This window comes from Streptomyces sp. SID5643 (genome assembly GCF_009872555.1).
In the GTDB taxonomy this organism is placed as follows: Bacteria; Actinomycetota; Actinomycetes; order Streptomycetales; family Streptomycetaceae; genus Streptomyces; species Streptomyces iakyrus.
In genome coordinates, this window is the sequence record NZ_WWIC01000361.1 from 1 (window position 1) to 42,052 (window position 42,052).

At 72.7% G+C, this 42,052-nt stretch carries 35 protein-coding genes and 1 pseudogene; 25 read left to right on the forward strand and 11 right to left on the reverse strand.

From position 1 onward, the window contains the following. Positions 1-228 (forward strand): alpha/beta hydrolase (locus tag GTY56_RS38460; RefSeq protein WP_202511316.1); only part of this gene is annotated, 228 nt, incomplete at its 5' end. An 86-nt stretch (positions 229-314) separates the two neighbouring features. Here the strand turns inward: GTY56_RS38460 and GTY56_RS38465 are convergent. The 3 genes from GTY56_RS38465 to GTY56_RS38475 form a co-directional block, all read right to left on the reverse strand. Continuing rightward, on the reverse strand, positions 315-2,507 hold the full coding sequence (locus GTY56_RS38465; RefSeq protein ID WP_161369894.1) for a hypothetical protein: 2,193 nt from the start codon (positions 2,505-2,507) through the stop codon (positions 315-317). After that, positions 2,504-3,187 carry an ABC transporter ATP-binding protein gene (locus tag GTY56_RS38470; protein ID WP_033312204.1) on the reverse strand — a complete coding sequence of 228 codons (684 nt, stop codon included), beginning with the start codon at positions 3,185-3,187 and terminating at the stop codon, positions 2,504-2,506. Before GTY56_RS38470 ends, GTY56_RS38465 begins: the two co-directional genes overlap by 4 nt. An 81-nt stretch (positions 3,188-3,268) precedes the next feature. Then, positions 3,269-3,643 carry a hypothetical protein gene (locus GTY56_RS38475; protein WP_161369895.1) on the reverse strand — a complete coding sequence of 125 codons (375 nt, stop codon included), beginning with the start codon at positions 3,641-3,643 and terminating at the stop codon, positions 3,269-3,271. 211 nt (positions 3,644-3,854) lie between these two features. Here GTY56_RS38475 and GTY56_RS38480 point away from each other — a divergent pair, with 211 nt between their 5' ends. Then, entirely contained in the window at positions 3,855-4,526 is a 672-nt protein-coding gene (locus GTY56_RS38480) for a formylglycine-generating enzyme family protein (RefSeq protein WP_161369920.1), read from the forward strand. A gap of 59 nt (positions 4,527-4,585) precedes the next feature. On the opposite strand, the gene serC is transcribed toward GTY56_RS38480, so the two are convergent. Continuing rightward, the gene (gene serC / locus GTY56_RS38485; protein WP_161369896.1) at positions 4,586-5,704 is read right to left on the reverse strand and encodes a phosphoserine transaminase; all 1,119 of its coding nucleotides are present in this window, start codon (positions 5,702-5,704) and stop codon (positions 4,586-4,588) included. Between the two features lie 72 nt (positions 5,705-5,776). Next, entirely contained in the window at positions 5,777-7,126 is a 1,350-nt protein-coding gene (locus GTY56_RS38490; protein WP_161369897.1) for a glycoside hydrolase family protein, read from the reverse strand. A 205-nt stretch (positions 7,127-7,331) separates the two neighbouring features. Here GTY56_RS38490 and GTY56_RS38495 point away from each other — a divergent pair, with 205 nt between their 5' ends. From GTY56_RS38495 to GTY56_RS38575, 17 genes are all read left to right on the forward strand, one after another. Then, complete coding sequence (locus tag GTY56_RS38495) at positions 7,332-8,345, forward strand: substrate-binding domain-containing protein (RefSeq protein WP_161369898.1); 1,014 nt, start codon at positions 7,332-7,334, stop codon at positions 8,343-8,345. Positions 8,346-8,423: 78 nt separating this feature from the next. Beyond that, positions 8,424-9,767: an ABC transporter substrate-binding protein gene (locus GTY56_RS38500; RefSeq protein ID WP_202511317.1), complete on the forward strand. Its 1,344-nt coding sequence runs from the start codon at positions 8,424-8,426 to the stop codon at positions 9,765-9,767. Positions 9,768-9,862: 95 nt separating this feature from the next. Further along, positions 9,863-10,855: an ABC transporter permease subunit gene (locus GTY56_RS38505; protein ID WP_161369899.1), complete on the forward strand. Its 993-nt coding sequence runs from the start codon at positions 9,863-9,865 to the stop codon at positions 10,853-10,855. Between the two features lie 6 nt (positions 10,856-10,861). Further along, positions 10,862-11,704 carry a carbohydrate ABC transporter permease gene (locus tag GTY56_RS38510; protein WP_062927522.1) on the forward strand — a complete coding sequence of 281 codons (843 nt, stop codon included), beginning with the start codon at positions 10,862-10,864 and terminating at the stop codon, positions 11,702-11,704. A 23-nt stretch (positions 11,705-11,727) separates the two neighbouring features. Beyond that, positions 11,728-14,676: an FAD-binding and (Fe-S)-binding domain-containing protein gene (locus GTY56_RS38515; protein ID WP_161369900.1), complete on the forward strand. Its 2,949-nt coding sequence runs from the start codon at positions 11,728-11,730 to the stop codon at positions 14,674-14,676. A 120-nt stretch (positions 14,677-14,796) separates the two neighbouring features. Then, positions 14,797-15,933 carry a lipid II:glycine glycyltransferase FemX gene (locus tag GTY56_RS38520; RefSeq protein ID WP_161369901.1) on the forward strand — a complete coding sequence of 379 codons (1,137 nt, stop codon included), beginning with the start codon at positions 14,797-14,799 and terminating at the stop codon, positions 15,931-15,933. A 161-nt stretch (positions 15,934-16,094) separates the two neighbouring features. Beyond that, positions 16,095-17,054, forward strand: coding sequence for an EamA family transporter (locus GTY56_RS38525; protein WP_161369902.1), 960 nt, complete (start codon positions 16,095-16,097; stop codon positions 17,052-17,054). Between the two features lie 71 nt (positions 17,055-17,125). Beyond that, positions 17,126-17,728 carry a DinB family protein gene (locus GTY56_RS38530; RefSeq protein WP_161369903.1) on the forward strand — a complete coding sequence of 201 codons (603 nt, stop codon included), beginning with the start codon at positions 17,126-17,128 and terminating at the stop codon, positions 17,726-17,728. 251 nt (positions 17,729-17,979) lie between these two features. Beyond that, the gene (locus GTY56_RS38535) at positions 17,980-18,774 is read left to right on the forward strand and encodes a TIGR03084 family metal-binding protein (protein WP_161369904.1); all 795 of its coding nucleotides are present in this window, start codon (positions 17,980-17,982) and stop codon (positions 18,772-18,774) included. Positions 18,775-18,805: 31 nt separating this feature from the next. Next, a complete protein-coding gene (locus GTY56_RS38540) occupies positions 18,806-20,476 on the forward strand; it encodes an acyclic terpene utilization AtuA family protein (RefSeq protein WP_161369905.1) in 1,671 nt (556 codons plus the stop codon). Then, positions 20,473-22,071 (forward strand): carboxyl transferase domain-containing protein, encoded by a 1,599-nt coding sequence (locus tag GTY56_RS38545; protein ID WP_161369906.1) that lies wholly within the window; start codon positions 20,473-20,475, stop codon positions 22,069-22,071. Before GTY56_RS38540 ends, GTY56_RS38545 begins: the two co-directional genes overlap by 4 nt. Before the next feature lie 10 nt (positions 22,072-22,081). Beyond that, on the forward strand, positions 22,082-23,929 hold the full coding sequence (locus GTY56_RS38550; protein ID WP_161369907.1) for an ATP-binding protein: 1,848 nt from the start codon (positions 22,082-22,084) through the stop codon (positions 23,927-23,929). 83 nt (positions 23,930-24,012) lie between these two features. Further along, entirely contained in the window at positions 24,013-25,134 is a 1,122-nt protein-coding gene (locus GTY56_RS38555; RefSeq protein ID WP_161369908.1) for an acyl-CoA dehydrogenase family protein, read from the forward strand. A gap of 39 nt (positions 25,135-25,173) precedes the next feature. Next, the gene (locus tag GTY56_RS38560; protein WP_161369909.1) at positions 25,174-26,742 is read left to right on the forward strand and encodes a 4-coumarate--CoA ligase family protein; all 1,569 of its coding nucleotides are present in this window, start codon (positions 25,174-25,176) and stop codon (positions 26,740-26,742) included. Next, positions 26,739-27,473, forward strand: a complete 735-nt coding sequence (locus GTY56_RS38565; RefSeq protein WP_161369910.1) for an enoyl-CoA hydratase family protein — start codon at positions 26,739-26,741, stop codon at positions 27,471-27,473. The genes GTY56_RS38560 and GTY56_RS38565 overlap by 4 nt, the downstream gene beginning before the upstream one ends. Further along, positions 27,461-28,072, forward strand: coding sequence for a TetR/AcrR family transcriptional regulator (locus GTY56_RS38570; RefSeq protein WP_033312184.1), 612 nt, complete (start codon positions 27,461-27,463; stop codon positions 28,070-28,072). Before GTY56_RS38565 ends, GTY56_RS38570 begins: the two co-directional genes overlap by 13 nt. Positions 28,073-28,074: 2 nt before the next feature. Next, complete coding sequence (locus GTY56_RS38575; protein ID WP_161369911.1) at positions 28,075-28,632, forward strand: hypothetical protein; 558 nt, start codon at positions 28,075-28,077, stop codon at positions 28,630-28,632. Positions 28,633-28,641: 9 nt separating this feature from the next. Here GTY56_RS38575 and pdxH read toward each other — a convergent pair whose 3' ends face one another. Then, positions 28,642-29,310 carry a pyridoxamine 5'-phosphate oxidase gene (gene pdxH, locus GTY56_RS38580; RefSeq protein ID WP_161369912.1) on the reverse strand — a complete coding sequence of 223 codons (669 nt, stop codon included), beginning with the start codon at positions 29,308-29,310 and terminating at the stop codon, positions 28,642-28,644. A gap of 283 nt (positions 29,311-29,593) precedes the next feature. Between pdxH and GTY56_RS38585 the strand changes: the two genes are divergently transcribed. After that, complete coding sequence (locus GTY56_RS38585) at positions 29,594-30,694, forward strand: citrate synthase 2 (protein WP_033312181.1); 1,101 nt, start codon at positions 29,594-29,596, stop codon at positions 30,692-30,694. 18 nt (positions 30,695-30,712) lie between these two features. Here GTY56_RS38585 and GTY56_RS38590 read toward each other — a convergent pair whose 3' ends face one another. Next, entirely contained in the window at positions 30,713-31,222 is a 510-nt protein-coding gene (locus tag GTY56_RS38590) for an HIT family protein (protein ID WP_161369913.1), read from the reverse strand. Between the two features lie 501 nt (positions 31,223-31,723). On the opposite strand from GTY56_RS38590, the gene GTY56_RS38595 reads away from it, so the two are divergent. Further along, positions 31,724-33,181, forward strand: coding sequence for a PAS domain-containing protein (locus tag GTY56_RS38595; RefSeq protein ID WP_161369914.1), 1,458 nt, complete (start codon positions 31,724-31,726; stop codon positions 33,179-33,181). Positions 33,182-33,202: 21 nt separating this feature from the next. Here the strand turns inward: GTY56_RS38595 and GTY56_RS38600 are convergent, their stop codons facing one another. Continuing rightward, entirely contained in the window at positions 33,203-33,958 is a 756-nt protein-coding gene (locus GTY56_RS38600; RefSeq protein WP_161369915.1) for an SIS domain-containing protein, read from the reverse strand. 270 nt (positions 33,959-34,228) lie between these two features. Between GTY56_RS38600 and GTY56_RS38605 the strand changes: the two genes are divergently transcribed. Together GTY56_RS38605 and GTY56_RS38610 are read left to right on the forward strand one after the other, a co-directional pair. Then, positions 34,229-34,921 carry an iron-dependent transcriptional repressor DtxR gene (locus GTY56_RS38605; RefSeq protein WP_020276329.1) on the forward strand — a complete coding sequence of 231 codons (693 nt, stop codon included), beginning with the start codon at positions 34,229-34,231 and terminating at the stop codon, positions 34,919-34,921. Between the two features lie 626 nt (positions 34,922-35,547). Further along, positions 35,548-36,447 (forward strand): alpha/beta fold hydrolase, encoded by a 900-nt coding sequence (locus GTY56_RS38610; RefSeq protein WP_161369916.1) that lies wholly within the window; start codon positions 35,548-35,550, stop codon positions 36,445-36,447. 202 nt (positions 36,448-36,649) lie between these two features. Here GTY56_RS38610 and GTY56_RS38615 read toward each other — a convergent pair whose 3' ends face one another. From GTY56_RS38615 to GTY56_RS38625, 3 genes are all read right to left on the reverse strand, one after another. Further along, positions 36,650-38,272, reverse strand: a complete 1,623-nt coding sequence (locus GTY56_RS38615) for a transporter (RefSeq protein ID WP_161369917.1) — start codon at positions 38,270-38,272, stop codon at positions 36,650-36,652. Next, positions 38,269-39,060 (reverse strand): ATP-binding cassette domain-containing protein, encoded by a 792-nt coding sequence (locus GTY56_RS38620; protein ID WP_161369918.1) that lies wholly within the window; start codon positions 39,058-39,060, stop codon positions 38,269-38,271. Before GTY56_RS38620 ends, GTY56_RS38615 begins: the two co-directional genes overlap by 4 nt. Before the next feature lie 104 nt (positions 39,061-39,164). Beyond that, on the reverse strand, positions 39,165-39,827 hold the full coding sequence (locus tag GTY56_RS38625) for a bifunctional DNA primase/polymerase (RefSeq protein ID WP_097217294.1): 663 nt from the start codon (positions 39,825-39,827) through the stop codon (positions 39,165-39,167). A gap of 306 nt (positions 39,828-40,133) precedes the next feature. Between GTY56_RS38625 and GTY56_RS38630 the strand changes: the two genes are divergently transcribed. Both GTY56_RS38630 and GTY56_RS38635 read left to right on the forward strand, forming a co-directional pair. Next, complete coding sequence (locus GTY56_RS38630) at positions 40,134-41,519, forward strand: NsdA family TPR-like regulatory protein (RefSeq protein WP_161369919.1); 1,386 nt, start codon at positions 40,134-40,136, stop codon at positions 41,517-41,519. 201 nt (positions 41,520-41,720) lie between these two features. Beyond that, a pseudogene (locus tag GTY56_RS38635) lies at positions 41,721-42,052 on the forward strand (hypothetical protein); the annotation flags it as partial.

Below are 42,052 nucleotides of genomic sequence, written 5' to 3' on the forward strand. Positions count from 1 at the left end.
GGCGGCAACCACGGCATCACGCTGAGCGGCAACGCCTGCCTCGACAAGCACCTCGCCACGTACCTGACCAACGGCAAGGTTCCGCACGGCAGCGGCGTGGCCGATGCCGTCTGCAAGAAGAACCCCGACCCGAAGCCGCAGTCGGCGGCGCAGGCGCCGAGCACGCCGCAGCCCGCCGTCGCGGCGGTGGGTGAGGGCCTGCGGGGGATCCTGGGGTTCAACCGGTGAGTTCTGCCGGCTGAGCATCGACCGATGTGACAGGAGAGGCGCCCGGGGTTTCCCGGGCGCCTCTCGCGCGCGTGGGCCCGGGCCGGTCAGTCGGCGCCCGGTCTCCAGCTCCTGGCCCGGGCGACCACTCCCTGGCCTCCCGCGAGGCCGACGCAGACCGCAAGCAGCGTGCTCCCCGCCACCGTCACCGCGGTGAGCTCCGGAGCCCAGCGCGCCCCGCCCGTGGTGACCATCGGATATCCGAGGACGGCGGACACGACGGCACCGGCGCAACCGGCCACGCCGATCGGCACGGACAGGTACCACAGTGCGGTGGACCGGAACACGCGTGGGTCTCCCGCCAGGACGCCGACGGGAGCGAGCCGGCTGCCGAAGGCCTGGAACTCCGCCAAGGCGCTGAAGGCGGCGGCGAGTGCGGCCATGAGCATGCCCGCCAGGCCGAGCAGAGTCACCCAGTTCGCGATGGTCTCGTCCAGCAGCGCGCCACCCAGCTGCGCGCCCGCGAGGACGTTGACCAGGGGCGCCGTGCCCAGATGGCGGTAGGCCGCTTCCCGGACCGTGCCGGCGGCCGACGCGTCACCCGGGCGGGAGATCACCACGAGTTTGACCTCGGCGATGCCACCGCGTCCACCCGTCGTGGGGATGTCGCCGGTGGCGACGCGCAGGTCCGGCGTCCCGGTCTCCCAGCGGCCCAGCTCGCTCAGCCGCCGGTCACCGTCGCGCAGGACGGTGGACCGGGAGGACGGGCAGGGGAGCTGAACGGCCTTCCAGCTCGCACAGGGACCGGTGAGCACGGCCGGCTCCCGGCGGTCCGGGAGCAGCGCGAACACAGCGCGGCCCTCTCCCAGGTCCGCTTGGAACGCCTTGATGTGCGAGGCCGGCTGGAGACGGCTTCTGACGATCAGGACGCTGTCCCCCAGGGCGTCGAAAGTCTGCCTGGCCTCGGTGGCCGCCACCGTGGTCCGGCTCACCCACAGCTGCACCTGGCTGACCAGCCCCAGGCCCACCACGACGGCGACGACCAGGCGCGCGATGACTCCCGGGTACGCGTGCAGCCAGCGGCCGGCGATGAGCCCACCCGGATACCGCTTCGCGATGGACCGGCCGGCCAGCCGGCGCCCGAGGGCCGTCATCGCCCAGGCGATCAGCGAGGGCAGGGTCGCGAGCGTCAGGACGATGCCGATCGCGTACTGCACGATGCTGACGCGGTAGTCCGGAGCCAGCGGCCCGAGATCGACCGGCATCGCCAGCACGAGGCCGAGCGCGCACAGCACCGCGTAACGCCGCTTCACCCGGCCCTCGGTCAGCGTCCGGGGGGAACGGCCGTCCCCCTTTTTCCGGTGCAGCAGCACCGAGGCAACCAGCACTCCGGCCGCCGCGCCGGCCGCGCCGAGGAGGACGGCCGGCAGCCAGGCGCGAACGGCCGCCGCCGAGAGCGTGTAGCCGGTGAGCGGAACGGCGACATCGGTGTACGCCGCCGCCAGGAGCGGCACCGTCCCGATCAGGGCACCTGCCCCCACCGGCCACAGGGCTTCGCCCGCGCACACCAGGGCCCGGTGCCGCCACGTGCCGCCGAGCGCGTCGAGCAGAGCCGTACGACGGTCGCGTGCGGCGGAACCGGAGCGCAGGGCCACCACGGTCAGGACGGCGGCCGGAAGGCCCAGGAAGCCGAGGACGGCCGCCATGAACGCATCGGCGTCGACCACGCCGATCGAGTCCCCGAACGGTGTGGGATCGGGGTCGCCGAAGCCGGAGATCTCCATCGTCTCGTCCCACTCAGGGGATTTGGCGGCCGTCGGTCCGACGTAGACCAGGCGCTCCGAGGGAGAGGTGAGACCTTCGGCGGAGATCCTCCCGGCGTCCCGTCCGTAACGGTCGGAGATCCCCTCCCGCTGCCCTGCCGCCGCGAGCGCCGGGGAGAGCACGGCCTCCCCCGGCCGCGGCCAGGCGGACAGGCCGGGGGGCGGCGGGGCACCGGGGGTCAGCGGTTCGACGAAGATGACACTGTGCTGAAGGCCGCCGACCGTGTCACCGCTCTCCCGCCAGTGGGCGACAGCACGCTCTCCCGGGAACTTGCCGGTGAACCGGGGTGCTCTCGCCTGGGCGTGGCTCTGCTCCGCGCTGTCCGCCGCCATGGTGATGACGGTCGTGCCGGCGGTGCAGCACAGGAACGCGGTGGCCAGGGCCAGCGCGAGACTACGCAGCCGGTGCCCCGGACCGCCCTTGGAGGCTCGTAGCCCCATGGCCATCAGCTGCCGCGTGAGGCCTCGCCCGTTCATCCGCCCCACGTCGGAGCCCCCATGCTGATCCGCCCGTCCGTGATCCGTGCGACGCGCTCGGCGCCGAGTGCCACGTTCTGGTCGTGCGTGACGAGCAGCAGCCCGCAGCCCCATCGGGAGGGCAGCGAGTAGAGCAGCTGACTGACCCGATCGCGGTTGTCGTCATCGAGCGCGCCGGTGGGTTCGTCGGCCAGGATCAGGGAGGGCCTGTTGACCAGGGCCCGGGCGATCGCCACCCGCTGGCGCTCCCCGCCGGACAGCGATCCCGACGCCACCGAGGTGTCCGGGATGCCGAGGTCGTGGAGGAGTTCTTCGGCGGCGCTCCGGCCGCGGGAGCTTCGCACTCCGCCCAGCATGGCGGCGAGCATGACGTTCTCCAGAGCCGTCAGCTCCGGGAGCAGTTCGCCGAACTGGAAGACCATGCCGATGTGGCGTGACCGGTGGCGTGCTCTGGCGCCGGCCCGCAGGGAGGTGACGTCCGCGCCCGCCACCTCGATGGTCCCGCTGTCCGGGCTGATGAGCCCCAGGACGCACGAGAGCAGCGTGCTCTTCCCGCTGCCGCTGGGTCCGGTCAACGCGACGGACTCGCCCTCCGCGATGGTGAGATCGACGCCGCTGAGCAGCACACGGTCGGCCAGTTCGAGCCGGACGTCACGCAGGTGGAGGACGGGATTGCGCACAGGAGTTCCTTGCGAGGAAGGCAGTGGTCGAACACGAGAACGCGCCCGTCGCCATGACGGCGACGGGCGCACGGAAGTCGCTCAGATCCGGTAGGCCCAGGAACCGCACGCGTCCGGCTTGGCGAACTGCTGCTCACAGACGCGGATCTTGTTGAGGATCGCGCCCTCGCCGGTCCTCACGCAGTTGTCCGGTCCGGCGCCGTTCTTGTCCCAGAGGTGACTCGAATTGTTGTCGTAGACGCGGAAGTACTCGCCTTCGACCGCGTTCGTGTCGGCCTCCATGTCGCAGACGCGCAGGCGGCGGTCACCTTCGAAGCCCTTGGCGTTGTCGTCACCCTGCCAGGCCTCGATGTAGGCGAACGCCGGGCTGCTGCCGACGCTCACGCCGAGGGCGAGAGTCGCGCCGGCCACCGCGAGGGCGAGGCGCCCGGCCCTACTGGTTATTCGAGTCATCATCTGTTCCGTCCCTCCCCCGGAGGATCGATTCCTCCAGGACTTCACCCGTACTGCCCAGGGCCCCCGGCCCGGAGCGAAAGGATCATGACAGGCCGCCCACAGGTTGTCCACTTGATAGGTTCACAACATCCCAGGGCAGCCCGTGACTTGGAGCGGCCGACGGGCACCCGGGGTACCAGGACTCGGCGTTGGGGGCGGTGTGGCGAACGACTTGCGGACGGTCCCGGCGGGCTCTGTCACGCTGTCCGACCGGCGGACCGAGCGCAGCTGGACGGTCGAGGTGGCGTCGTTCCGCATGTCGGCGGTGCCGGTCACCCAGGCCTGGTACGCCGAGGTCACCGGGGAGCGTCCGAGCGCGGCCCGGGGTGAGCTGCTGCCCGTGGAGGGCGTGTCCTGGTGGGACGCGATCCGGTTCTGCAACGCCGCGTCCCGGCGGGAGGGACTGACCCCCGCGTACGAGGTGCGGCCGGGGGACGGGAAGGCCGGCTGGAACACCGCCGCCGACGGCTACCGGCTGCCGACCGAGGCCGAGTGGGAACACGCCTGCCGTGCCGGCGGCACCGGACCCCGCTACGGCCCGCTCGACGAGATCGCCTGGTACCGCGGCAACGCGGACGACCGCATCCACCCCGTGGGCGGCAAGCAGCCCAACGCCTGGGGCCTGTACGACATGCTGGGCAACGCCTGGGACTGGTGCTGGGACCTCTACGACGCCGAGGTCTACGGCACCTACCGGGTGCTGCGCGGCGGCGGCTGGTCCGACGAGCACTGGAGCTGCCGCGCCTCGGTGCGCCGCCGGAGCCACCCGACGTTCCGGATCGACGACGTGGGGTTCCGCGTGGCGCGCTCGACGCCGGCTGCCACGGGCGCGCGGCCGGTCTGAGCACGAGCGAGGGGCGCCCCGCACGAGCAGGGCGCCCCCAGGTCACTCAGGCGAGAAGGTCAGAGCTTCTCGATCACGTAGTCGACGCACTTGGTGAGCGCCTCGATGTCCGCCGGGTCGATCGCCGGGAACATCGCGACACGCAGCTGGTTGCGGCCGAGCTTGCGGTAGGGCTCGGTGTCGACGATGCCGTTGGCGCGCAGGACCTTGGCGACGGCGGCGGCGTCGACCTCGTCCGTGAAGTCGATCGTGCCGATGACCTGCGAGCGCTTGGCCGGGTCGGTGACGAACGGGTTGGCGTACTTGATGTCCTCGGCCCAGCCGTAGAGGGTGCGGGCCGAGGTCGCCGTGCGCCGGACCGACCAGTCCAGACCGCCCTGGCCGTTGATCCACTCCAGCTGCTGGTTCAGCAGGAAGAGGGTGGCCAGCGCCGGGGTGTTGTACGTCTGGTTCTTGCGGGAGTTGTCGATCGCCGTCGGCAGCGAGAAGAACTCCGGGACGTGTCGGCCGGACGCGTGGATCCGCTCGGCGCGCTCGATCGCGGCCGGGGAGAAGACGCCGATCCACAGGCCGCCGTCGGAGGCGAAGGACTTCTGCGGGGCGAAGTAGTAGACGTCCGTCTCGGCGATGTCGACCGGCAGGCCGCCCGCGCCGGAGGTGGCGTCCACCAGGACCAGGGAGCCCTCGTCGGCGCCCGCCACGCGCTTGATCGGCATGGCGACACCGGTCGAGGTCTCGTTGTGGGTGAACGCGTAGACGTCCACGCCCGCTCCGGCGACCGCCTCCGGGTGGGTGCCCGGGTCGGCGGAGATGACGTCCGGCTCGGCCAGCCACGGGGCGAGCTTGGCGGCCTTGGCGAACTTGGAGGAGAACTCGCCGAAGCTGAGGTGCTGCGACTTGTTCTCGATCAGGCCGTGGGTCGCCACGTCCCAGAACGCGGTGGAGCCGCCGTTGCCGAGGATCACCTCGTAGCCGTCGGGGAGCTGGAACAGCTCGCTGATGCCTTCGCGCACCTGGCCGACCAGGTTCTTGACGGGAGCCTGGCGGTGGGAGGTGCCGAGCAGGGACGTGCCGGTGGAGGCCAGGGCGTCCAGCGCCTCCACCCGCACCTTGGAGGGGCCCGCGCCGAATCGACCGTCGGCGGGCTTGATGTCAGCAGGAATCTGGATCTCAGCCACGCAGGGGAGCGTAGCCGTTTCCAGAAACCTGGGCGAAACGTCGTCCGTCGGGTGAGACGGGGTGTGGACAGGTCACTGCTGCGGCGGGCCGGGCCAGACGGCCGAGGCGTCGTCGCGGTGCGGGTCCGGCAGCCGGAGGGGGCGGACGGCGACGGGGCGGGCCACGCCCTCGGTGGTGGCCGTCCAGGGAGCGGGGCGGCCGGAGTAGCACAGGGTCGTGAGGACGAAGACGCCGTCTGCGTAGACCTCGACGTACTCACCGACGGTGAGGATGCGCAGCGAGGCGGCGGGTTCCGGCAGGCGGGTCTCGCCGAGCGGAGTGCCGTCGGGGCCGGTGACCCGGAGGTCCTTGCCGTCGCAGCCGACCGTGAGCGCGGGCCGGTCCGGTCCGCAGGCCTGCGTGCGCAGGGTGATCTCGGTGTGACCGGAGAGGCCGACGTCGCCGACCGCGTGCAGCAGCGCCTCGTGCGTCTCCTCACCGAGCCAGGGGTCCAGGCCCGGCCACCACTCCAGGCGGGGTGCCGAATCCGCCGGCACGGCAAGGGACTTGGGCTGGGCGAGCATGCCGCGGCAGCGCTCTCCGGAGTCGGTGAGGCCGACGCGGCGCGGGGTGGTGTGCAGCACGACGCGGGAGCCGTCGGGGGCGGCGACGACGCGCGGGGCGTACGCGCCCGTCGGGCCGAGCGGACCGCGGCGGGTCCACGGGCCGCGCAGGCGCGGAGCGGTCCACGCCTCGAAGCCCCGGGTGGCGCCGATGGAGCCGAGCAGCAGCCAGCCGCCGTCGTCGAGGCGTTCGAGGACCGGGCACTCGAACTCGTCGACGTCGCCGGGGGAGACCAGCGGCGGCTGGACGGTCCAGTGCTCCAGGTCGTCGGAGGTCGCCCAGGCGACGCACCCGCTGACCTCGACGGGCAGGGAGGCGTCGGCGGCGCAGACCACCATCACCCAGCCGTCGGACTCGTCGTCGCGGACGACGAAGGGGTCGCGCCAGCCCATGCGTTCGCCGGTGCGGTACCAGCGCCCGTCCGCCTCGACGACCGGCCCCGGGCCGTGGCGGCGCCAGCCGGTGCCGTCGGTGCGCTCGGAGCGGGCCAGGCCGATCGACTGCAGGGGCCAGCCGTCCGGGGTGAGTCCGGAGACGGCGGTGTAGAACATCGCCATGCCGGGGCCGTGCGGGAAGGCGTGCATGGTCCACACCGCCTGCTGGTCGAAGCGGCCCGGCAGGCCGTTGCCGAAGGCCGTGCCCTGCGGCTCCCAGTGGACCAGGTCGGCGGAGGTGGCCCTGCCGTACGAGGTCTCCATGCGCAGGTGGTCGAACTCGGCCGTCCACGGGCCCTGGAGGTGCAGCACGGTGTAGGTGCCGTCCGCGTGGCGCAGGAGGTCGAAGTCGTTCACGCAGAGGCCGGGAGGCGCGTATCGCATGGACAGGTCCTGTCTGCCGACAGCGGCACTCAAACGTGTGCGCTGTGATCTTGCTGGGAGAAGTTCCTCTGAGAGTCAGCCGAAGTAAAACTGAACGCAAACGCTTGCGCAACCAGGTGAGCGGGTTTACGGTCTCGTCACTCCCCTCCCGCCGACGTGTTCCGGACCCCGGCCACGCGGCGCGCACCCGATCAAGGAGCGTCCCGTGACGGTCAGCATCACCGATGTCGCCGAGGCCACCGGGGTCTCGGCGTCCACCGTGTCCCGCGCCCTGCGCGGCCGTTCGGGAGTGTCGGAGGGGATGCGGGCCCGGATCGTCGCGGCCGCCGCCGAACTGGGCTACACCGCCTCGCGCTCGGCCTCCAGCCTGGCCAGCGGCCGTACCTACACCATCGGCGTCGTCGTCCCGTACGTCGGCCGCTGGTTCTTCGGTACGGTGCTGGACGCGGCCGAGAAGGTCTTCAGCGCCGCCGGCTACGACGTCCTGCTGTACAACCTCGGCTCACCGGAGGCGCGCAAGCGCTTCTTCACCAAGCTGCCGATCCGCAAGCGGGTCGACGCCGTGCTGTCCCTGCTGATCCCGGACCCGGACGAAGCCGCCGCCCTGTGCTCCCTCGGCGTGCCGCTGGCGACCACGGTCGGCGGCGCCCGGCCCGGTTTCACGGTGGTCGGCATCGACGACCGCGGCGGCGCGGAGAGCGCCGTGCGACACCTGGTGAACCTCGGCCACCGGCGGATCGGCATGATCTCCGGCGCCAGCGAGCCACTGCACTGGACCACGCCCCTCGACCGCCGGCAGGGCTACCTGGACGTGCTCGCCGACGCCGGGATCGAGCCCGACACCGCCCTGGAGGCCGACGGCGGTTACACGGTCGAGGGCGGTGAGCGGGCCATGACCGAGCTGCTGGCGCTGCGCCATCCGCCCACCGCCGTGTTCGCCCAGTCCGACGAGATGGCGATGGGCGCGCTGCGCGCCCTGCGCCGGCACCGGCTGAGGGTTCCCGAGGACGTCTCCGTGGTCGGCTTCGACGATCACGAGCTGTCCGAGGTGGTCGGGCTGACCACCGTGGCCCAGCCGGTCGCGGCCCAGGGCCGGGAGGCGGCCCGGCTGCTGCTGGTGCGCCTGGACGGACGGGACGCCGTATCGCCGCGCCCCGTCGAGATGCCCATCCGCCTCATCCTCCGCGAGACCACCGCGCCGCCGCACACCGGCCGGTAGCGGTACCTCCCCACCCGTTTCTCCCCCCTGCTCCCCAACGCCCGCGCTCCCACCGCACACCCGCTCGGAGGCACCACCATGATCACCGGACACGGAAAACACCGTCGTACGGGCCTGACGGCCCTCGCCCTGCTGCCGCTGGCCGCGCTGGCCGCCTGCGGCGGCGGGGGCGGCGGCAGCGACACCTCCGCCGAGGAGGGCAGCGGCAAGGGCACCATCAGCGTCTGGGCCCACCAGGGCCAGGCGAGCGAGGCGACCGCGCTCCAGAACGCGGTGAAGTCCTTCAACTCCTCGCAGAGCGAGGTCAAGGCCGAGCTGAAGCTCATACCGGAGAAGGACTACACGAAGACCATCACCGCCACGGACGCCTCGGAACTGCCGGACGTGCTGGAGTTCGACGGCCCGACGATGGCGAACTTCGTCTACAACAGCAAGCTCGCCCCGGTCGACGGCCACGTCTCCGCCAAGACCCTCGGCAACGCCACCGACGCGATCAAGGCGCAGGGCGAGATCGGCGGCAAGCACTACGGCCTGGGCATGTTCGACGCCGGGCTCGGCATGTACGCCAACAAGAAGCTGCTGGACGCGGCCGGCGTGAAGTACCCGACGAGCCCGGACGACGCCTGGACCGCCGAGGAGTTCGGAAAGGCCCTCAAGGCACTGAAGGGCAAGGACTCCGACGGCAAGGTCCTCGACATATCGGAGCAGTACGGCCTGGCCTCCGAATGGGGCACGTTCGGCTTCTCCCCGATCGTCTTCTCGGCCGGCGGCGGCCTGCTGAAGGACGGCAAGGCCGAGGGCGCCCTGGACAGCCCGAAGGTCGTCTCCGCGATGAAGACCTTCCAGTCCTGGAAGCCCTACGTCGACCCCAACACCGACGGCAACGCCTTCGCCAAGGGCAAGGTGGCGCTGAGCTGGGTCGGCCACTGGAACTACCCCGCCTACAGCGAGGCCCTCGGTGACGACCTCGCCGTCGTGCCGCTGCCGGACTTCGGCAACGGCCCCAAGGCCGGCCAGGGCTCGTGGGCCTGGGGCATCGGCGCCAAGAGCAAGAACGGCAAGGCCGCGGGCACCTTCCTGGACTACCTGCTGAACGACACCAACGTCGGCGCGATGACGAAGGCCAACGGCGCGGTGCCCGCCACCAAGACCGCCCTGGCCAAGAGCGACCTCTACAAGAAGGGCGGCCCGCTCCAGCTCTTCGCCGACCAACTGGCCAAGCCCTGCGGCGACAGTGACATCAGCGCCTCCTGCGTCGCCGTCACCCGCCCGGTGACCGCCGGATACCCCACCGTCACCGCCAAGTTCAACACGGCCCTGAACTCGATCTACGGCGGTGCCGACCCCCAGGAAGCCCTGAGCAAGGCCGCCCGCGCCATCGACCGGGACTTCACCGACAACGCCGGCTACGAGATCCCGTAACCCGCAGGACGTATCGGCCCGGGCGGGCCGCCGTCGACGTGGTGACACAGCCATGGACCGACCGCGCCCGCCCCGCCGGGAAGAGGACCCCTGTCGTGAAAACCGTGGAACCCGCGCACGCCGCGGCCCGAGGCCGGGCGCAGGCCGTCCCGTCCGCGTCCCCCGCCAAGCCCCCGCGTCCCGCGCGCGGCAACCGTGACCGGCTGCACGGGCTGCTGATGGCCGCCCCGGCCGTCGGCGGGCTGATCGCCTTCGTCGGCATCCCGTTCGGGTACGCCGTGGTGCTCTCCTTCTACAACGTCCGTCTCGGTTCACCGCTGGAGCCCGCCTTCTTCGGTGTGGAGCACTACCGGCGGCTGTTCACCGACCCCGACCTGTCCGGCCCGTTCCTGCGGGCGCTGCTGAACAACCTGACCTTCGCCGTGGTCGTCGTACCGCTCCAGACGGGGCTCGCGCTGGCGCTGGCGATCCTGCTCAACCGCAAGCTGAAGGCCATCGGCGTGTTCCGGTCCTTCTTCTTCATGCCGGTGGTCTTCCCGATGGCACTGGTCGCCGTGATCTGGCGGCTGATCCTCGCTCGCAGCGAGCAGGGCATGCTCAACTCCGCTCTGGACGTGGTCACGTTCGGCAACTGGGGTGCCTTCGACTGGCTCGGCGACGGCCTCACCGCGATGGGCTCGATCATCGTGCTGTCGGTGTGGCAGGGCGTCGGCTTCCAGATGGTCATCCTGCTGGCCGGCCTCCAGCAGATCCCGGGCGAGCTGTACGAGGCCTCCCAGCTGGACCGGGCCTCCCGCTGGCAGCAGTTCCGGCACGTCACCCTGCCCGGCATCCGCGGCACCCTCGTCTTCGTCGCGATGCTGACCTCGGTGCTGTCCTTCCGGGTCTTCGACCAGGTGTACATCCTCATACGCGGCGGCGGCCTGGACGAGGACGCCACCCGCACGGTGATGTACCAGGCCGTCACCACGGCCTTCGACCAGAACAACATCGGCCAGGCCTCGGCCGTCACGGTGGTGTTCTTCCTGATCGTCGTCGCCCTGACCATCGTCCAGCGCCGCGTCGTCCGGCCCGACAACGAGGACTGACCCATCATGGCCATGACCCGTACGCCCGTACGCCGCGTCCTCGACTACACCGTCCTGAGCGTCCTGGCGTTCGTCTTCGCCCTCCCCGCGCTCTACCTCTTCCTCGGCAGCCTCAAGCCGTCCGACGAGGTCCTCAACGGCCTGTCCGGCTTCCTGCCCACCCACCTCTCCTTCGACAACTACGCGGCCGTCCTCGACAGCCTCAACTCCGACAGCACCGGCTACTTCTGGCAGTTCATGGGCGTGTCGGTGCTGCTGTCGTTCGTGGTCGTGACGGGCGGGCTGATCGTCAACTCGATGGCGGCCTACGGGCTGACGCGGCTGAAGTGGCGGGGGCAGAACGCGGTGTTCACCCTCGTCCTGCTGCTGATGCTGATCCCGTTCGAGTCGGTGGCGGTGCCGCTGTTCTACATGTTCAACGGCCAGCGCAACACCCTGTTCATCCAGGCGCTGCCGTTCGTCGCCAACGCCTTCGCGATCTACCAGTTCCACACGTTCTTCAAGAAGATCCCGCCGAGCATCGAGGAGGCGGCCCGGCTGGACGGGGCGGGGCCCTGGCGCACCTTCTTCGCGATCATCGTGCCGATGTCCCGGCCGGTGTTCGCCTCGGTCGCGATCCTCACCTTCCTCATCCAGTGGGGCTCCTTCCTGTGGCCGGTGCTGATGGTGTCCGACCCGTCCGTGCGCCCCCTGCCGCTGGAGATGAGCGTCTTCCAGGGCCAGCAGCCCCCGGACTGGGGACAGATCCTCGCCTTCGGCGTGCTGCTGGTGCTGCCCGTGCTGATCGTCTTCGCGTTCTTCCAGCGCTGGTTCGTCGAGGGAGTGGCCAGCTCCGCCGTCAAGGGCTGAGGCCCCGGGGGCATGCTGGACGCATGACGGATCTCGAAGCGCGGTTGCGTGCCGTCGTCCGGGGTGACGTCGGGTTCGACGTCACCTCCCGGGCGCTGACGACCATGGACGCGTCCAACTACCGGCGGGTCCCGGTGGGCGTGGTCGCTCCGCGTGACGCCGACGACGTGGCGGCGGTGCTCGCGGTGTGCCGGGAGCGCGGGGTGCCCGTGGTCGCCCGGGGCGGAGGCACCTCCATCGCCGGGCAGGCCACCGGCACCGGTGTCGTCCTGGACTTCACCCGGCACATGAACGGGCTGGTCGCCCTGGACCCCGGGGCGCGGACGGCCGTGGTGCAGCCGGGGCTGGTGCTGGACCGGCTCCAGGAGGCCGCCGCCCCGCACGGTCTGCGGTTCGGCCCCGACCCCTCCACCCACAGCCGCTGCACGCTCGGCGGCATGATCGGCAACAACTCGTGCGGTTCGCACTCGGTGGCGTGGGGCACGACCGCTGACAGTGTGCGCGAGCTGGACGTCGTCACCGCGCGGGGCGAGCGGCTGCGGCTCGGCAGGGACTGGGCCGGGGCGCCGGACGGGCTGCGCGCCCTGGCCGAGGAGGAGACGGCGCGCCTGCGCACCGGCTTCCCCGACCTGCCCCGCCGCATCTCCGGCTACGCCCTGGACGCCCTGCTGCCCGAGCGCGGCGCCGACGTGGCCCGCTCCTTCTGCGGTTCGGAGGGCACCCTGGGCGTGCTGACGCAGGCGGTCGTACGCCTCGTCGAAGCACCCCGCGCACGGGCGCTGGCCGTGCTGGCGTACGCGGACGAGAGCGCGGCCGCGGAGGCCGCGGCCGGGCTGCTGCCATGGGGGTCCCCCCTGTTCGAGCGAAGCCGAGAGCTTGGGGGAGGTCCGCTGACCCTGGAGGGCATGGCGGCGGACCTGGTGCCGTCCCCGGAGGCGCTGCCGCGGGGCGGGGCCTGGCTGTTCGTGGAGACCGGCGGGGAGTCGGCGGCCGAGGCACGCGCGCGTGCGGAGGCGATCGTGCGGGCCGCCGACGTCGTGGACGCGCTCGTGGTCACCGACCCGGCGGGTCAGCGCGCGCTGTGGCGGATCCGGGAGGAGGCGAGCGGTACGGCGACCCGGATGCCCGACGGGACCGAGGCCTGGCCGGGCTGGGAGGACTGCGCGGTGCCGCCCGCCCGGCTGGGGGCGTACCTGCGGGACTTCCGGGCGCTGATGGCGGCGCACGGGCTGCGCGGCACGCCGTACGGGCACTTCGGGGACGGCTGCATCCACGTCCGGATCGACTTCGACCTCCTCACCGAGTCCGGTGTCGCCCGTTTCCGCCGCTTCTCGGAGGAGCTCGCCGAGCTGGTGGTGGGGCACGGCGGGTCGCTGTCCGGGGAGCACGGGGACGGGCAGGCGCGGGCGGAGCTGCTGCCGCGGATGTACGGCCCGGACATGGTCGGCCTCTTCGAACGGGTCAAGGGAGTGTGGGACCCGGACGACGTGCTCAACCCCGGGATGCTCGTCCGTCCCGCGCCGCTCGACCGTGGCCTGCGCTTCTCCGTCCTGCCCCGCGAGCCGGTCGACGTGGCCTTCGGCTACCCCGCCGACGGCGGCGACTTCCCGGCCGCGGTGCGGCGCTGCGTGGGCGTCGCCAAGTGCCGTACGGCGTCGGTGTCCGGCCCGGGCGTCATGTGCCCGTCCTTCCGGGCGACGGGCGAGGAGGAGCACTCCACGCGCGGGCGGGCCCGGCTGCTGCACGAGATGCTCGCCGGTGAGGTGGTCACGGACGGCTGGCGCTCGACCGAGGTCCGGGACGCGCTGGACCTGTGCCTGTCCTGCAAGGGCTGCCGGTCGGACTGCCCGGTCGGGGTCGACATGGCCACGTACAAGGCGGAGTTCCTGCACCACCACTACGCCGGTCGGCGCCGGCCCGCCGCGCACCACTCCATGGGCCGGCTGCCCGTGTGGCTCCGGGCGGTGGTCCGCACGCACACGGCGTGGCTGGTCAACGCCCTGGCGGCGGTACGGCCCGTCGCGTGGGCCGCGAAGCGGCTGGGCGGCATCGCGCCCGAGCGGGAACTCCCGCGGGTGGCCCGGCGGACCTTCAGCCGGTGGTGGGAGCGGCGGCGGCACGAGAGGACCACCGGTGCGGGCGACCTCGTCGTCCTGTGGCCCGACACCTTCACCGAGCACCTCTCCCCGGCCGTGGGGCAGGCGGCCGTCCGGGTCCTGGAGGCGGCCGGGCTGCGGGTGGCGCTGCCGCCGACCGTGCGGCTGGCGAAACCGCCGGTGGGGGACGGCAGGACCGTCGCCCTCGACCCGCTGACCCTGCTGCGTGGCCGGGGGCGGGTCTGCTGCGGGCTGACGTACGTGTCGACGGGCCAGCTGGACCGGGCACGGGCCGTCATGCGCCGCACGCTCGACCTGATGGAGCCGGTGCTGGAGACCGAGGCGCCGGTCGTGGTCCTGGAGCCGAGCTGCGCGGCTGCCCTGCGCGGGGACGTCCCCGAGCTGCTGCACGACGATCCGCGCGCGGCCCGGCTCGCGGCGAAGGTGCTCACCTTCGCTCAGACGCTGGAGCGCCACGCCCCCGGCTGGCGGCCGCCGCGCGTGTCCCGCCCGGTGGCCGGGCAGACCCACTGCCACCAGCACGCGGTGCTCGGCGACGCCGCCGACCGCCGGCTGCGGGAAGCGGCCCGGCTCACCGGCGAACTGAGCGGCGGCTGCTGCGGCCTCGCGGGGAACTTCGGCTTCGAGAAGGGCCACTACGAGGTGTCCGCCGCCTGCGCGGAGGAACAGCTCCTGCCGTCCGTCCGGGACGCCGCCGACGGCACCGTGGTCCTGGCGGACGGCTTCTCCTGCCGCACCCAGCTGGCGCAGCTGGCGGGCGTGCGGGGCAGGCACCTGGCGGAGGTGCTGGCCGAGGCGCTGGACGAGGCGCTGGACGAGGCGCTGGACGAGGACCCCGGACGCGACGGCTCATGAGGCGTTCGGGCCACGGCGGGGCGGACCCGAGTGTCTGAACCGGGGGAGGGCCGAAGCCGCTCCTAGGCTCGCGGGACCAGTCACCGCCCCTCGGGGGCCGCTGCTCGAAGGAGCCCGCGCATGAGCATCCGCGTCCAGCCGATCACCCGTGACGAGCACCTGGCGTTCGTCACGGCCCGCCCCTCCGCCAGCCACACCCAGGTCCCCTCCTGGGGCGAGGTGAAGCCCGACTGGAAGGCGGAGAGCCTCGGCTGGTTCGACGGCGGCGGACAGCTCGTCGGCGCGGGCCTCGTGCTGCTGCGCCCTCTGCCCGGGCCGCGCCTGCCCGGGCTGCCGCGGTATCTCGCCTACCTCCCCGAGGGCCCGCTGATCGACTGGCAGGAGCCCGGCCTCGAACGGCTGCTGGAGCCCATGCTCGCGCACCTCGGCCGGCGGGGCGCCTTCGCGGTGCGGATGGGCCCGCCGGTCGTGGTGCGCCGCTGGAGCGCGGACACGGTCAAGGCGGCCATCGCGGACCCGGCCGCCCGGCGGCTGCGCGACGTGCGGGCGACGTCGTACGAACCGCGGGCCGGCCGGGTCGCGGACAGCCTGCGCCGGATGGGCTGGCGGCAGTCCGAGGCGTCCGGCGAGGACGGCTTCGCCGCCGGGCAGCCGCGCTACGTCTTCCAGGTGCCGTTCGCCGGCCGGTCGCTGGACGACATCCACAACGGCCTGAACCAGCAGTGGCGCCGCAACATCAAGAAGGCGGAGAAGGCCGGGGTGAAGGTGGTGCGCGGCGACCTGGAGGACCTGCCGGCCTTCCACGAGCTGTACTGCGAGACCGCCGAACGGGACCGCTTCATCCCGCGCCCGCTGCCGTACTTCCAGCGCATGTGGAGCGCGCTCACCGCCGAACACCCGGACCGCATGCGGCTCTACCTCGCCCACCACGACGGCGAGGTGCTCGCCGCGGCCACGATGCTGACCGTCGGCGACCACGTCTGGTACTCCTACGGCGCATCGACCAGCCGCCGCCGCGAGGTCCAGCCGAGCAGCGCCGTGCAGTGGCGCATGATGACCGACGCGCACGAACTCGGTGCCGCGGTCTACGACCTGCGCGGCATCACCGACACCCTGGAGGAGTCCAGCCACCTGCTGGGCCTGCTGCGCTTCAAGGTGGGCACCGGCGGTGAGGCCGTCGAGTACCTCGGGGAATGGGACTACCCGGTCAACCGGCTGCTGTACAAGGCGCTGAACCTGTACCTCGCCCGCCGCTGACGTCTCACAGCACGAGACAGAGGCAAAAAGGGTTCACGCACCTGACGAAGTCCATTACCCTGGACTGTGCAGTGCATCGGGCTGTACATAGCGTGTGCTCCGGTGTACGCACCGCACACCCGCAGCACCCCTGACACCGATGCCGAGCACAGGACCCGCCCGTGACCACGCCGGAGACCGCCACCTCCCCCTCGTCCGCGACCGCCGCCGGCGCCGCGCCGGTCTCCGGCCCGGGCCGGCTCGGCTCCCTCGGCCCCGTGGGCCTGGTGCTCGCGGGCGGGATCTCCGTGCAGTTCGGCGGCGCCCTGGCGGTCACGCTCATGCCCAGGGCGGGCGCCCTCGGGGTCGTGGCGCTGCGCCTGCTCGTCGCGGCCGTCGTGCTGCTCCTGGTCTGCCGCCCGCGGCTGCGCGGCCACTCGCGCACCGACTGGGGCACCGTCGTCGTCTTCGGCGTCACCATGGCCGCCATGAACGGCCTCTTCTACCAGGCCGTCGCCCGCATCCCGCTGGGTCCCGCGGTCACGCTGGAGGTCCTCGGCCCGCTCGCCCTCTCGGTCTTCGCCTCCCGCCGCGCGATCAACTTCGTCTGGGCGGCGCTGGCCCTCGCCGGTGTCTTCCTCCTGGGCGGGGGAGGCTTCAGCGGCCTCGACCCCACAGGAGCGGCCTTCGCCCTGGGCGCCGGCGCCATGTGGGCGGCCTACATCGTCTTCAGCGCCCGTACGGGCCGCCGCTTCCCGCAGGCGGACGGGCTGGCGCTGGCCATGGCGGTGGGGGCGGTGCTGTTCCTGCCCCTGGGCATCGCCGAGTCGGGGGCGAAGCTGCTCGACCCGGTGACGCTGGGCCTTGGCGCGGCGGTGGCCCTGCTCTCCTCGGTGCTGCCCTACACGCTCGAACTCCTCGCCCTGCGCCGCCTGCCCGCCTCCACCTTCGCGATCCTGATGAGCCTGGAACCGGCCATCGCCGCGACGGCCGGCTTCCTCATCCTCGACCAGGCCCTCAGTGCCGCCGAGGCCGCCGCGATCGCCCTGGTCGTCGCGGCGAGCATGGGTGCGGTGCGCACCCAGGTGGGCGGCGGGCGCAAGAAGCGCGCGGCGCCGGAGAGCACCGGCCCGGAGGGCTGAGCCGCCCCGCGAGGGGAGCGGCCGTTCGTGCGGTCCGGCCCGGCGTCAGTGCCCGGTGCCACACTGCCCGCATGACCACACCGGACCCGAAGGCCGACCTCCTCCGCTACCTCCAGGAGGCGCGTGACGCCCTGCTGTGGAAGCTCGACGGGCTCTCCGAGTACGACATCCGCCGCCCTCTGACGCCGACCGGCACCAATCTGCTCGGGCTGGTCAAGCACACCGCCGGAGTGGAGCTGGGGTACTTCGGCGACACCTTCGGCCGGCCCTTCTTCGGCGAGGACCCGCCGTCCTGGTGGTACACGCAGGACGCCGAACCCGGCGCCGACATGTGGGCCACCCCCGAGGAGTCGCGCGAGGACGTCGCCGGGCTGTACCGCCGGGCGTGGGAGCACGCGGACGCCACGATCGCGGCGCTGTCGCTGGACGCGACCGGTCATGTCCCGTGGTGGCCCGAGGAGCGGCGCGAGACCACCCTGCACCACATCCTGGTGCGCGTGATCGCCGACACCTGCCGTCACGCCGGTCACGCCGACATCGTGCGCGAACTCATCGACGGCTCGGTGGGCCTGACGCCGGGCAAGGACAGCATGGGTCCGGGCGGCCGGGACGGGTGGGAGGCCCACCGGCGCAGGCTGGAGGAGGCGGCGAGGCAGGCGGACGCCGCCGGCTGAGCGCCGGGGCGCCGGGCGGGAGCGGAGTGGCCCCGAGGGGGCCGCACCGTCCCCGCCTGCCGATCGACGCCGCCGGGCACGCTCCCGCGCGCTCGGGGGTCCCGCCTGCCCGCGACGCCCGGCGCGCTCTCCCGGGCGCTCGGCCCGCGCAAAAATTCATGCAAGCACGCTTGATTGTTTCTTGCGCCGCTGCCATGCTCCTCAGCACGCCGCACCACCCCGCACACCGCCGTGCCCCGAGGGGAGCGCCCGTGTCCGATCCGACCTCCGTGATCGACGATCTGCGCGAGGAGAGCGAGGAACTCGACCGCCTCGTCGCCGGGTTGTCCCCGCAGCGCTGGTCGCTCCCGACCCCCGCGCCCGGCTGGACCGTGGCCCACCAGATCGCCCACCTCGCCTGGACGGACCGCTCGGCCCTGCTCGCCGTCACGGACGCCGACGGCTTCCGGACCCTGGTCGAGAAGGCCCTCGCCGCGCCCGGCTCCTTCGTCGACGAGGGCGCCGAGGAGGGCGCGGGAGCTGCGCCCGGCGAGCTGCTCGCCCGGTGGCGCGGCGGGCGTACGGCACTGGAGGACGCCCTGCGGGCCGCCCCGCCCGGCGCGCGCTTCCCCTGGTACGGCCCGCCCATGTCGGCCGCCTCCATGGCGACGGCCCGGCTCATGGAGACCTGGGCCCACGGGCAGGACGTGGCCGACGCCCTGGGTGTGGTGCGCCCACCCACCGACCGGCTGCGCCATGTGGCCTGGCTCGGGGCGCGGACCCGGGACTTCGCCTACGGCGTGCACGGCCTCACCCCGCCCGCCGACCCCTTCCGTGTCGAACTGCGCGCCCCCTCCGGCGACCTGTGGACGTACGGCCCCCAGGACGCGGCGCAGCGCGTCACCGGATCCGCCCTCGACTTCTGCCTCCTGGTCACCCAGCGCGCCCACCGCACCGGCCTCGCCCTGCGCGCCGACGGCCCCGACGCCGACCGCTGGCTGGACATCGCGCAGGCCTTCGCGGGACCGCCCGGCCGTGGACGCCCGCCGAAGGAGGCCGGCTCGTGACGTCCGAGCGCAGCGGCGAGGAGGCGGCCTCGTGACGATCCTGCGCATCGGCAACGCCTCCGGCTTCTACGGCGACCGCTTCGAGGCGATGCGCGAGATGCTCACCGGTGGCGAACTCGACGTCCTCACCGGCGACTACCTCGCCGAGCTGACCATGCTCATCCTCGGCCGCGACCGCCTCAAGGACCCGGCCGCCGGATACGCCCGCACCTTCCTGCGGCAGCTGGAGGACTGCCTCGGTCTCGCGCACGAGCGGGGCGTGCGGATCGTCACCAACGCGGGCGGGCTCAACCCGGCCGGACTCGCCGACGCCGTACGGCACTTGGCCGGCCGGCTGGGCATCCCCGTACGTGTCGCCCACGTGACGGGCGACGACCTCACCGCCGCCTACCCCGGCAGCCTCGCCGCCCACGCCTACCTCGGCGGCTTCGGCATCGCGGAGTGCCTGCGGGCGGGCGCCGACGTCGTCGTCACCGGCCGGGTGACGGACGCCGCCCTCGTCACCGGGCCGGCCGCCGCCCACTTCGGGTGGAGCGCAACGGACTACGACCGGCTCGCGGGCGCCGTCGTCGCCGGGCACCTCCTGGAGTGCGGGACACAGGCCACCGGCGGCAACTACGCCTTCTTCCGGGAAGGCGACGTCCGCCGCCCCGGCTTCCCCCTCGCCGAGCTGCACGAGGACGGCGGCTGCGTCATCACCAAGCACCCCGGCACCGCCGGCTTCGTCGACACCGGCACGGTCACCGCGCAGCTGCTCTACGAGACGGCCGGTGCCCGGTACGCGGGCCCTGACGTCACCGCCCGGCTGGACACCGTACGGCTGAGCCAGGACGGAACCGACCGGGTGCGCGTCGAGGGCGTGCGCGGAGAGGCACCGCCGCCCACCCTCAAGGTCGGGCTCAACCGGCTGGGCGGCTTCCGCAACGAGGTCGTCTTCGTGCTCACCGGCCTGGACATCGAGGCCAAGGCCGCCTTGGTACGCGACCAGATGGAACCCGCCCTCGGCAAGATCGCCGACGTGCGCTGGGAGCTCGCCCGCACCGACCACGCCGACGCCCCGAGCGAGGAGACCGCGAGCGCGCTGCTGCGGCTCGTCGTCCGGGACCCCGACCAGGAGGCTGTGGGGCGGGCACTGAGCGGGGCGGCCGTGGAGCTGGCGCTGGCGAGCTACCCCGGCTTCCACGTGCTGGCACCACCGGGAAAGGGCTCGCCCTACGGGGTCTTCGAGGATGTGTACGTCCCCCGTGGAGGCGTCGACCATGTGGCCGTCCTCCATGACGGGCGCAGGGTCCCCGTGCCGCCGGCCCATGACACGGCCGTACTCGACGAGGTGCCGCAGCCGCCGCTCCCCGAGCCGCTCCCGCCCGGGCCGGTCACCAGGGCTCCCCTCGGCCTCGTCGCGGGCGCCCGCAGCGGGGACAAGGGCGGCAACGCCAATGTCGGGGTGTGGGCCCGCACGGACGACGCCTGGCGCTGGCTCGCCCACGAGCTGACCGTCGCCCGCTTCCGGGAGCTGATCCCCGAGAGCGGCGAACTGACCGTCGTACGGCACGTGCTGCCGAACCTGCGCGCCCTCAACTTCGTCGTCGAGGGGATCCTCGGCGCCGGCGTCGCCGCGCAGCACCGCTTCGACCCGCAGGCCAAGGCCCTCGGCGAATGGCTGCGCTCCCGCCACCTGGACCTGCCGGAGGTTCTCCTGTGACCGTCCTGACCTCCGCCCTGGACCCGAACGACCCGGAGTACCGGGCCAACCGCGAGGCCATGCTCGCCAAGCTCGCCGGACTCGACGCCGAGCACGCCAAGGCCCTCGCGGGCGGCGGCGAGAAGTACGTCGCACGGCACCGGGCGCGCGGCAAGCTCCTCGCCCGCGAGCGCATCGAGCTGCTCATCGACCCGGACACGCCGTTCCTGGAGCTGTCCCCGCTGGCCGCCTGGGGCAGCGACTACACCGTCGGCGCGTCCCTCGTCACCGGCATCGGGGTGGTGGAGGGCGTGGAGTGCCTGATCACCGCCAACGACCCGACCGTGCGCGGCGGGGCGAGCAACCCCTGGTCGCTGAGGAAGGCCCTGCGCGCCAACGACATCGCCCTCGCCAACCGGCTGCCCGTGATCAGCCTCGTGGAGTCCGGCGGCGCCGACCTGCCGTCGCAGAAGGAGATCTTCATTCCCGGCGGCGCCGTCTTCCGCGACCTCACCCGGCTGTCCGCCGCCGGCATCCCGACCGTCGCGGTCGTCTTCGGCAACTCCACCGCGGGCGGCGCCTACGTCCCCGGCATGTCCGACCACGTGATCATGGTCAAGGAGCGGGCGAAGGTGTTCCTCGGCGGTCCGCCGCTGGTGAAGATGGCGACCGGGGAGGACAGCGACGACGAGTCCCTGGGCGGCGCCGGGATGCACGCCCGCACCTCGGGCCTCGCCGACCACTTCGCCGTCGACGAGCAGGACGCGCTCCGGCAGGCCCGGCGTGTGGTCGCCCGCCTCAACCACCGCAAGGCGTACGGGGATCCGGGGCCCGCCGAGCCGCCCACGTACGATGCGGAGGAGCTGCTGGGCATCGTCCCCGGCGACCTCAAGAGCCCCTTCGACCCGCGCGAGGTCATCGCCCGCATCGTCGACGCCTCCGACTTCGACGAGTTCAAGCCGCTGTACGGGACGAGCCTGACCACCGGCTGGGCCACGCTCCACGGCTATCCCGTGGGAGTGCTGGCGAACGCCCGGGGCGTGCTGTTCAGCGAGGAGTCCCAGAAGGCCGCGCAGTTCATCCAGCTCGCCAACCAGCGCGACATCCCGCTGCTGTTCCTGCACAACACCACCGGCTACATGGTCGGCAGGGAGTACGAGCAGGGCGGCATCATCAAACACGGCGCGATGATGATCAACGCCGTCAGCAACTCGAAGGTCCCCCACGTGTCCGTGCTGCTGGGCGCCTCCTACGGGGCCGGTCACTACGGCATGTGCGGCCGCGCCTACGACCCCCGCTTCCTCTTCGCCTGGCCCAGCGCCAAGTCGGCCGTCATGGGCCCGCAGCAGCTCGCGGGCGTGCTGTCGATCGTCGCCCGCCAGTCCGCCGCCGCCAAGGGGCAGCCCTACGACGAGGAGGCGGACGCCGCGCTGCGCGCCATGGTCGAGCAGCAGATCGAGTCCGAGTCGCTGCCGATGTTCCTGTCCGGGCGGCTCTACGACGACGGCGTCATCGACCCGCGCGACACCCGCACCGTCCTCGGCCTGTGCCTGTCCGCGATCCACACGGCCCCCTACGAGGGCGCGCGCGGCGGCTTCGGCGTCTTCCGGATGTGAGGAACCTTCAGTGATCACTTCTGTGCTGGTCGCCAACCGGGGCGAGATCGCCTGCCGCGTCTTCCGCACCTGCCACGACCTGGGCATCCGTACCGTCGCCGTGCACTCGGACGCCGACGCGAACGCCTTCCACGCGCGCGTGGCCGACGTGAGCGTACGACTCCCGTGGGAGACGCCCGCCGACACCTACCTGCGCGGTGACCTGATCGTGAAGGCCGCCGCAGCAGCCGGGGCGGACGCCGTGCACCCCGGCTACGGCTTCCTCTCCGAGAACGCCGCCTTCGCCCGGGCCGTCCAGGAGGCGGGCCTGGTCTGGATAGGTCCGCCGCCCGAGGCCATCGAGGCGATGGCGTCCAAGACCCGCGCCAAGCAGCTCATGGGCATCGAGCCTCTCACCGACGTCACCGAGGCGGACCTGCCCGTGCTGGTCAAGGCTGCGGCGGGCGGCGGCGGCCGTGGCATGCGCGTCGTACGGCACCTGGCGGACCTGGACGCCGAACTGGCCGCCGCCCGGGCCGAAGCGGCGAGCGCGTTCGGCGACGGCGAGGTCTTCGTCGAGCCGTACGTGGAGAACGGCCGCCATGTGGAGGTGCAGATCCTCGCCGACACCCACGGCACGATCCAGGCCCTCGGCACCCGCGACTGCTCCCTCCAGCGCCGCCACCAGAAGGTGATCGAGGAGGCCCCGGCGCCCGGCCTGTCCGCCGCGCTCGACGAGGAGGTCCGCGCCCTCGCCGTACGGGCCGCCCGGGCCGTCGACTACGTGGGTGCCGGAACGGTCGAGTTCCTCGTCGCCGACGGTCACGCGCACTTCCTGGAGATGAACACCCGTCTCCAGGTCGAACACCCGGTGACCGAGACCGTGTTCGGCATCGACCTGGTCGCGGAGCAGATCCGGATCGCCGAGGGCCACCCCCTCGGAGCGGACCCGCCACCCGCACGCGGACACGCCGTGGAGGCCCGCCTGTACGCCGAGGACCCGGCCTGCGACTGGTCCCCGCAGACCGGCACCCTGCACCGCCTGTCCGTCCCCGGGGCCGTCCGCCTGGACACCGGCTACACGGACGGCGACGACATCGGAGTCCACTACGACCCCATGCTCGCCAAGGTCGTGGCGCACGCACCGACCCGCGCGGAGGCCCTCCGCCGACTCGCCTCCGCCCTGGAACGCGCCGAGATCCACGGCCCCGTCACCAACCGCGACCTCCTGGTCCGCTCCCTGCGCCACCCCGAGTTCACCGCGGCCCGCATGGACACCGGCTTCTACGACCGCCACCTGCCCGGCCTGACCGAACCGCGCCCCGACCCGCACGCCCCCCTGGCCGCCGCCCTCGCCGACGCCCGGGCCCGCTCCCGCCCCGGCTTCGGCGGCTGGCGCAACGTCCCCTCACAGGCGCAGACCAAGCGGTACGTGATGGCGGGGAAGGAGTTCGAGGCCCGTTACCGGCACACCAGGCAGGGCCTGGAGGCGGACGGTGTGCGGGTGGTGCACGCCGACGCCCGTCTCGTGATCCTCGACGTGGACGGGGTGGAGCGGAAGTACGAGGTCACCCGCTACGGAGACCAGGTCTACGTCAACACCACCGCCCTGACCGCTCTGCCCCGCTTCCCCGACCCCGCCACCCAGCACGCCCCGGGCTCCCTCCTGGCGCCGATGCCGGGCACGGTCGTCCGCGTCGCCGACGGCCTGACGGCGGGGGCTCCGGTGAAGGCGGGCGAGCCCCTGCTCTGGCTGGAGGCGATGAAGATGCAGCACAAGGTCACCGCGCCGGTGACCGGAACACTGACCTCCTTGCCGGTCTCCCCCGGTCAACAAGTGGAGCCGGGCATGTTGCTGGCGGTTGTGCAGCAGGCCTGAAGGGGCGCGGGGCTGTATCAATGTGCGGCTACCGCCGCGCGAGCGCGACAAGCCACATCCGGCCCGCACCGAAAGGACTCCCCATGGACACCGAAGACCACAAGGCGCTCCGAGAAGCCGTCGCCGCCCTGGGCAGACGCCACGGACGTGAAACCGATACCGCACAGCTCTGGTCGGAAGCAGGCAAACTGGGCTACCTGGGCGTCAACCTCCCCGAGGAGTACGGAGGAGGAGGCGGCGGCATCGCCGAACTCTCCATCGTCCTCGAAGAGCTGGGCGCAGCCGGCTGCCCCCTGCTCATGCTGGTCGTCTCACCGGCCATCTGCGGCACCGTCATAGCCCGCTTCGGCACGGAACAACAGAAGCGGCAATGGCTCCCGGCCCTGTCGGACGGCACCCGCCGGATGGCCTTCGGCATCACCGAACCCGACGCCGGCTCCAACAGCCACCGCATCACCACCACGGCCCGCAAAGACGGCACCGACTGGCTCCTCACCGGCCGCAAGGTCTTCATCTCCGGCGTGGACATCGCGGACGCCACCCTCATCGTCGGCCGTACCGAGGACGCCCGCACCGGCCGCCTCAAGCCCTGCCTCTTCATCGTCCCGCGCGACACCCCCGGCTTCACCCGCCACCCCATCGACATGGAACTGAACGCCGCGGAGAAGCAGTTCGAACTGGTCCTGGACGACGTGCGGCTGCCCGCCGACGCCCTCGTCGGCGACGAGGACGCCGGACTCCTCCAGCTCTTCGCCGGTCTCAACCCCGAACGCGTCATGACGGCCGCCTTCGCGATCGGCATGGGCCGCCACGCCCTCGCCAAGGCCGTCGAGTACGCCCGCGACCGCACCGTCTGGAACGCCCCCATCGGCGCCCACCAGGCCATCGCCCACCCGCTGGCCGCGGCCCACATCGAACTCGAACTCGCCCGCCTGATGATGCAGAAGGCCGCCGCCCTCTACGACGCGGGCGACGACCCGGGCGCCGGAGAGGCCGCCAACATGGCCAAGTACGCGGCCGCAGAGGCCTGCGTGAAGGCCGTCGACCAGGCCGTGCACACCCTCGGCGGCAACGGCCTCACCCGTGAGTACGGCCTGGCCCGGCTGATAACGGCCTCGCGCGTGGCTCGTATTGCCCCGGTGAGCCGGGAGATGATTCTCAACTACGTCTCCCACCAGACCCTGGGCCTGCCCAAGTCGTACTGAGGACCCGGAGACGGCCCGCGCCGCGAGGAGGAACCCGCCATGTTCCGCAGCGAGTACGCAGACGTCCCGCCCGTCGACCTGCCCATCCACGACGCGGTCCTGGCCCGGGCCGCCGAGTACGGCGACATCCCGGCCCTGATCGACGGCACGGACGGCACCACCCTCTCCTACGAGCAGGTGGACCGCTTCCACCGGCGCGTCGCCGCCGCCCTCGCCGAGGCCGGTGTCCGCAAAGGCGACGTCCTCGCCCTGCACAGCCCCAACACCATCGCCTTCCCGACCGCCTTCTACGCGGCCACGCGCGCGGGTGCCACCGTCACGACCGTGCACCCGCTCGCCACCGCCGAGGAGTTCGCCAAGCAGCTGCGGGACTCGGCGGCCCGGTGGATCGTCACCGTGTCACCGCTGCTGGACGTCGCCCGCCGGGCCGCCGAACTGGCGGGCGGGGTAGGCGAGATCTTCGTGTGCGACAGCGCGAGCGGCCACCTCTCCCTGATCGACATGCTGGCCTCGGCGGCCCCCGAACCGCAGATCACCATCGACCCCGCCGAGGACGTCGCCGCCCTGCCGTACTCCTCCGGGACCACCGGCACCCCCAAGGGCGTGATGCTCACGCACCGGCAGATCGCCACCAACCTCGCCCAGCTCCACCCGGCGATCCCCGCCGGCCCGGGCGACCGCGTCCTGGCGGTGCTGCCCTTCTTCCACATCTACGGCCTCACCGCCCTGATGAACGCGCCCCTGCGGCAGGGCGCCACCGTCGTCGTCCTGCCCCGCTTCGACCTGGAGCAGTTCCTGGCGGCCGTCCAGAACCACCGCATCACCGCCCTGTACGTGGCGCCGCCGATCGTCCTCGCCCTCGCCAAGCACCCGGCCGTCGCCCAGTACGACCTGTCGTCCCTGCGGTACATCATCAGCGCCGCCGCACCCCTGGACGCCCGGCTCGCCGCCGCCTGCTCCCGGCGGCTCGGCCTGCCGCCCGTCGGCCAGGCCTACGGCATGACGGAACTGTCACCCGGCACGCACGTCGTCCCCCTGGACGCCATGAACGACGCCCCGCCCGGAACCGTCGGCAAACTCGTCGCCGGCACCGAGATGCGCATCGTCTCCCTCGACGACCCCGGCAAGGACCTCCCCGCCGGCGCATCCGGCGAGATCCTCATCCGCGGACCCCAGATCATGAAGGGCTACCTCGGCCGCCCCGACGCCACCACCGCCATGATCGACCCCGACGGCTGGCTGCACACCGGCGACGTGGGGCATGTGGACGACGAGGGCTGGCTGTTCGTCGTCGACCGCGTCAAGGAACTCATCAAATACAAAAGCTTCCAGGTGGCCCCCGCCGAACTGGAGGCCCTGCTCCTCACCCATCCCGGCATCGCCGACGCCGCCGTCATCGGCCGGTACGACGACGACGGCAACGAGGCCCCGCACGCCTACGTGGTCCGCCAGCCGTCCGCCGCCGGTCTCACCGAGGCCGAGATCATGATGTACGTCGCCGAACGCGTCGCCCCCTACAAGCGGATACGCCACGTCACCTTCGTCGTCGGCGTCCCCCGCGCGGCCTCGGGCAAGATCCTCCGCCGACAGCTCAGGGAGAGCGCATGACGCCGATCGCCCGCACCCGCGCGCGTGCCGTGGAAACCCTGACCCTCGACTCACCGCACAACCGCAACGCCCTCTCGGCGGCCCTGGTCGGCGACCTGGCCGACGCGCTCACCGACGCCGGCGAGGACCCCGGCGTCCGTGCGATCGTCCTGACCCACACCGGCAACACCTTCAGCGCCGGCGCCGACCTCAGGGACCCGCCCCGCCCCGAGGCCCTGGTCGCCCTGCTGCGCCAGATCGTCGAGCTGCCCAAACCGGTCGTCGCCCGGGTCACCGGCCACGTCCGCGCGGGCGGCCTCGGCCTCCTGGCCGCCTGCGACATCGCCGCCGCCGCCACCGGCGCCACCTTCGCCTTCACCGAGGTCCGCATCGGAGTCGCCCCCGCGGTCATCTCCCTGCCGCTCCTGCCCCGCACCGACCCGCGCGCACTGGCCCGCTACTACCTCACCGGCGAACGCTTCGAAGCCCCGGAGGCGGTGGCAACGGGCCTGATCACGACCTGTGACAGCGATGTCGACACGGCCCTCGAACCCATCCTCGACGGTCTGCGCCGCTCCGCCCCCGACGCCCTGGCCGAGACGAAACGGCTGCTCACGGCTAGGGTGCTGGAAGCCTTCGACCGGGACGCGGACGCCCTGACCGCGCTCTCGGCCCGGCTCTTCTCCTCCCCGCAGGCCCGCGAGGGGATGACGGCCTTCCTCGAACGACGGGATCCGGCATGGGTGGTGTGAGCACGGCCGACCGTGCGGAGAGAGTCCCCAAGCAGGACCGCAGCCGGGCCACCCGGCAGCGGCTCCTCGAAGCGGCCGTGTCCTGCCTCGCCGAACACGGCTGGGCGGGCTCCACCGTCTCCGTCGTCGCCGAGCGCGCCGGTGTCTCCCGCGGCGCCGCCCAGCACCACTTCCCGACCCGCGAGGACCTCTTCACGGCGGCCGTCGAATACGTCGCCGAGGAACGCTCCACGGCCCTGCGCGCCCTGTTCCCCGAGGGCGCGGCAGGTGACCGTCACGCCGTCGTGGCCGCCCTGGTCGACCTCTACACGGGGCCGTTGTTCCGCGCCGCCCTCCACCTCTGGGTCGCCGCCTCCAACGAGGAGCAGCTGCGGCCCCGCGTCACCGAGCTCGAATCCCGCGTCGGCCGCGAGACCCACCGCATAGCCGTCGACCTCCTCGCCGCCGACGAAACCGTCCCCGGCGTCCGCGAAACGGTCCAGGGCCTCCTCGACATGGCCCGCGGCCTGGGCCTGGCCAACCTCCTCACGGATGACGCGGCCCGCCGGGAGCGGGTGGTGGCCCAGTGGGCGGGGCTGCTGGAGGAGACGCTGGGCTGACCATGGGTGACCGGTTCCAGACGATCGTCGACCTCGACGCCGGCCCGGCGGACGCCGAAGCCCTGGCGCACCGGGTCGTGGAGTGGCTCGTGGCGGAGGGCGTCGTCCTCGCCGACCGCACGAACTGCGTCCTCGGGCAGCCGCTCGGCCATCCCCCCGGCCCCTCTTGGGAACGGGCCGTGACCGACGACTGGGACCACGAGCCCTGGGACGGCCTCGCCGTCCACACCGGCCGTACGGGCTTCACCAGCGGCGCGGACATGCCGGGGGCGGCCGTCTGCCCTCACTGCCGGTCGGTCACCGCCCTGGACGACGACGTGTGGCCGCGGTTCAGCACCGCGATGCAGACGTGGCGCGAGACGGGCAACGCGTCCCTCCCCTGCCCCACCTGCGCGGGAACCGTCCCCGTGCCGGAGTGGGGCTGGGACGAGTGCCCTCTGGCCTTCGGTCACCTCGGGTTCGAGTTCTGGAACTGGCCGGACCTCACCGAGGATTTCCGAACGCGCCTGGCCGCCCTGCTCGGCGGCCACCGCACGGCGTACGTGTCGGGCGCGTTCTGAGCCCCGGCCTCACGGACTGAGCCGCTCCACCCGCCAGCTTCCGTCGGCCTGCTCCACGTACCGCAACCGGTCGTGCAGCCGGTTCTCGCGGCCCTGCCAGAACTCCACCGTCTGCGGGGCCACCCGGAAGCCGCCCCAGTGCGGGGGCACCGGCACCTGCTCGCCCTCCGGGTAGCGCGCGGCCAGCTCCGCGTACGCGCCGTCGATGTCGGCCCGGGTGGAGATCACCGAGGACTGGGCGCTGGCCCACGCGCCCAGCTGCGAGCCGTGCGGGCGGGTGCGGAAGTACGCCGCCGTCTCGTCCCGGCCGGTGCGCCGGGCGATCCCGCTCACGATGACCTGCCGGGCCATGGGGTGCCAGGGGAACAGCAGCGAGGCGAAAGGGTTCTCCGCCAGGTCACGGGCCTTGCGGGACTCGTAGTTGGTGTAGAAGACGAAGCCCTGCTCGTCGAAGTGCTTCAGCAGCACCGTGCGGGAACTCGTCCGCCCCTCGGCGTCGGCCGTCGAGACGATCATGGCGTTCGGCTCGAACAGCCCGCCGTCCGTCGCGGCCTGCTTGAACCAGCGCGCGAACTGCTCGACGGGCGTGGCGGCGAGCTCGGTCTCGGAGAGCCCCTCGGCCCGGTACTGCTTGCGCATCGAGGCCAGATCGAAGGGGACGTCGTCGCGGTCGGTCACCCGGTCATCTTGCCGTACGGACGGTGTCCTTCGTCACTAGGTGGCACTGAGTGCCGTGACCCCTCCCCAACGATGGCACTCGGAGATATCGTTTCGGTGCCGTTCCGGTTGGGTGACCGCAGACCGGACGGGGCATCACAGGGGCAGCCGGCCAGGACCGCGAGTCGCCGTACGACCGTGGATCCACCGGACGGCCGCCCGCTGCGCAAGCCGACTGACACATGGTTCGTACGTCCCACCCCACAACACACCATCTGTCACTTCCACCACGAGGAGCCGCCTGATGTCCGACTTCGTACCCGGACTCGAAGGAGTCGTCGCGTTCGAGACGGAGATCGCCGAACCGGATAAGGAGGGCGGCGCACTCCGTTATCGGGGCGTCGACATCGAGGACCTCGTCGGCCACGTCTCGTTCGGCAACGTCTGGGGCCTGCTCGTCGACGGTGCCTTCAACCCCGGTCTGCCGCCGGCCGAGCCCTTCCCCATCCCCGTGCACTCCGGCGACATCCGCGTGGACGTCCAGTCCGCCCTCGCCATGCTCGCGCCTGTGTGGGGCCTCAAACCCCTCCTCGACATCGACGCCGAGGAGGCCCGCGAGGACCTGGCCCGCGCGGCCGTCATGGCCCTGTCCTACGTCGCCCAGTCCGCCCGCGGGCAGGGCCTGCCGATGGTTCCGCAGCGGGAGATCGACAAGGCGCAGTCCGTCGTCGAACGCTTCATGATCCGCTGGCGGGGCGAGCCGGACCCCAAGCACGTGGCGGCGGTGGACGCGTACTGGACCAGCGCCGCGGAGCACGGCATGAACGCGTCCACGTTCACGGCCCGAGTGATCGCCTCGACCGGCGCGGACGTCGCGGCGGCGCTCTCCGGCGCGGTGGGCGCGATGTCCGGCCCGCTGCACGGCGGCGCCCCCTCCCGCGTCCTCGGCATGATCGAGGAGATCGAACGCACGGGCGACGCGGAGGCCTACGTCAAGAACGCGCTCGACAAGGGCGAACGCCTCATGGGCTTCGGCCACCGCGTCTACCGCGCCGAGGACCCGAGGGCGAGGGTCCTGCGCCGCACGGCCCGCGAGCTGGGGGCGCCGCGCTTCGAGGTCGCCGAGGCCCTGGAGAAGGCGGCCCTCGCGGAACTCCACGCCCGCCGGCCCGACCGCGTCCTCGCCACCAACGTCGAGTTCTGGGCGGCCATCGTCCTGGACTTCGCCGAGGTCCCGGCGCACATGTTCACGTCCATGTTCACCTGCGCCCGCACGGCCGGCTGGTCCGCCCACATCCTGGAGCAGAAGCGCACGGGCCGCCTGGTCCGCCCCTCGGCCCGCTACATCGGCCCGGGCACCCGCGACCCCCACGACATCGAGGGCTACGGCGACATCGCCCACTGACCCACCCCACCCACGGCCTCACCCACCCCCGGGTGAGGCCGTCCGCATACCCGGCCCCCGGAGCCGGTCCAGCTCCTCCCCGACGGCCTCCCGCAGCGAACCGTGCCGGTCCCCGAGCGCGTACTGCTCATCGCCCCACATCTCCCGCGGGTAGAGCCACACGGGCCGCTGCACGAGCTCTGCGGGCTCCCAGTCGTACCGCGGCCACACATGCGCGTGCAGAAACCCGTCGGCGTTCCCGAGGATCTCCAGATTGACCCGCCGAAACCCGGTCTCCACCCGCCGGCAGGCCCGCTCGACGGCTTCCCCGAGCCGGTCCATGTCGGCCAGGAACGCCAGCCGCCCGCTCCGTGGCAGCTCGGACAACCGCTGCACCGCCGGATCATCGGTCAGCAGCACCGAGTAGCCGGGCAGGAACTGCACGTCCCCGATCACCGCGAACCCGGACTCCAGCCGCCGCATCACCGCCGGGTTCTCACCCCGCAGGGCGCTTCCGATCCGGTCGTCGCGCCACGCACCCACGGTCATCGCCCCCGGAAAGACGCCGGAAAACGCAGACGACCCGCGAGTCTGGTTCCTCCTGGGGAGGAGCCGGCCGGACGTACCGGCGACTCGCGGGTCGGGTGACTGCCTGAGATTGGGCCGGCTGCACGTGTGCTCACGCGCCGGCTCGGCACCGCACTGAGTGTGGTGACGGGCCGCTAGCCCGCAGCCACCTCTTCCGTCCGGTATCCATACATCTGCCGAACCACCTCCCTTCTGAAGTGCTTGCAACCCTAGGAACCGTTCGGCCTCGGATCAACCGATTTTCTGAGGCGATGCTCAGCGGTTCGGTGTCCGAGGAGCAGGCCGAGGAAGCCCGGTGCACGTGCGGCGGGGAGCGGCGCCGGGTCCCCGCCGTTGATCGACCGACGTCGATGATCTGCCCGGCCGGGTGGTCTCCGGGCCGTTGACGTGGGGATTGCCGCCGTACAACGATTCCTTCAATGTTGTGGGAACTCGGTGTGCGCTGGGTCACGTTCCAGTTGAATGATTGCAAGGAGCGAACCGACGTGCCGTACGTGCGGACGCAGCCTGCAGGGGGTCCAGGTGAGTGCTTCCCGGCGTAGTGGGACCACCGACGAGCTGGGGCCGGAGGAGCCCGAGCGGGAGAACTCGGATGGTTCGGATCTGCTTGCCGCTTTGCTGGACGGCATGGACGCGGCGCTGTGCGCGTTCGACGCCGACGGAGTCGTGACGCACTGGAACCGTGAGGCCGAGCGGATCCTGGGCTGGGGCGCGGACGAGGCCGTGGGGCGACGCGGGCTGGCCGGGTGGGCCGTGCGCAGTGCGGACGCCGAGGAGGTCGAGGGGCGGCTGCTGTCGGTGATGCACGCGCCGGGGCGGCAGGTGCACGAGTTCGCGTTGCTGACGAAGGACGGCGGACGGGTGCTCGTGCGCACGCAGTCGGCGGCGGTGCGCGGGCCCGACGGCAAGCCGGCGGGGGTGTACTGCGCGTTCAGCGAGGTGCACGCGCAGATCGATCTGGAGCGCTCGATCGCGCTGAGCGAGGCCCTGTTCGAGGACGCCAGCTGGGGTGTCGTGCTGGTGGACGTCGATCTGCGGCCGGCCGTGGTGAACGCGCACGCGGCCCGCGCGCTGGGCACGGGCCGTACGTCGGTGCTGGGACGGCCGCTCGGGGAGCTGCTGTCGCACGGCGTGGAGGAGCTGGAGAGCGCGCTGCAGCACGTACTGGCGGAGGGTGCTCCGCCCGCGCCCGCCGAGGTGTGGGTGAGCGTGCGCGCCAAGGAGGGCGAGAAGCGGCGGTGCTGGCGCAGCGGCTTCCTGCGGCTGGCCTCGCCGCTCGCGGAGGAGCCGGTTCCGCTGGGTGTGGGCTGGCTGTTCCAGGACGTGACGGAGGCCAAGCAGGCCGAGCAGGAGGCGTCCCTGCTGCGCTTCCGTACGCAGCAGCTGCACCGCGCTTCGCGGGCCGCCGCCGAGTGCGAGGACCCGGCGGAGGCGGCGACGGTCCATCTGGACTTCGCCCTGGCCGGATTCGCCGACCACGGTCTGATCGACCGGATCGCCGGCGGAGCGCTCACCGACGCGGAGGCCGAGGGGCCGGTCCGGCTGGTCCGGGTCGCCGCCACCCCGTCCGGCGCGCCGGGCCCGAGCCGGCTGGCCGGTCAGGCGGGGCTGCCCGTCCGCTACGCCGAGGGGCATCCGGCCCTGCAGTGCGTGGAGCGGGTCGGATCCCTGCGGGCGAGTGCGGGCGCCGCCCGGCCCGAGGCGGCCCGCGAGTGGGCCCTGGCCCGCCAGTGGCCCCCGGACGCGGTCCACGCCCTGTGCGCGGTGCTGCGCAGCCGGGGCCGGACCCTGGGCGTCGTGACGTTCCTGCGGGGTGCCGGCCGCAGTGCCTTCGAGCGGTCCGACGCGATGTACGCGGAGGACGTGGCGGTGCGGATCGCTTCGGCGCTGGATCTGGCGGGGCTGTCGGACGAGGAGTGAGGGGCGTCGGCCCCGGGCCGGTCAGTGCCGGTAGAAGATCCGGTCGCGGTACTGCTCCATCACCCGGGCGTTCCAGTCGTGGCCGCCGTCGACGTTCCCGGAGCGCAGCAGGGGCGGCTCGATGCCGCGGTCGGCGAGGGTGGTGGCGGTCGTCGCCATGACGGCCTGGAGGAGGGCCGAGGTGACGACCGTCGAGGCGGGGGCGAAGGGGGCCGGGATGTCGTCGTGGGTCAGTTCCGCGTCGCCGACTGCGATCTTCGAGTCGAGGACGAGGTCGCAGTGGTCCTTGAGGTACGTCCCGGAGGCGTGCCGGGACTTCGTCTCCGAGGCGTAGGCCACCGAGGTCACGCCGATGACCTTGACGCCCAGGGCGCGCGCGTTCATGGCCATCTCGACGGGCAGGGCGTTGCGCCCCGACAGGGAGATGATCAGGAGGGCGTCGCCCGCGCGGAGCGGGGAGCTGTCGAGGACGGCGCTCGCGAGACCGTCGACGCGTTCCAGGGCGGAGCCGAGGGGCGCGGGCATGACGTCGACGCCGACGACACCCGGTACGGCGAGCAGGTTCATCAGGGCGAGGCCGCCGGCGCGGTAGACGAGGTCCTGCGCGGCGAGGGAGGAGTGCCCGGCGCCGAAGGCGAAGAGCCGGCCGCCGTCGGCGACGGTGTCGGCGAGGAGCGTCCCGGCCGCGGCGATGCTGTCGGCCTCCTCGTCGCGCAGCCGCCGCAGCAGGCCGATCGCGGCGTCGATGAACCGGCCGGCCGGCGCGCGGTCGCTCATACGGGGTCCCTTCAGGCTGGCCTCGCGGCTCGTGTCGCGCATCACGGTGCGGTCTGGACCAGTGCGGTGTCAATACGGCCGTGAGGGGTGTGGGCCGAGTGCCGGGAAGCGCCCGAAAGAGAAGTCCGTACCCTTGCGGACGGCCGGGTAATCCCCGGCTTTCCCTCCCGCGGCACGGTTGTCGGTGGTATCCGGCAGAATTGGGTGCAGGGCCAGCGCACACGCCGGTGAGCCGTCCAGCCTCCGGCAGATCTCATTCGAGGGGCACGTATGTCCGGACTGATCGACACCACGGAGATGTATCTCCGCACCATCCTCGAGCTGGAGGAAGAGGGTGTGGTCCCCATGCGCGCCCGTATCGCCGAGCGGCTGGACCAGAGCGGGCCGACCGTCAGCCAGACCGTGGCGCGCATGGAGCGTGACGGTCTGGTGTCCGTCGCCAGTGACCGGCATCTGGAGCTGACCGACGAGGGCCGCCGGCTGGCGACGCGTGTGATGCGCAAGCACCGCCTCGCGGAGTGTCTGCTCGTCGACGTGATCGGTCTGGAGTGGGAGCAGGTCCACGCCGAGGCGTGCCGCTGGGAGCACGTGATGAGCGAGGCCGTGGAGCGCCGCGTCCTGGAGCTGCTGCGGCACCCGACGGAGTCGCCGTACGGCAACCCGATCCCGGGTCTGGAGGAGCTCGGTGAGAAGGACGGCGCCGACCCCTTCCTGGACGAGGGCATGGTGTCGCTGGCCAGTCTCGCCCCGGGCGCCGAGGGCAAGACGGTCGTGGTGCGCCGGATCGGTGAGCCGATCCAGACGGACGCGCAGCTGATGTACACGCTGCGGCGGGCGGGCGTGCAGCCCGGCTCGGTGGTGAGCGTGACGGAGTCGGCGGGCGGGGTGCTGGTGGGCAGCGGTGGCGAGGCGGCCGAGCTGGAGTCGGACGTCGCGTCCCACGTGTTCGTCGCCAAGCCCTGACTCGGTCCGGGCGGACCCGGCCTGCTCCGGCCCGCGTCCGCGGCCCGATCCGGGCGACCGGCTTCGGTCAACTCCCGGTGCGCAGGGGGTTCTTGTGGCGTTGGCGTGATCCGGACCGCATCCGGGATCCACTCCGTCGAATGGCAGCGCTCGTACGCTTCCCGTGCGACGCTGTCGCGTGAGGCATATGACCTGAGGGGCTCTGGGCCGTGGCCCGACAGCGATGTCGCCCGGCCGGGGAGGGGGCGGGAGGATGTGCCGTGAAGACGTGGAGAGCCCCGGCGCCGTGTGGCGCCGGGGCCTGTCCTCCCCTGTGCTGACCCGGAGCCCCGAGCTCTCAGGGTCATTCCCCTCGGACCGGTTTCCCCGAGCGGTCCGCCTCCCGCTGAAGATCTCCCCGCGGCGGCGGCGATCAATCCCCGGGGGTGGTCACTCGAACGAGGGGTGTTGCCGGCGAGAACCCCGTTCTCGAATGCGCTTTCGATAGTCTGCGGGCGGCGCACGGCACACTTGCACCGACAGGTACGGCAACCAGCACGGCAGAGGCATCAGAAGGCAGAACACGGTTCACAGGACCGGCCGGCTCAGACAGCCGCGGTCCGCGCGAAGCTTGGGGGGTGCCAGACATGGCGCGACGCATCGACGTGACCGGGACGGGCGGCGTACGCCTGGCGGCCTGGGAGTTCGGGGACCCGCCCAAGACCGATCCGGCGCAGGACGGGCAGGGGGCGCACGACGGGCACACCGCGCCGGATGACTCCCCGGGCGTGCTGTTACTGCACGGCCTCATGGGCCGCGCCTCGCACTGGGCGTACACCGCCCGCTGGCTCTCCGCGCGCTACCGCGCGGTCGCCCTCGACCAGCGCGGCCACGGCCGCAGCGACAAACCCCCGCGGGGCTCCTTCACGCGTGACGCCTACGTCGACGACGCCGAGGCCGCTCTGGAGCAGCTCGGCCTCGCCCCGGTCGTCCTCATCGGCCACGCCATGGGCGCCCTGACCGCCTGGCAGCTCGCCGCCAGGCGTCCCGACCTGGTCCGCGGCCTGATCATCTGCGACATGCGGGCCTCCGCGCTGGGCGCCGCCTCGCAGCGCGAGTGGGACCAGTGGTTCAAGGCCTGGCCGCTGCCGTTCGCCACGCTCGCGGATGTCCGCAAGTGGTTCGGCGAGGACGACCCCTGGGTGGAGCGGCCCAATCCGGCCCGTGGCGAGTTCTACGCCGAGGTGATGGCCGAGTCCCCGGACGGCTGGCGTCCGGTCTTCGAGCCGGAGCAGATGCTCCGCTCCCGCGAGACGTGGGTGTACGACGCGCACTGGGAGGAGCTGACCCAGGTCCGCTGCCCCGCCCTGGTCGTGCGCGGCCTGGACGGCGAGCTGGGCCGCGCCGAGGCCCAGGAGATGGTCCGGGTCCTGCCTCGCGGCCAGTACGCGGAGGTCGCCGACGCCGGCCACCTGGTCCACTACGACCAGCCGGAAGCCTGGCGCGCCGCGATCGAGCCGTTCCTGGACTCGCTGGGCGACGACTGACGGCAGTCCTCCCGCCGGGCGCGTCACTCGTTGCTGCCAGCGGGCCTCCGGCGCCCACCCCTGGTCGATGTCCGGCGTGGCGGCGGCGCGTTCCTCCTCTTCGACGGCAGTCCTCGGCCGGGGCGCGTCACCCGTTGCTGCCGGCCGGCAGGCCGCTGGTGCCCCACCCCCGGTCGGGGGTCGGCGGAGCGGCGGCCGCCCGTCATCCCTTGCTGACCGCCGCCAGGATCTCCGGCAGGCGCCGGGCCGTCTGCGGAGCGGCCAGTTTCAGCCCTGCCGCCGCGAGCGCCGCCCCGTACGCCGTGCCCACCGGCAGCAGCAGCCACGTCCAGGCGTCGCCGTCGGCGCTCACGTTCAGCCAGATCGTGAGCGCGATGACGGGCGCGCACAGCAGGGCGGCCGCCATCATCCCGCCGAAGATGGAGATCCAGGCGAGCCCGGTCTGCCCGGGGGCGACGTTCTTGTAGCCCTCCTGCGGGATGGAGTAGGGGAAGCGGGCGGACGTCCACGCCCCGGTCGCGAGCATCGCGCCGAGCAGCGCGAAGGACAGGCCCAGTGCCTCGGGCAGCCGCCGCCAGTCGCCGAGCACGGCCGTCGTCAGGACCGTCACGAGCGTGGCGTAGGGCAGCGTGATCAGCAGCAGGGCGTACGCCCGGGCGCGCAGTTCGACGTAGGCGTCACGCGTCGAGGAGATCGTCATCGCGACGATCCAGAACGCCGAGGTGTCCTGTCCGAACTGGTTGTACATCTGGATGCCGAGCATCCCGGCGGCGAAGCACGCGAAGTACACCGACCCGGTGCCCTGCCAGGCGTTGAACACCGGCACGATCAGCCCGATGGCCAGCGACGTCACCCAGGCGGTCTTGATCTTCGGGTCGCGCCACACGTACCGCAGGCTGCGCTCCATGACCGTGCCCGTACGGCTGGGGGCACCTCCCGGGCCTTCGGCACGGGGGAAGGGCAGCAGCCGCCCCAGCCCGGTCGACGACCGCTCCTTGGCGGCCGACTCGGCGCCCGGCAGGGTGGAGCCGTCGGGCGAGGTCATCAGCCGGGTCAGATGCCGTGACCAGAGCGCGAGCAGCGCCACCAGCGCCCCCGCGGTCAGCGCCAGTTGCGCGGCGGCGAGACCGTACGAGCCCTCACCCACCGCGTGCACGGCTCCGATCGCCGAGGCCGGCGGCACCCACCGCAGGATCCCGGCCGCCGGGTCGAGTTCGCCCAGCCCCGACGCCCCGATGCGCTGCGCGCCGAAGTTGACGATCTGCGCCCCGATCGCGATGACGAGCCCGCTGAGCACCGCGAGGTCCCGGCCCTTGCGGCTGGTCAGCAGCCGGACGTTCGCGGCGGCGACGGCCCGCGCGAGCGCCACGCACACCAGCAGCGCGAGCACGACGGCGACGGCACCCACGGCGAACGCCGCCCCGCCCCGCGCGACCGCGATCACCGAGCCGGCCAGCAGGCACAGCGTGAACAGCGGCCCGATGCCCACCAGCGAGGCCGTGAGCAGTGCCCGCACCAGCGGCCGGGGCCGCAGCGGCAGCATCACCAGCCGGGTCGGATCGAGGGTCTCGTCACCGCTGGGGAAGAACAGCGGCATCACCGCCCACCCGAGCCCCAGCACCGCCACCGCCAGCACGACCACCGACTCGGCGTGCGCGTGGCCGCGCAGCGCGATCAGGCCGATCAGCTGGAGCGCGGCGAACAGCAGGGCGAAGACGGCCGAGGTGATGTAGGCGGCTTTCCGCCCGCCGGACCGTCGCAGCCCGTTGCGCAGCAGCGACAGCTTCAGCCGTACGAAGACGGGGGTGATCGCGTCGGCGCTCACCGGGCCGAGCCGCCCAGCCAGTCGAGATCGGACCCCGCGTCCCGGCTCTGCGCGCCGACGAGTTCGAGGAAGGCCCGCTGCAACGAGGGCGCGTCCCCGCGCACCTCGGCGAGCGTGCCGGTGGCGCGGATCCGCCCGGCGGCCATGACGGCGACCCAGTCGCACAGCGACTCGACGAGCTCCATGACGTGGGAAGAGAACACGACCGTGGCGCCCGAGGCCGTGTACCGCTCCAGGACGCCCCGGATGGTCTGCGCGGAGACGGGGTCGACTCCCTCGAACGGCTCGTCCAGGAACAGCACTTCGGGATTGTGGAGGAGAGCGGCGGCGAGCCCGATCTTCTTGCGCATGCCGGTCGAGTAGTCGACGACCAGCTTGTGCTGGGCCCCGGCCAGATCGAGGACGTCGAGGAGCTGCGTGGCCCGCTTGTCGACCTCGGCACCGGGCAGTCCCCGCAACCGCCCGGAGTACGCCAGCAGTTCCCGGCCGGAGAGCCGCTCGAAGAGCCGCAGTCCCTCCGGCAGCACCCCGATCCGCGCCTTCACCTCGACGGGGTCCTGCCACACGTCGTGCCCGACCACCTCGACGGTCCCGTGATCGGGCCTGAGCAGCCCGGTGACCATCGACAAGGTGGTGGTCTTCCCGGCCCCGTTCGGTCCGACGAGCCCGATGAACTTGCCCGCGGGCAAGTCGAGATCGATCCCGGCGACAGCGACCTGCTGCCCGAACCGCTTCCAGAGCCCCCGCACCCGCACTGCGCTGGATCCCACCGCGCCTCCCTCCGTCACCTCGCACCCTACGGTTTCGGTGCCCAGGGGCGCGGGGAACTGCGCGATCAGCCAGACCCGACCCGCAGCCGCCGGCAAGGAGGGACCAGGCAGACGATCAGGCGCTACCGGTCCCGCCCACACGCATAGGCCAACGGCGAGATCAACTCCTCCGCATCCGGCAGCCACCGATTCGCCGGGGTCGGCCGGCAGGCCCACTGCACAGCCCCGCGGGACCCGAACCGCGTGGGCGGCGCGGCCACGTACGCCCCCTCACCCAGCACCGTCAGATCCAGCGACGACACCGACCACCCCAGCTTCCGCACCAGGTCGGGCACCTTCACCCCGGCCCCCGGAAGCACGAAGAACTCCATCCGCCGGTCCGGCGTGAGCGTCACCGGCCCGAGCGTCAGCTCCATCCGCTCCATGCGTGCGAGCGCCAGGAACCCGGCGGTCTCCGGCACGGAGATCGCGTCGAACGTCCGCCCCGTCGGCAGCAGGATCGACGCGGTCGGCTGCTTCTGCCACATCCGCCGCGCGACCGTCGCACTGCCCGTCGCCTGCGTCGCCCAGTCCGGGCGCGCCGGGTGCGACCCGGGCGCCGGACACGCCGCGTCACCGCAGGAGCAGCGCTGACTGCCGTCGACGGCTTCCAGCCAGGTGCCGGGGAACACGTCCCAGTGGCGCTCCTCGGCGTAGCGAACAGCGGTCTCCAGCAGCGATTCCCCGCGCTGCTTCGGGATCTGAGCGGCTTCGGTGCCGGCGATCGTCTCTTCCACGATGAACACAACTCTGGTCGTCACCAGGGGTTACGCCCACCCGTGTGCGCGGGGGAGAGCATCGCCCCTGTTCGCGGGGCGCATGGGTGCATGTGCGGGGGCGCGCAGGAGGAACGGTGGCCGGAGCTGGGTAGCCAGGTGGGGGGCCGGCAACTGCCGTTACCCCGGCATTCCTCACATGCCTCGCATTTTCGCCTGATCGGCGGGGCATTGATCTTCACGGCCGGATCTTTTCGCCGGGACGTGAGGGGTTCGGCCGCGGAAGACACGTCAAATCGGTGCGTGGGCAGGCACCGCAGCCTCAGGGGGTACGCCATGGCCGCAAGGCCGCTCGTCGCCCGGCAGCCGAACGAACGGTTGCAGGCGCTCATCCAGGAAGCCGGATGCTCCAACGCCGGCCTGGCCCGCCGGGTCAACATGTGCGGTGCCGAGCACGGCCTCGACCTGCGCTACGACAAGACGTCGGTGGCGCGCTGGCTGCGCGGACAGCAGCCGCGGGGCCGGGCCCCGGCGATCATCGCCGAGGCGCTGGGCCGCAAACTCGGCCGTACGGTCACGATCGACGAGATCGGCATGGCCAACGGCAAGAACCTCGCCTCGGGCGTCGGCCTCCAGTTCTCGCCGACGGTACTGGGGGCCATCGAGCAGGTCTGCGAGCTGTGGCGCAGTGACGTGGGGCGGCGGGACTTCCTGTCCGGGTCCTCCGTCGCGGCGTCCGCGCTGGTCGAGCCCAGTCGCGACTGGCTCATCTCCGCGCCCGACCCGCAGGTCTCGCGCTCGGCGGGGCCGCGGGTGGGGCAGTCCGACGTGCAGGCGGTCCAGGCCATGACCCAGGCGCTGGTGGATCTCGACCACCAGTACGGCAGCGGGCATGTGCGGCCGGTCGTCGTGCACTACCTCAACAGCGTGGTCTCGGGACTGCTGGCCGGGTCGTACCGGGAGGCGGTCGGGCGGGACCTGTTCGCCGCGGTGGCCCGGCTGACGGAGCTCGCCGGGTACATGGCCGTCGACACCGGCCAGCCCGGTCTGGCCCAGCGCTACTACATCCAGGCCCTGCGGCTGGCGCAGGCCGCCGGGGACCGCGGCTACGGCGGGTACGTCCTCGCGGCGTCCATGAGCCATCTCGCCGCTCAGCTCGGAAACCCGCGGGAGATCGCGCAGTTGGCCCGGGCGGCGCAGGAGGGGGCGCGGGGGCGCGTGTCACCGCGGGCGGAGTCGATGTTCCTGGCGGCGGAGGCGCGCGGGCACGCCCTCATGGGCGACGTGCGCGCCGCCCAGTCCTCGGCGGGGCGCGCGGTCAGCGCCCTGGAGGCGGCCGACCCGGCGGCCGGGGACGACCCGGTGTGGATCGCGCACTTCGACGAGGCCTATCTCGCCGACGAGTTGGCCCACTGCCACCGGGACCTGGGGCAGGCCGAGGCGGCGGCCCGGTGCGCGCAGGAGTCGCTGGCCGGACATCCCCGGTCGCGGGCGCGCCGCCGGGCCATCGGCTATGTGCTGTTGGCCACGGCGCAGGTGCAGCAGCGGGAGATCGAAGAGGCGTGCAACACCGGTATGAAGGCCGTGGAGTTGCTGGAGGGGCTGCGCTCCAACCGGGGCGCCGAGTACCTGGAGGACTTCCAGCAGCGGCTGGAGCCGTACCGGGACGAGGCGGTGGTAAGGGAGTTCGGGGCACGGCTCGACCTGCAGGCGGCCGCATGAACACAGGGTCTGCGGATGCGTGAACATGCGGCGAACGGCTGCCGGGAGCGAGGGAGGTGACGTGGGCGACGTGCCGTGAGCCGCCGGTGTTACCGCGCTCACAGGGCCGGCGGTCGGGCTCCGTGCTGCGTGGCACGGGGCTCTGGGGACCCGGTAGCGTGACCCGACGATTCACAAGGTCCCCCATTAGTAGGAGTCCCGGTGACGCAGAGTGGACAGGGCGAGGAGCCCTCGGCGCGCCCCGCGCGCGAAGGCATCGTGCTGCCCTCCGACGGTGGCGAACCCCTGCTTCCGGGCATGACGGGCGGACCGGGTGACGCCCCGGGCCGCCGGCCCGTCCCGCCCACGGCGGGCGGGCCGCAGGCCTCGGCTCCCGCGGAGGGCCAGACCTGGGGCCAGCCGTGGGGCCCCGGCCAGGAGCAGACGCCGCCCCCGCCGCCGGGCCAGTCCTGGCAGTCCCCGCCCCAGCAGTGGAGCGCGCCGGAGCCGCCCGCGTGGGACGCGCAGGCCCCGGGCGCACTCCCGCCGGAGGG

Bases quoted from the DNA above. Each gene is read 5' to 3' on its own strand.
- GTY56_RS38465 (WP_161369894.1), bottom strand. From the start codon at position 2,507: ATGAACGGGCGAGGCCTCACGCGGCAGCTGATGGCCATGGGGCTACGA.
- GTY56_RS38475 (WP_161369895.1), bottom strand. From the start codon at position 3,643: ATGATGACTCGAATAACCAGTAGGGCCGGGCGCCTCGCCCTCGCGGTG.
- GTY56_RS38490 (WP_161369897.1), bottom strand. From the start codon at position 7,126: ATGCGATACGCGCCTCCCGGCCTCTGCGTGAACGACTTCGACCTCCTG.
- GTY56_RS38500 (WP_202511317.1), top strand. From the start codon at position 8,424: ATGATCACCGGACACGGAAAACACCGTCGTACGGGCCTGACGGCCCTC.
- GTY56_RS38510 (WP_062927522.1), top strand. From the start codon at position 10,862: ATGGCCATGACCCGTACGCCCGTACGCCGCGTCCTCGACTACACCGTC.
- GTY56_RS38515 (WP_161369900.1), top strand. From the start codon at position 11,728: ATGACGGATCTCGAAGCGCGGTTGCGTGCCGTCGTCCGGGGTGACGTC.
- GTY56_RS38520 (WP_161369901.1), top strand. From the start codon at position 14,797: ATGAGCATCCGCGTCCAGCCGATCACCCGTGACGAGCACCTGGCGTTC.
- GTY56_RS38530 (WP_161369903.1), top strand. From the start codon at position 17,126: ATGACCACACCGGACCCGAAGGCCGACCTCCTCCGCTACCTCCAGGAG.
- GTY56_RS38555 (WP_161369908.1), top strand. From the start codon at position 24,013: ATGGACACCGAAGACCACAAGGCGCTCCGAGAAGCCGTCGCCGCCCTG.
- GTY56_RS38560 (WP_161369909.1), top strand. From the start codon at position 25,174: ATGTTCCGCAGCGAGTACGCAGACGTCCCGCCCGTCGACCTGCCCATC.
- GTY56_RS38565 (WP_161369910.1), top strand. From the start codon at position 26,739: ATGACGCCGATCGCCCGCACCCGCGCGCGTGCCGTGGAAACCCTGACC.
- GTY56_RS38570 (WP_033312184.1), top strand. From the start codon at position 27,461: ATGGGTGGTGTGAGCACGGCCGACCGTGCGGAGAGAGTCCCCAAGCAG.
- GTY56_RS38575 (WP_161369911.1), top strand. From the start codon at position 28,075: ATGGGTGACCGGTTCCAGACGATCGTCGACCTCGACGCCGGCCCGGCG.
- GTY56_RS38585 (WP_033312181.1), top strand. From the start codon at position 29,594: ATGTCCGACTTCGTACCCGGACTCGAAGGAGTCGTCGCGTTCGAGACG.
- GTY56_RS38590 (WP_161369913.1), bottom strand. From the start codon at position 31,222: ATGACCGTGGGTGCGTGGCGCGACGACCGGATCGGAAGCGCCCTGCGG.
- GTY56_RS38595 (WP_161369914.1), top strand. From the start codon at position 31,724: ATGATTGCAAGGAGCGAACCGACGTGCCGTACGTGCGGACGCAGCCTG.
- GTY56_RS38600 (WP_161369915.1), bottom strand. From the start codon at position 33,958: ATGAGCGACCGCGCGCCGGCCGGCCGGTTCATCGACGCCGCGATCGGC.
- GTY56_RS38605 (WP_020276329.1), top strand. From the start codon at position 34,229: ATGTCCGGACTGATCGACACCACGGAGATGTATCTCCGCACCATCCTC.
- GTY56_RS38610 (WP_161369916.1), top strand. From the start codon at position 35,548: ATGGCGCGACGCATCGACGTGACCGGGACGGGCGGCGTACGCCTGGCG.
- GTY56_RS38630 (WP_161369919.1), top strand. From the start codon at position 40,134: ATGGCCGCAAGGCCGCTCGTCGCCCGGCAGCCGAACGAACGGTTGCAG.